We start from the raw sequence: 56,809 nt of genomic DNA on the forward strand, positions 1-56,809 counted from the left end.
GCCTCGGCGTTGGCGGCGTCGGCCCCCGGGTCGGCGGCGCGCGGGGCGGAGCCGGCGAACGGCCGGCACAGGACGCGATCGCCCGAGCGCGCGACCAGCAGTTCGGGACTGGCGCCCACCAGGGCGGCGCCCCGGTAGTCGCCCCCGGCGGCGGTGAGGTCGACGAGGTAGCCGTACGCCGCGGGGTCCGCGTCCACCAGCCGGCGCAGGACGGCGCGGCCATCCAGCGGGGCTGCCGTGGGTCCAGATCAGCCAGTCGGGAACCGATTCCCGGATCTGCGGGGTGGTCTTGCCCTCGTAGGAACCGTAATCCCATTCGGCCAGCAGGGGCGACACCTCGTCCACGGCCAGCCCGGCCAGCTTTGCGGTGGTCAGCGCGCGGATTCGCGGGCTGCTCACCACCAGCGGGTCGGTGAGCCGCATCTCCCGCAGCACCCGGCCGGCGAGCTCCGCCTGGACGCGGCCGGTGTCGGTCAGTTCCAGATCGGTGCGGCCGGTGTGCTGGCCGGATTTGGACCACGCTGTTTCGCCGTGGCGCAGCAGGACCAGCCGGTGATTGTGTAAGCCCATATCGACCGATTCTGCCCGACGACATGCGGGCCCGTCGGCAGCAGCGCCCGGCGGGCGAACATGCCAGGATGGGAAGTGTGAGCAAGGCGCGAGTGCTGGCGGTGGCCAACCAGAAGGGCGGTGTCGCCAAGACCACGACGGTCGCGTCGCTGGGGGCGGCGATGGTGGACGAGGGCCGGCGGGTGCTGCTCGTCGATCTGGATCCGCAGGGATGTTTGACGTTCTCGCTGGGCCAGGACCCCGACAAGCTGCCCGTGTCGGTCCACGAGGTGCTGCTCGGCGAGGTCGAGCCGAACGCCGCGCTGGTCACCACGATGGAGGGAATGACGCTGCTGCCGGCCAACATCGACCTGGCGGGGGCCGAGGCGATGTTGCTGATGCGGGCGGGCCGCGAGTATGCGCTCAAGCGGGCGCTGGCCAAGCTGGCCGACCAGTTCGACGTCATCATCATCGACTGTCCGCCGTCGCTGGGTGTCCTGACGCTCAACGGCCTGACGGCCGCCGACGAGGTGATCGTCCCGCTGCAGTGCGAGACCCTCGCCCACCGCGGCGTCGGTCAGTTCCTGCGCACCGTCGCCGACGTCCAGCAGATCACCAACCCGGAGCTGCGGATGCTGGGCGCGTTGCCGACCCTGTATGACTCCCGCACCACCCACACCCGCGACGTGTTGCTCGACGTCGCCGACCGCTACGACCTGCCGGTGCTCGCCCCGCCGATCCCGCGCACGGTGCGGTTCGCCGAGGCCAGCGCGTCGGGCTCGTCGGTGATGGCCGGGCGCAAGAACAAGGGCGCGTCGGCCTACGGCGACCTCGCGCGGGCGCTGCTCAAGCACTGGAAGACGGGCAAGCCGCTGCCCACGTTCGCCGTCGAGGCCTGAAGCGGCCCCAAAGCGGCCCCAAAGCGGCTCAGGACACCTAGCCGAGGGCCACCACGGAGTCGCCGCGCTGTTCGAAGACCTTCGAGCCCGCCACGGCGGGAACCACCGCGCTCGTGCCGGGCGCCCGGTCCACCGGAATGTCGCGTTCGTTCGCGCCGGTGATCGGGTCGTAGACGCCGATCGCGCCGGTCACCGGCACGAGCAGCCGGCCGGCCATCATCGTCCCCGGTCCCAGCGGCGCCTTCTCGCCGGCCGCGATCGTGTAGCGCAGCGTCAACTTGCTGGCGTCGAAGACCATCAGCGAATCGCCGGTCCACCAGGTGAGCAGGCTGCCGGCCTGTGACACGGCGTTCGACGCCGACGCCGGCCTGGGCAGCAGCGTGCTCGACACCGTGGTGCCGGTCTGGTCCACCACGTCCACCCTGGGCTGCGGTGACGGCAGGTACACCGCCGTGTTGTTCTCCCAGACGGCGAGCACGCGGGCGCCGGAACCGGCCGCGATCCCGGGCTCCGGCACGAGCTGCTGCTGCGGCTCGTCGTCGTCCTTGCCGGGGCGCAGCAGCGCCAGCCGCAGGCCGGCCTGGCCCGCGCAGCTCTCCAGCACCGAAACCCCCGCCGAGCTGGCCGCCGCCGACACCAGCGCGCAGCCGGAGTGCAGCCCGCGCGCCGACGGTTTGACCCGCGCGTCCGTCTCGCCGTAGGCCAGCATCCGGACCATGTCCGAGCGCCACAGCTCCAGGTGCGTGTCACCGAACGACAGCACCGTCGACCCGTCGGAGGACAGGCGCACCCGCGGGTCGGCGTAGCTGCTGCGGGCCGGCCCGCGGCGTCCGGTGGAGCCGTCGAGCGTGCTGACCTGCCCGCAGCCGCGGTCGTCGCGGTAGACCGCGACGGCGAAGTGATACACCCAGGAGACGCCGCACAGGTCGCTGTCCCGCGCATAGCTCCAGCGGGATTCGCCCGTCCCGGGGTCGCGGCCGTCGACCTGGCGGCCGGCGCCGGTGGTGATGGTCCCGCCGACCACGACGGGGGCGGTGGTGGCGGGGCTGGCCGCGGTCCACAGCTGGCGCAGGGTGGCCGGCACCTCCCGGGCGGGGGGCGGGGTGGGCGCGGGCTGTCGCGTCACGCGCGCACGAGTTCCGACTCCGAATACGTCGCCGAGTCGCCGGCCTTCGAGTGGACTGCGTCCAGGCGGGCCGGCACGTACACGCACATTTCGCCGGTAGCGGCCACAGAGGAAGCGGCCAATACCTAGGGACATCATAGCTGGCCGTCAGCTGGCGCCCATGCACCGCGGAGTCCGCCGACTAGAGTGTTGACATGACCCGGTCCCCCGGCACGACCCCTGAAGCCGACTTGGACGCCGAGAAGCTCAACGACTCCCCGGCCCCCCGGTTGTCGGGCGACCACCCGGGCGTCAACGAGTTGTTCGCGGTCCTGGCCTACGGCGAGATCGCGGCGTTCTACCGGCTCACCGACGAGGCCCGGATGGCCCCCAACCTGCGCGGACGCATCTCGATGGCCAGCATGGCCGCCGCCGAGATGGGCCACTACGAGCTGCTGCGCGACGCCCTGGAGCGCCGGGGCGTCGACGTGGTGGAGGCGATGTCGAAGTACGTGTCCGCGCTGGAGAACTACCACCGGCTGACGATGCCGAGCACCTGGCTGGAAGCCCTGGTGAAGACGTACGTCGCCGACGCCCTGGCCGCCGACGTGTACCTGGAGATCGCCGACGGACTGCCCGACGAGGTTGCCCGCGTGGTGCGCGCGGCGCTGTCGGAAACCGGGCACTCCCAGTTCGTCGTCGCCGAGGTGCGGGCCGCGGTGACCGCCAGCGGCAAGCAGCGCAGCCGCCTGGCGCTGTGGGCGCGGCGGCTGCTTGGCGAGGCCATCACCCAGGCGCAATACGTCCTCGCCGACCACGACGAGCTGGTCGACCTCGTCCTGTCGGGCACCGGCGGCCTGGGCCAGCTCAGCGCGTTCTTCGACCGGCTGCAGCAGACGCACGACCGGCGGATGCACGAACTCGGTCTGGCCTGATTCCTTGCGCGCTCAGCGCGTGCAGGTCGCCAGGTTCGAGTTGGCGGCCGACGCCACCACGGTCTGACCGGCGGCGTTGACGACCGAGCAGTTGAGCCGGGCGTAGAAGCTGGTCGCCACCACCGACACGTTTTGCACACCAGGATTCAGCACGATCATCCGCGACCACGGCAGCGACACGTTGAACTCGGTCTGCGGGTACCCCCGGGCGTCGGTGTAGGTGACGTTCACCAGGTCCAGCAGCTGCTTGGAGCCGGTCACCGAGTACACGACGGTGCGCGGATCGAGCGTGGCCGCCGGCGGTACCGCGGTCGGGGCCAGTGGCGGCACGGCGGTGGGTGGGGCGGTGGCAAGCGTGCTGGGCCCGGCGCTGGGCGTCACCGTGGTGACCGTCTCGGGCGGCAGCTGCGGCACCGTCGAGGCGCTCGGCGGCGCGCTCGCCTTCGCCGTCGTGGTCGCCGACGGCACCGTCCGCGGAACCGGCGCGCCGACGGTCGCCTTCGTCGACGCGCTGTCGCCGCTGTTGATGATGACGGCGGTCGCGATGGCCCCGACGGCCAAGACGGCGCCCACGATGGCCGCGGCCGGCCGCCAGCGGATCTCGGCCGGCCAGCCGGTCCAGGTGTAGTCGCTGCCGGCCTCGGAGCCGGCGGTGTCGCCCTCTTGGGCGTCGTAGTCGTCGTAGTCGTCGTAGGCGTCGTAGTCGTCGTCGGGGTAGTCCCGGGCGCCGCGATCGAGATGGGGCAGTGTGGTACCCATGGGGCCGACGGTAGCCATGTGAAAACTGGTGCATCGGTGCGCGCGCGGGTGGAAACCCAGCTGGAAGCGAATCGTTATCCGGTCGCGACCGGGTTTCGCTTACCGCGAACCGCTTGGCCGGGGGCCGTTTGGCATGCGCGGCCGCCGCGTCCACTAGCCTGCTGCTGACAGGTCGGCGACTTCAACGCCAACGGGAAGGGGTGACCGTGGAGGTCAAGATCGGTATCACGGACAGTCCGCGGGAGCTGGTCATCGCCAGCGCGCAGACTCCGGCCGAAGTCGAGGAACTCGTGACCGCGGCACTGGGCAAGGGCCCCGGACTGCTCAGCCTGAGCGACGAGCGGGGCCGGCGCTTCCTGGTCGACAGCGCGAAGATCGCCTACGTCGAGATCGGCGCCCCCGACGCGCGGCGCGTCGGCTTCGGAATCGGGGCCGAGGCGGCGCGGCTGGCCGCGAAGGTCTCTAAGGGCGAGTGAGCGGCACGTGTGACAGGCCGCCCCAGGCGAACTGAACGGTGCCCTCGACGGCGTCGGCCTTCGAGATCGGCCGATCGGAGTCCAGCCAGTACCGGGCGCAGTCGACGCTGATCCCGACCAGGCCCACCGCGATCATCCGGGCGCGGTGCGGGTCCAGGCCGGAGTCGGCGCTGATCAGGTCGAACACCGCGTCGGTGCACGATTCGGTGGCGACCCGCACCTGCGCGGCCACCTCGGGTTCGGTGACGTAGTCGTTCTCGAAGATCAGCCGGTAGCCCTGGCTGTCGTGCTCGATGAAGTCGAAGAAGGCCTGCACCGCCGAGTGCAGCCGCTCCCGGTTGTCGGTGGTGGTGCGCAACGCCTGCTGCACGCCCGAGACCAGGTTCTCCACGTGCCGTGCGAGCACCGCGAGATAGAGCTCTAGCTTGCTCGAAAAGTGTTGGTACAGAACGGGTTTGCTGACACCCGCGCGCTCCGCGATCTCGTCCATGCCGGCCGCGTGGTAGCCGTGGTCGACGAACACGTCGCTGGCGACGGTCAGCAGTTGGCCGCGCCGCTCGTCGCGGGGCAGCCGGTTGCCGCGCCGGTTCTGGGGTGAAATGCCGCCGTCGGGCCGAACGCGCTCAGCCGCTCGGACGGCACGCCGCGCCGCCGTCTTGGCCAGATCGCTCATCGATTCCTCATCTGATTCGTTGGCGACCGACCTTCGGACATCGACGGGTCAGCCGCGCTCGTCGCCAAGACATTACTACTCGCGGCGTCGCATTGACCGTCACTGACGCCCAGCCGCTGGCAGAGCGGGGTGCCGCGGGGTTCGCCGGGGCGCGCCAAAGGCGGCCTTACAGTTTGGTGGGCGCAAGCTATGCCATCCTGGGCAAATGACGTCCCAACGGCCCGTGCGCGGCAGCACCGGTCGGGTGCCGATGGTGCGCGACGAGTGGCGCGAGCCGCTGCGCGCCCTGCGCGACCCGATCGGCCGCGACCCGGGGCGCCCGCGGGCCGACCGCGACCGGCCCAGTCAATGGCGCAAGCAAACATCGCTGGGGCGGTTCGTCTCCACCTACGGCTGGCGCGCGTACGCGCTGCCCGCCCTGGTGGCGCTCACCGCGGTGGTGATCTACCAGACGGTGACGGGGACCGCCGCGCCCAAGCCGGCGGCCACCCAGGCCATGCAGGCCCCGCCGGCCATCGGGGCCGTGGGCACCGCGATCATCGACGCGCCGCCGCGCGGGCTCGCCGCGTTCGACGCGAACCTGCCGGCCGGAACGCTGCCCGACGGCGGTCCCTTCACCGAGGCGGGCGACAAGACGTGGCGGGTGCTGCCCGGTACCACCCCGCAGGTCGGCCAGGGCACCGCGAAGGTGTTCCGCTACACCGTCGAGGTCGAGAACGGCATCGATCCCACGATGTTCGGCGGTGACAACGCGTTCGCGCAGATGGTCGACCAGACGCTCGCCAACCCCAAGGGCTGGACCCACAACCCGCAGTTCGCCTTCATCCGTGTCGACGCGGACAACGGCGGAAAGCCCGACTTCCGGATCTCGCTGGTGTCCCCGGTGACGGTGCGCGAGGGGTGCGGCTACGAGTTCCGGCTCGAGACGTCCTGCTACAACCCGGCTTTCGGACGCGACCGGCAGGCGCGGGTGTTCATCAACGAGGCGCGCTGGGTGCGCGGTGCGCTGCCCTTCGAAGGGGACGTCGGCTCGTATCGGCAGTACGTGATCAACCACGAGGTGGGACACGCCATCGGGTACGTCCGCCACGAGGCCTGCGACAAGCAGGGCGGTCTGGCGCCGGTGATGATGCAGCAGACGTTCTCGACGTCCAACGACGACGCCGCCAAGTTCGACCCCGACGTCGTCAAGGCCGACGGCAAGACCTGCCGGTTCAACCCCTGGCCGTATCCAATCGCCTAGTCGCGTCTCGTCTCTTTACGTCTCGTCGCTGCGCCGAGCCTGCGGCCACGGCGGGTCTTCGCGCGTCAATCGCGCCCCGTGCGCAGTCTCGGCGCCGCCACCGCAGGTTCGGCGATGCGGCCTAGGATCGTGGGCGTCAGTCAACCGAGGAGAAGTCCGGTGTCGACACCCCAGACATCGCTGCCGCCGCTGGTCGAGCCCGCGGCCGGGCTCACCCGCGAGGAGGTGGCCCGCTACAGCCGCCACCTGATCATCCCCGACCTCGGCCCGGACGGTCAGAAGCGGCTGAAGAACGCGCGGGTGCTGGTGATCGGGGCCGGCGGGCTGGGGTCGCCGACGCTGCTGTACCTGGCGGCGGCCGGCGTCGGCACGATCGGCATCGTCGACTTCGACGTCGTCGACGAGTCGAACCTGCAACGGCAGATCATCCACGGCGTCGCCGACGTCGGGCGCTCCAAGGCCCAGTCGGCGCGCGACTCGATCGCCGCGATCAACCCGCTGGTCAACGTGCGACTGCACGAGTTCAGGCTGGAGGCGGGCAATGCCGTTGAGCTGTTCGGGGGCTACGACCTGATCGTCGACGGCGCCGACAACTTCGCCACCCGGTATCTGGTCAACGACGCCGCGGTGCTGGCGGGCAAGCCGTACGTGTGGGGGTCGATCTACCGGTTCGAGGGCCAGGTGTCGGTGTTCTGGGAGGACGCGCCCGGTGGCCGCGGCCTCAACTATCGCGACCTGTACCCCGAGCCGCCCCCGCCCGGCCTGGTGCCGTCGTGCGCCGAGGGCGGGGTGCTGGGCGTCGTGTGCGCCTCGATCGCCGCGGTGATGGCCACCGAGGCGGTCAAGCTGATCGCGGGGATCGGCGAGCCACTCCTGGGCCGGTTGATGCTCTACGACGCCCTGCAGATGAGCTACCGAACGATCGCGGTCCGCAAGGACCCGTCGGCGCCGAGGATCACCGGACTCGTCGACTACGAGCAACTGTGTGGCGCCGCGCCCGCCGATGCGGTGACCGGCTCGACCATCACCCCCCGGGAGCTGCGGGAATTGCTGGACTCCGGGGAGAAGCTCGCGCTGATCGACGTTCGCGAGCCGGTGGAATGGGACATCGTGCACATCGACGGCGCCCAGCTCATCCCGAAATCCCTGATCACGTCCGGTGAGGGCCTGGCGCAGCTGCCGCACGACCGCAAGGCGGTGCTGTATTGCAAGACCGGCGTCCGCTCGGCCGAGGCGCTGGCGGCGGTGCGCAACGCCGGATTCTCCGACGCCGTGCATTTGCAGGGCGGCATCGTCGCCTGGGCGCAGCAGATGCAGCCCGACATGGTGATGTACTGAGCCGATCCGCTGGTTCTGTCGTTCGGCGACCCGCCGCGCCCGGCTTCGCCGCGCTCGCGATCGCCGCCGGCGCGCTCCATTACGCTACGCACTGTGACAGTCGAGCTACCGCCGGAGCATGTGCTGACGGCGTTCGGCTTGACCGGTGTGCAGCCCGTCGCGCTGGGCCCCGGCTGGGAGGGCGGCTGGCGCTGCGGCGAGGTCGTCTTGTCGGTGGTGCCCGACCACGCGCGCGCGGCCTGGTCCGCGCGCGTGCGCGAGACGCTGTTCGTCGACGGCGTCCGGCTGGCCCGCCCGGTGCGTTCGACCGACGGCCGCTACGTGGTTTCCGGGTGGCGCGCGGACACCTTCGTCGCCGGCGTGCCGGAGCCCCGCCACGATGAGGTCGTGTCGGCCGCGGTCCGGCTGCACGAGGCGACCGGCAAACTCGAACGCCCCCGATTTCTGACCCAGGGCCCCACCGCGCCGTGGGGAGATGTCGACGTCTTCATCGCGGCCGACCGCGCCGCGTGGGAGGAACGGCCGTTGTCCTCCGTGCCACCGGGCGCGCGGACGGCCCCGCCGTCGGCGGACAGCGAGAAATCGGTCGAGCTGATCAACCAGCTCGCGAGCTTGCGCAAGCCGACCCGCAGTCCCAACCAGCTCGTGCACGGGGACCTTTACGGCACAGTGCTTTTCGTGGGAACCGCGGCGCCGGGCATCACCGACATCACGCCCTACTGGCGGCCCGCCTCCTGGGCCGCTGGGGTGGCGGTCGTCGACGCCCTGTCGTGGGGCGAGGCCGACGACGGGCTCATCGAACGCTGGAGCGCCCTGCCGGAGTGGCCGCAGATGTTGTTGCGCGCCTTGATGTTTCGCCTCGCGGTCCACGCGCTGCATCCCAGGTCGACCGCCGAGGCCTTCCCGGGCCTGGCCCGCACCGCGGCCCTGGTACGGCTGGTGCTCTAACCGCCGAACGCGTGGCGCACCTCGCTCAGCGCCACCCGGCCGTCGACCGCGAGCACTCCTTCGGCCCGCAGCAACTCCAGCTGCCGGCTCCTCAGGTGTCGCGCCGGGCGACCCGAGGCGGTGATGACGCGGTGCCACGGCAGGTCCGACGAGTCCGTGCGCATGATCCAGCCCACGATGCGCGGGCTGGAAAGCCCTGCGACAGAGGCGATGTCGCCGTAGGTGGCAACCCTGCCCGACGGGATGGCGGCGACCAGCGCCCGCACCCGCTCGACCTGTTCCTCGGTCACCGGCGCCACGGTCAGAGCGCTTTCAGCAATTCGCGCGTCAGCGCCGCCACCTCGTCGGGCCTGGCGTAGGGCACCATGTGGTCGCAGTCGAAATCCAGCAGCGCGAAGTCCGATCCCAGGCGCCGCTCGAGTCCCGCGACGAGATCGTCACCGACGTAGGGCGGCGACGTCCGCTTCGCCCGCACGAGCCTCGTCACCGTCCCGGCCGGCGGCAATACGATGTCGCGGGCCAACTCGCTCCAGTACGACATCATCGCCGGCAGGCTGACCCGCCAGCCGTACCGGCCGCTTGGCAGCCTCACCAGATGCTCGGCGATTTCGGCGTCCAGCAACGCCGGATCGACGTCGGCCCACGAGCCCGTCGCCTTCTCCGCCCGCGCCTCGTCGGCGTCCGGGTAGTCCGGCGAGGACAACATCGCCTCGGCGATGTCACGCATCCAGCCGCCGTCGAGGCCCACCGCCGGATCGAGCATCAGCAGCGCGCCAACGCGTTCCGGGCGCGCCGCGGCGAGATGCATGCCGAGCCCGCCGCCGAACGAGTGACCGATCACCAGCACCCGCGCATCGGCGGAATCGTCGAGCAGCGCGGCCAACGCCGAGACGTTGGCCTCGATGGTCCACGGGGCCGCCCACGTGGACCTGCCGTGGCCGATCATGTCCGGCGCGGCGATCGATACGCCGGGCAAATACCCGGCCAGATGCTCCCAGCGCTGCCCGTGGCCGGTCAGGCCGTGCAGCGCCAGGACCCGCACCGGCCCCGGCGGCCCGTAGCGGTGGACATACAGGCCGGCGGCGGTCCGTTCAGCGATCGTCGTTCCAGTCGTCTTCCACCGGCACGACGTACGCCTGCTCGATCACGTCGGCCTCGTTGGCCTCGCGGTCCGCGGCGGTCAGGTAGTCGGTGTCCAAGCCGGCCTCGTCGTCGTATTCGACGGACTGCTGTTGCGCCACGGCGTCGCCCTCCGGCGCGTCGTCGACGGGTGAGCCACGATCGACATCTTCCATGATCCGAAACCCTCCTCTCCGATTCTGCGGACTTTCGCGGTGTCCAGGGTAGAAGCCTCACCGGGGCCGCGCGCACGCCGGCTTGTCACACCCCGGTGGTTGCATGCAGCCATGTCATACACCTGGGACGACGAGGCCGGCGCCCTGCTGGCCCCTTCGGCGCGCGGTACCGTGCGGGTCCTGGGCGGCCCCGGCACGGGCAAGACCAGCCTGCTGGTCGACGCCGCGGTCGCCCGGATCAGGTCGGGAGCCGAGCCGGAATCGGTTCTGCTGCTTACCGGTTCGGGCCGCCTCGGGATGCGGGCGCGCAACGCCCTGACGACGGCGCTGCTCGGCGCGCACCGCGGCGGCGGCGCCTCGGCCGTCCGGGACCCGTTGGTGCGCACGGTGCACGGCTACGCCTACGCGGTCTGCGATCGCATCTCGGCCATTCGCTGCCGGACCTGGTCGCCGAGGTCCGCCGCGTGACCGGCATCGACTGCGAAGCCCGGGCGGCGGCGGGGGTGGGGGCCGAGTGGAACGGTGCGGAACAGCTCGACGCGTTCGCCGACGTCGTCGCCGGCTATGCCGAGCGGGCGGGCGCCGCGACGGCCGGGTCGGTGGCAGGCCTGCTGGCCTACCTCGACGCCGCCGAGGCGGTCGAGAACGGCTTGCCGCCGGCGCCGACGGTGGTGGCGCGCGACCGTGTGCAGGTGCTCACCGTGCACTCCGCCAAGGGTTTGGAGTGGCAGGTGGTGGCGGTGGCGCACCTGTCCGGCGGAATCTTCCCGTCGACGGCGTCGCGCAGCAGCTGGCTCACCGACGCCGCCGAGTTGCCGCCCCTGTTGCGGGGGGACCGCGCCGCGGCGGGCGCACTGGGCATCCCGGTGCTGGACACCTCGGACGTTACCAACCGAAAACAGCTGTCGGACAAGATCGCCGAGCATCGCCGCCAGCTCGACCAGCGACGCGTCGACGAGGAGCGCCGCCTGCTCTACGTCGCCATCACCCGTGCCGAGGACGTACTGCTGGTGTCCGGCCATCACTGGGGCTGCACGGGGATCAAACCGCGGGGACCGTCGGAATTCCTGTGTGAACTCAAGGACGTCATCGACCGTTCGGCGGCGGCCGGCCAGCCTTGCGGCGCCGTGGAGCACTGGGCGCCCGCGCCGGCCGACGGTGAGCGAAACCCTCTGAAAGACAACATCATCGAAGCCTCCTGGCCGGTCGATCCGCTGGCCGCGCGCCGCGGCGACGTCGAACGCGGGGCCGCCCTCGTTGCCCGGGCCATGTCGCGCGGCGCCGCGGAATCGGTCGCGGACGTCGACAGTTGGGCGGCCGACGTGGACGCGTTGCTGGCCGAACGGGAGCGGTCGGCAGCGGCTGGCCGCCCTGGCCCTGCCCGGCCAGGTGTCGGTCAGCGGCCTGGTCGAGATGGCCCGCGACCCCGCGGCGGCGATGCAACGGTTGCTGCACCGCCTGCCGACCCGGCCCGACCCGCACGCGATGCTGGGCAACGCTTTCCACGCCTGGGTGCAGCAGTTCTACGGCGCCGAATGCCTGTTTGACCTCGGGGACCTGCCGGGCGCGGCGGACTCGGACGTCGGCGACACCACGGAGCTGGCGGCCCTGCAGGCGGCATTCGCCGAATCTCAATGGGCGGCAAGGACTCCCGTGGCGGTCGAGGTGCCGTTCGAGATGCCGATCGGCGATACGGTGGTGCGCGGGCGCATCGACGCCGTGTTCGCCGACCCCGACGGCGGCGCCACCGTCGTGGACTGGAAGACCGGCGAGCCGCCCCACGGATCAGAAGCCATGCGCCAGGCCGCGGTCCAGCTGGCGGTTTATCGCATGGCGTGGGCGGCGTTGTCGGGGATCCCCGAATCGCAGGTGCGCACCGCCTTCTATTACGTGCGGGCGCGGGCGACCGTGTCCCCCGACGAGCTGCCCGGTCCCGCCGAGCTGGCCCGGCTTTCGCGGTCCACCGCTCCGTGACGGGTATCGCCCCGCCGCGGGGGCGCCGGTGGTTAGATTTGTGTCGTGCCTGTCCGCCGCGCTGGTTCGAGCCGATGACGGGCCGCCGTGCGCAACGGTAGGTCGCCCAAACCGGACGGCCTGGACGAAAACCTGACCGCCCAGCCCGGCCACCTGCTGGTCGGAGTCGTGCGCATCCCCGAGGATCCCGCCAGCCCCTTCCGGGTGATCACGCGCCGGGTGGTCATCGCGTTGGGGGTGCTCTTCGCCGCCGCCGTCATCGTCTACCTGGACCGCAACGGCTACCGCGACATCCGCGGCGCGCCGCTGTCGTTCTTGGACTGCGTCTATTTCGCCGCGGTGTCGCTGTCGACCACCGGATACGGCGACATCACCCCCTACACCGAGACCGCGCGCCTGACCCACACCGCGATCTTCACGCCGCTGCGGATCGCGTTCCTGGCCGTGCTGGTCGGCACGACGCTCGAGGTGCTCTCCGAGCGCTCCCGGCAGGGGTGGAAGATTCAGCGTTGGAGGAGCAGAGTGCGCAACCACACCATCGTCATCGGCTATGGCACCAAGGGCAAAACGGCGGTCGCCGCCATCCTCGGTGACGAGGCCGCCCAGGGCGAGGTCGTCGTCGTCGACACCGACCGGACCGTCCTGGAGAGCGCGGCGACGGCGGGCCTGGTGACCGTGCACGGAGACGCCACCAAGTCCGATGTGCTGCGGCTTGCCGGGGCACAGCACGCGGCCTCGATCATCGTCGCCACCAGCCGGGACGACACGGCGGTGCTGGTGACGCTGACCGCGCGGGAGATCGCGCCGAAAGCCAAGATCGTGGCGTCGATCCGCGAGGCCGAGAACCAGCACCTGCTGCAGCAATCGGGGGCGAATTCGGTCGTGGTCTCCTCGGAGACGGCCGGCCGGCTGCTCGGGCTGGCCACCACCACGCCCAGCGTCGTGGAGATGATCGAGGACCTCCTGACGCCGGACTTCGGGCTGGCCATCGCCGAGCGGGAGGTGGAGCAAACCGAAATCGGTGGTTCCCCCCGGCATTTGCGCGACATCGTGCTCGGCGTGGTGCGTGACGGCCACCTGTTGCGGATCGGCGCGCCCGAGGTGGACGCGATCGAGGCCAGCGACCGGCTGCTCTACATCAAGACCACGGGGCACTAGTGGCGATCGCAAGCGCGGCGGGCGACTAGTGGCTCTGCTGGACTTTCGCCTGCACGAGGTGCCTCTGCTGTCGCGCGTCGGCGCCGACCGCGCCGATCAGCTGCGCACCGATGTCGAGGCGGCGGCGAGGGGATGGGCGGACGCGGCACTGCTGCGGGTGGATTCGCGCAACCAGGTGCTGGTGTCCAACGGGCGCGTGGTGCTCGGCGCCGCGGCCGACCTGGGCGAGAAGCCGCCGCCGGACGCGGTGTTCCTCGGTCGCATCGAGGGCGGCCGGCACGTCTGGGCGATCCGCGGGGCGCTTCAACCGCCCGACGATCCCGGCGCCCAGGCCGAAGTGGTCAACCTGCGCAGCCTGGGCCCCATCTTCGACGACGCCAGCAGCCAACTGGTGTCCTCGGCCATCGCGCTGCTGAATTGGCATGACAGCGCGCGATTTAGCTCGATCGACGGCTCACCGACCAGACCGGCGAGGGCCGGCTGGTCGCGCGTCAACCCGGTCACCGGCCACGAGGAGTTCCCGCGAATCGACCCGGCGGTGATCTGCCTGGTGCACGACGGCGGCGACCGCGCGGTGCTGGCCCGCCAGGGCGTCTGGCCGGAGCGGATGTTCTCGCTGCTGGCGGGGTTCGTGGAGGCCGGGGAATCGTTCGAGGCCTGCGTCGCCCGGGAAATCCGCGAGGAAATCGGCCTGACCGTCAGCGACGTGCGATACCTCGGCAGTCAGCCGTGGCCGTTCCCGCGATCGCTGATGGTCGGCTTTCACGCCGTCGGCGACCCGGCGCAGGACTTCTCGTTCAATGACGGCGAGATCGCCGAGGCCCAATGGTTCACCCGCGCGCAGGTGCGCGGGGCGCTCGAGGCCGGCGACTGGAGCAGCACGTCACAGTCGAAACTACTGCTGCCCGGGTCGATTTCGATCGCGCGGGTGATCATCGAATCCTGGGCCGCCATCGATTGAGGCGGCGCGAGGCGGCGCGACCGTCAGCCCACTTCGGCGAGCTTGGCCTTGACCTGCGCCGCGCTGGGGTTCGTCAGCGTCGACCCGTCGGCGAACTTGACCGTCGGAACGGTGCGGTTGCCGCCGTTGACGGAGCTGACGAACTGCGCGGCGGCCGGGTCGTCTTCGATGTCGACGGTCTCGTAGGCGATCCCGTTGGACTTGAGCACGGTCATGAGCCGGTGGCAGTACCCACACCAGGACGTCGTGTACACCGTGAGCGCAGCGTTGGTCATGACTGCTTAACGTAGCCCCGCCCCACAGCATTCCGCGACGCGCAGGAGCCGCGGGCGCGGTTTGTCGGCCATCACTGCCAAGATGGACGCCATGCCGATGGTCGCCGACCACTTGACCGCCGGGCTGGACGACGAGCAGCGCGAAGCCGTGCTGGCCCCGCGCGGCCCGGTCTGTGTGCTCGCGGGCGCCGGCACGGGCAAGACCCGCACCATCACGCACCGCATCGCGCAGCTCGTCGCCAACGGTCACGTCGCCGCCGGGCAGGTGCTCGCCGTCACCTTCACCCAGCGGGCCGCGGGGGAGATGCGGTCGCGGCTGCGGGCCCTGGACTCCGGCGCCGGCGTGGGGGCGGTGCAGGCGCTGACGTTTCACGCCGCCGCGCATCGGCAGCTGCGGTACTTCTGGCGGCGGGTCGTCGGGGACACCGGCTGGCAGCTGCTCGACAGCAAGTTCGCCGTGGTGGCGCGCGCGGCCAACCGCGCCCGGCTGAACGCCGGCACCGACGACGTGCGCGACCTCGCCGGCGAGATCGAGTGGGCCAAGGCGTCGCTGATCGGCCCCGAGGAGTATCCGGCCGCGGTGGCCGCCGCCGGGCGGGACATCCCGCTGGACGCCGCCAAGATCGCGGCCGTCTACGCCGCCTACGAGGCGCTCAAGACCCGCGACGAGTCGGTCACCCTGCTCGATTTCGACGACCTGCTGCTGCACACCGCCGCCGCGATCGAGAACGACGCCGCGGTGGCCGAGGAGTTCCGCGGCCGCTACCGCTGCTTCGTCGTCGACGAGTACCAGGACGTCACCCCGCTGCAGCAGCGGGTCCTGCAGGCGTGGCTGGGCGACCGGGACGACCTGACCGTCGTCGGCGACGCCAACCAGACCATCTACTCGTTCACCGGCGCCTCGCCGCGCTTCCTGCTGGATTTCTCGCGGCAGTTCCCCGACGCCACCGTGGTGCGCCTCGAACGCGACTACCGCTCCACGCCCCAGGTGGTGTCCCTGGCCAACCAGGTGATCGCCGCCGCCCGGGGCCGGGTCGCGGGCAGCAAGCTGCACCTGGTCGGCCAGCGGGAACCGGGCCCGGCCCCGACGTTTCACGAGCACCCCGACGAGACGGCCGAGGCCGCCGCCGTCGCCGCGTCGATCGCCCGGCTGATCGAATCCGGCACCCCGCCGGCCGAGATCGCGGTGCTCTACCGCGTCAACGCGCAGTCCGAGGTCTACGAGGAGGCGCTGACCGAGGCGGGCATCGCCTATCAGGTGCGCGGCGGGGAGGGGTTTTTCAACCGCCAGGAGATCAAGCAGGCGCTGGTGGTCCTGTCGCGCGCGGCCGAGCGCGGCGCCGACGGGCCGGGCGGCTGCCGCCCGGCGGGGACGGCGCCAGCAGGGCGGGGGGGCCCGCGCGGGCGACGGCGACGGCCGCGGGGCGCGGGAGAAGCGCGACAGCGAGGCGGGCAGCGCGGCCACCGCGCGCGCCGGCGGGGCGGGCGCGGAGACAACCGCTGGGATGCGCTGACCGCGTTGGCCGAGCTGGTCGACGCCGAGGTGGCCCAGCGCCCCCAGCTCGACCTCCCGGGGTTGCTGGCCGAGCTGAGGCTGCGCGCCGACGCCCGGCACCCGCCGGTGGTGCAGGGCGTCACGCTGGCGTCGCTGCATGCCGCCAAAGGCCTGGAGTGGGATGCGGTGTTCCTCGTCGGGCTGGCCGACGGCACGCTGCCGATCTCGCACGCGCTGGCACACGGCCCGGAGAGCGAGGCCGTCGAGGAGGAGCGGCGGCTCCTCTACGTGGGGGTCACGCGGGCGCGGGTGCACCTGGCGCTCAGCTGGGCGCTCGCACGCAACCCGGGCGGCCGGCAGAGCCGCAAGCCGTCGCGGTTCCTCAACGGCATCGCACCGCAAACGCGACCCGAGCAGGCCGCGAATCGCTCGCGGCGCAATCGCGGCGCCGCGACCCGCTGCCGCATCTGCAACAAGGACCTGACCACGCCGGCGGCCGTGATGCTGCGCCGCTGCGAGACCTGCGCGGCCGACGTCGACGAGGACCTGCTGGTGCGGCTCAAGGCCTGGCGCCTCGAGGTGGCCAAGGAACAGAAGGTGCCCGCGTACGTCGTGTTCACCGACAACACCTTGATCGCGATCGCCGAGATGCTGCCCTCCGACGAAAAGGCGCTGGTGGCCATCCCCGGGATCGGCGCGCGCAAGCTCGAACAGTACGGTCCCGACGTGCTGGAGCTGGTCCGCGGTCGCTGACCGGCGAAAGCGCAGGTCAAAAATCGGTTGTCGGTTGTGGTCGTGACCGTCTACCCTCGGTCAAGCGCCAAGAGAGGAGGGTGGCCGCGATGATCAACGACGTGTTCGGTGTAGGCGTTGCCGCCCCGGCGTCGACCGCTCGCGCCTCCCGTGCCGCCCACACCGCCGCGCCGGCGGCTGCCCCCAAGCATGCCGCCGCGACGGACGCGTCCGTGGATCGGAACCATCTCTAGGCTCCACCCAAGCCGGTTTCACCCGAGGCCACGGACCCCGAAGTCACCAGGATCCGTGGCCATCTTCATGGGATCGACAACCCCCTGGTCCGGATCACCGCAAGGACACACCCGACCAGGAAAGCAGGTGGACGCATGTCGGCACCGATGATCCGCACCCGGCCCCAGGCCCTGCCCTGTCACGTCGGCGACCCCGACCTGTGGTTCGCCGAGGCCCCGGCCGACCTCGAGCTCGCCAAGAGCCTATGCGCGGACTGCCCAATCCGGCGCCAGTGCCTGGCGGCGGCCGTGGACAGGGCCGAACCGTGGGGCGTGTGGGGCGGGGAGATCTTCGACCGCGGGTCGATCGTCAGCTACAAGCGGCCGCGGGGGCGACCGCGCAAGGAGCCGCTGGCCGCCTAGAGGGTCTTCGGGCCGGCGGATCGCGGGTGAATCCAGGGCGGCGACACGCCGAGCGGCGTCGCCACAGGTACACCCCGGACGCCGTCAGCGCACCCTCGACGCCAAGGAAGCAGACGCTAGACGACGGCCGTGTCGGGCTCGGCGAAGCCGGGGATCAGCTCCTCGGAGAGCGCCTTGATCGGCACGTGCGCGTCCAGCTGGCACAGGATCGCGGCCACCGAGGCGATGACCCGCATCGGAATCGCGAGCTTGGGCGGCAGGTCCATCTGTCGGGCCGTCTTGATCTGCGACACCGACCGGTCGATCTGGCCGACCGTCATTCTCTGCAACCACTTGCGGGTGTAATGGAACACGTCGACCTCGATGGGTTCGACGTACTGGCGCAGCATCTCGTCGATGTCGCGCACCGACACCTGCTGGCCCTTCTGGATGAAGCCGATCTTCTCCATCGTCGGCAGCAGCAGGTCGTAGTTCTTGTCGCGGGCCAGCCGGATCGTCATCCCGAGCTCGACCGGGTAGCCGCCGGGCAGGGGCGCCACGGCCCCGAAGTCGATGACGCCCATCCGGTCGTCGGGCAGCAGCATGAAGTTTCCCGGGTGGGCGTCGCCATGCAGCATGCCCAGCCGCCGCGGCGCGTCGAAGGTGAGTTCGAGCAGCCGGGTGCCGATCAGGTCCCGCTGGTCGGGGGTGCCGTGGCGGATGATCTCGGCCATCGGGATGCCGTCGATCCACTCCTGGACCACCACCTTGGGCGAGCTGGCCACGACGTGCGGGATGACGAACCGCGGGTGGCCCTGGTACGCCTTGGCGAAGGCGCGCTGGTTGTCGGCCTCCAGCCGGTAGTCGAGTTCCATCTCGGTGCGCTCGATCAGCTCGTCGACCACGCCCTGGACATCGGCGCCGGGGGCGAGCTGCTTGACCACCCCGACCATCCGCTGCATGGTCTTCAGGTCCGCCCGCAGCGCCTCGTCGGCGCCCGGGTACTGGATCTTGACCGCCACGGTCCGGCCGTCGGACCACACCGCCTTGTGCACCTGGCCGATGCTGGCCGAAGCCACCGGCTTGTCGTCGAACGACGTGAAGCGCTCGCGCCACTTGGTGCCCAGCTGGCCGTCGAGCACCCGGTGCACCTTGGCGGCGGGCAGCGGCGGCGCGTCCTTTTGCAGCTTGGTCAGCGCTTCGCGGTACGGCTCGCCGAATTCCTCGGGAATCGCGGCTTCCATCACCGACAGGGCCTGGCCGACCTTCATCGCCCCGCCCTTGAGCTCGCCCAGGACGGTGAACAGCTGGTTGGCGGCTTTCTCCATCAATTCGGCCTGGACTTCGTCCTTGGACTTGCCGGTCAGCCGCTTGCCGAACCCGAGCGCCGCCCGACCGGCGAAGCCGACCGGGATGCTGGCCAGCTTCGCGTTGCGCGCGGCACGACCGCGTTTGATGTCTGCCACGCATCCCATCATCCACGACGGTCAGCCGATAGCGGTACGTATCTTCCCAACGCCGCCCCGACGCCTGCCTCTAGGTTGTTCCCTGGCAGGTCGCGGTCCCGCGACTGCCGGCAATGCTCATGCGAAGGGTGGTACCGACGAAGTCATGGCAGCCAAGCAATCGCAGCACGACGCCGCGGACTCGTTGTTCCGGGCGATCATCGAGACGCTCGACAAGAACCGCAAGGACGGCACCTTGACGGCGGCCGTCCTGGAGGAACTGGCCCGCGCGTACGCGTCGGTGTCGACCAGCGTGCCCGAACAGGGGCGCATGGGCTAGCCGCACGAACACAGCGTGCACAGTGGGTGTCGGGTCCAGTGACGCGCGGCGATGGTTCCGGCGGCGAGGTCGATTTCCAGTGTGGCGTCCAGCGTCTGAGGCGGCGGGGCGTCGGGGACGACCTCCCGGCCGCGGACGGCCGCGATCACCCGGTTCACCTGGCTGAGCGCCAGCGCGGCGGTGGCGAGCAGGGTGGCCCGATCGGCCACCCCGACGGTCTCCCGCAGCTGCGCGGAGACCGCCGGCCACGCGGCGTCGCGGTCCCTGCGGTGCAGGTCCGCGCAGCCCAGGCAGCTGGTCACGCCGGGTATTACCAGCGGGCCGACCAGCCCGGTGCCGTCGCGCACCAGGACCGGCAGGTGGGCGACGCGCCGGGCGTGCAGTTCGCGCACCATGCGCGGGTCGGCCACCAGGGAGTCCGACAGCACCACCAGGTCGACGGCGCCCGGTGTCACCGCGGCGTGCGGCTGACTGCTGTGCGCCACCCGGGCTCCCGAGCAGCGCAGCGCCTCGACGAGCAGGTCCGACAGCGGCCCGCGGCCGTGCACCCGGACCGAGGCCGTCCGGCCGCCCGAACGCGCGCATTCGGTCATCACCCCCGCCCCGACGAGCTGCTCGACGAGTCCGGCCAGGCCCCCGGCGTCCGTCAGCCCGCGATCGGTGGCCTGCCGCTGCAACTCCGGTATCGGTGTCGGCGATCGCATGGACCGCAGCAAGGTGGCCAACTCCGCGGCGGCGAGGCCGCTGGGCGGACGGACCAGGACCGCGCGGCGGGGGTCCCATCCCACCTGGACGGCGCCGTCGGGCCGCAGCAGCACCGGCATCGCGGGGTCCAACGCATACCGGGAAAGCACGGCCGGTGACATGACCGAGACTGTGCCACCCGCGGCGGCTCGCCCGGATCAGTTATCCACAGGGCCGGGGTCGTCGCCGTCCTGTTCGAGCTGCGCCTCAAGTTGCTCGATGGCCTCGTCGACCCCGCTGCCGCCCCCGCCGATGAAGCGATCGATGAAACCGGCCGGTTCGTCCAGGTCGTCGCCGGACGGGAGCAGATCGGGGTGTTGCCAGACGGCGTCGCGGGCGTCGTCGCCGCCGGCCTGGGTCAGGCGCTCCCACAGCGCGGCGGCCTCGCGCATCTTGCGCGGCCGCAACTCGAGGCCGACCAACGTGGCGAAGGTCTGCTCGGCCGGGCCGCCGGTGGCCCGGCGCCGGCGCAGGGTTTCGCTGAGCGCGGCGGCGCCCGGAAGCCGGTCGCCCAGGGCGGCGGTGACGACCACCTGCACCCAGCCCTCGATCAGCGCGAGCAGCGTCTCGAGCCGTTCCAGTGCCTGCGTCTGCGCCGGCGTCGCCTTGGGCTCGAATACGCCCTGCCCCAACAGGTTTTCGATGGCCGCCGGGTCGGACAGCGTCGCCGGATTGAAGTCGCGCGCCAGCTCCTCGATCCCGCTCATGTCGATCTGCATGCCCATCGCATAGGACTCGACCGCGCCCAGCAGTTGGCTCGACAGCCAGGGCACGTGACTGAACAGGCGGTGGTGTGCGGCCTCGCGGGCGGCCAGGAAGGTCAGGATCTCGCTGCGGGGTTGCTCGAGGCCGGCGGCGAAGGACTCGATGGCGTCCGGCATGAGCGCGGCCACGCCCTTGGGGCCCAGGGGGAGGCCGATCTCGGTCGAGGTGAGCACGTCGCGGGACAGCCGGCCCAGCGCCTGGCCCAGTTGGGAACCGAACGCCATGCCGCCCATCTGCGACATCATCGCCAGCAGCGGTCCGGCCATGCTCTTGGCTTCCTCGGGCAGCGATGACGCCCACACCGTCGAGATCTGCTGGGCCATCGGATCGCACAGGCGCTTCCAGGTTTCCAGGGTGTTGTCGACCCATTCGCTCGGGCTCCAGCCGACCGCCTTGGTGGTCCCGGCCGGCAGCGCCGTCGCGCCGTCGAGCCAGGTCTCGGCGAGGCGCACGGCGTCGGCGATCGCCGAGTTCGTCGAGGCGGGGACGGGCGCGACGAACCCGATCGAACTGGACGCGACGCGCCGGGCCAATTCGTAGTTCACCGGTCCCGACGCCTGGCCGCCGGCCGTGACCGTGCCGGCGCTGGAGAACATCTGACCGAGCTGGGTGAAGATCTGCCCCAGGTCACCCATGCCGAAGTCGCCGCTCATGCCGAACGCGCCGAACGGCTCGGACGGCCCCGATCCGGACTCGGGATCTTTCTTCCCGTGTTTGTCGGGGTCGTCTCCGCCGGAGAACCCGAAAGGCAGGTCAGGCATAGGGTCAACGGTACTCACCCGCCGAAGCGAAAGCGCGGTCTTGGGTCAAGCTTGCAGTGAACGCCGCTCGGGGGTGCCCGTTAGTGTATGCGGCGTGAACAGGCGGATTCTGACGCTGATGGTCGCGCTGGTGCCGATCGTCGTCTTCGGTGTGTTGCTCGCGGTGGTGACGGTGCCGTTCGTGTCGCTGGGCCCGGGCCCCACCTTCGACACGCTGGGCGAGGTGGACGGCAACCCGGTGGTCGCCATCGAGGGGACGCAAACCCACCCGACGACGGGCCACCTGAACATGACGACGGTCTCCCAGCGCGACGAGATCAGCCTGGGTGAGGCGCTGACGCTGTGGCTTTCGGACACCGAGCAGCTGGTCCCGCGCGACCTGGTGTATCCGCCGGGCAAGTCCCGTGACGAGGTGGACAAGGCCAACAACGCCGATTTCAAGCAGTCCGAGGACAGCGCGGAGTACGCCGCCCTGGGCTACCTCAAGTACCCGGCCGCGGTCACCGTCGCCAGCGTCGCCGACCCGGGTCCGTCGGTCGGCAAGCTGAAGTCCGGTGATGCGATCGACGCGGTGGACGGCAAGCCGGTGGCCAATGTCGACCAGTTCACCGGATTCCTCAAGGCCACCAAGCCGGGGCAGGTGGTGACGATCGACTTCCGGCGCAAGAACGCGCCGGCCGGCGTGGCCCAGATCACGCTGGGCAGCAACAAGGATCGCGACTACGGGTTCATGGGGGTGGCGGTGCTGGACGCGCCGTGGGCGCCGTTCGTCGTGGACTTCAACCTCGCCAACGTGGGCGGGCCGTCGGCCGGGCTGATGTTCAGCCTGGCGGTCGTCGACAAGCTGACCACCGGCGACCTGGCCGGATCGAACTTCATCGCCGGGACCGGCACCATCTCGGTCGACGGCAAGGTGGGCCAGATCGGCGGCATCACGCACAAGATGGTCGCGGCCCACGCGGCTGGCGCGACGGTGTTCCTGGTGCCGGCGAAGAACTGCTACGAGGCCAACTCGGACAACCCGTCGGGCATGCGGCTGGTCAAGGTGGAGACGCTCAGCCAGGCGGTCGACGCGTTGCATGCGATCACCTCGGGGGGCCAGCCGCCCGCCTGCTGAGTGCGCCCGGCGGCCCCGATGACGCCGGTCACCGGCGCCGCGGCATGCGTACAGTTGTGACCGTCTCGAGAAAACGACCCAGGAGCGTAGCCAGTGGGGATGCGGCCCACCGCACGGATGCCCAAGCTGACTCGGCGTAGCCGGGTTCTGATCCTCGTCGCGCTCGGTGTGATCGCTTTGCTGCTCGCGGGCCCGCGGCTGATCGACGCCTACGTCGACTGGCTGTGGTTCGGCGAGCTCGGGTACCGCTCGGTGTTCACCACCGTGCTGGTCACCCGCATGGTGGTGTTCCTGGTCGCCGGCCTGCTGGTGGGCGGCATCGTGTTCGGCGGGCTGGCGCTGGCCTACCGCACCCGGCCGGTGTTCGTCCCGAGTAACGACAACGACCCGGTGGCGCGCTATCGCACCGTCGTCATGTCCCGGCTGCGGGTCGTGGGCGTCGGGGTGCCGGTCGCGATCGGTCTGCTGGCCGGGATCATCGCCCAGAGCTACTGGGTGCGGGTCCAATTGTTCCTGCACGGCTCGGATTTCGGCATCCGGGACCCGCAGTTCGGCAAGGATCTCGGCTTCTACGCGTTCGAGCTGCCCTTCTACCGCCTGCTGCTGAGCTACCTGTTTGTGGCCGTGTTTTTGGCATTCGTGGGGAACGTGTTGGCGCACTACCTGTTTGGCGGCATCCGGTTGTCCGGGCGCACGGGCGTGCTGAGCCGTTCGGCGCGGGTCCAGCTGGTCGGTCTCGTCGGGTTGCTGGTGTTGCTCAAGGCGGTTGCCTACTGGCTGGACCGCTACGAGCTGCTGTCGCACACCCGGGGCGGCAAGCCGTTCACGGGCGCGGGCTACACCGACATCAACGCCGTGCTTCCCGCCAAGCTGATTCTGATGGCGATCGCGCTGATCTGCGTGGCCGCCGTCTTCTCGGCAATCGTCTTCCGGGACTTGCGCATTCCGGCTATCGGGCTGGTGCTGCTCCTGCTGTCGTCGATGATCGTGGGCGCGGGGTGGCCGTTGATCGTCGAGCAGCTCATCGTCAAACCGGACGCGCAGCGCAAGGAGAGCGAGTACATCAGCCGCAGCATCGCCGCGACGCGGCAGGCCTACGGCCTGACCGACGACGTGGTGACCTACCGCAACTACACCGGTGACGCGCCGGCCAACGCGCAGCAGGTCGCGACCGACCGGGCGACGACGTCGAACATCCGGCTGCTGGACCCCACGATCGTCAGCCCGGCGTTCACGCAGTTCGAGCAGGGCAAGAACTTCTACTACTTCCCCGACCAGCTCTCCATCGACCGCTACCGCGACCGCAACGGCGCGCTGCGCGACTACGTCGTGGCCGCCCGTGAGCTCAATCCCGACCGGTTGATCGAGAACCAGCGGGACTGGATCAACCGGCACACCGTCTACACCCACGGCAACGGGTTCATCGCGTCGCCGGCCAACACGGTGCGCGGTATCGCCAACGACCCCAACCAAAACGGCGGCTATCCGGAGTTCTTGACCAACGTCGTCGGGGCCAACGGCACCGTGGTCTCCGAGGGGCCGGCGCCGCTGGACCAGCCCCGCGTGTACTTCGGCCCGGTGATCGCCAATACGCCCGCCGACTACGCGATCGTCGGAAAGAGCGGCGACGACCGCGAATACGACTACGAGACCAACACCGAGACCAAGCGGTACACCTACACCGGTAGTGGGGGCGTCCCGATCGGCAGCTGGCTGTCGCGCAGCGTGTTCGCCGCGAAGTTCGCCGAGCGAAACTTCTTGTTTTCCAGCGTGATCGGCAACAACAGCCGGATCCTGTTCAACCGCGACCCCGCCCGGCGGGTCGAGGCGGTGGCGCCGTGGCTGACCACCGACAGCGCGGTGTATCCGGCGATCGTGAACAAGCGCCTGGTGTGGATTATCGACGGCTACACCACGTTGGACAACTACCCCTATTCCGAGCTCACCTCGTTGTCGTCGGCCACGGCCGACTCCAACGAGGTGGCGTTCAACAAGCTGCAGCCCGACAAGCAGGTGTCCTACATCCGCAACTCGGTGAAGGCCACCGTCGACGCCTACGACGGCACCGTCACGCTGTATCAGCAGGACGAACAGGACCCGGTGCTCAAGGCCTGGATGCAGGTCTTTCCCGGAACGGTCAAGCCCAAGAGCGACATCAGCCCCGAGCTGGCCGAGCACCTGCGCTACCCCGAGGACCTGTTCAAGGTGCAGCGGATGCTGCTGGCCAAGTACCACGTCAACGACCCGGGGACGTTCTTCACGTCGTCGGACTTCTGGGACGTGCCCCTGGATCCCAACCCGACGGCCAGCAGCTACCAGCCGCCCTATTACATCGTGGCGAAAAACATTCTCAAGAACGACAATTCGGCGTCGTATCAGCTGACCAGCGCGATGAACCGGTTCAAGCGCGACTTCCTGGCCGCCTACATCAGCGCCAGCTCCGACCCGGCGACGTACGGCAAGATCACCGTGTTGACCATCCCGGGCAACGTCAACGGCCCGAAGCTGGCCAATAACGCCATCACCACCGACCCCGCGGTGTCCCAGGACCTCGGCGTGATCGGGCGAGACAACCAGAACCGCATCCGGTGGGGCAACCTGCTGACGCTGCCGGTCGGCCAGGGCGGCCTGCTCTACGTCGAACCCGTCTACGCGTCCCCGGGTGCCAGCGACGCCGCGTCGTCGTATCCCCGCCTGATCCGGGTGGCGATGATGTACAACGACAAGATCGGTTACGGCCCAACGGTTTCCGATGCACTGACCGGCCTGTTCGGGCCGGGTGCGGGTGCGGCCGCCACGGGGATTGTGCCCACCGACGCCGGCGGTGTAAAAGAGACAGGTCCCGCCGGTGCCCGACGGGTCGGTGACGCTGTCCCCGGCCAAGGCCGCCGCCCTGCAGGACATCCAGGCGGCCATCGGCGCGGCGAAGGACGCCCAGAAGAAGGGCGATTTCGCCGCCTACGGCGCCGCGCTGCAGCGCCTGGACGACGCGATCAACAAGTACAACGCCGCCAAGTAGGGTCTCGGCCTTTTCGGCGGCCGAAGCCGGGATGGCAAACGCGGCGGGCTCGGATATTTGCCCGCCTGCGCCTACTATTGCGCTGTCGTGGGTATTACCCAGAGGCCTCCCACGAAAGGGCCTGACATGTTGCACTCGGTGATCTTGGCGAGTTCGGATCCGCTCGCGGCGGGGTTGATACTCCGCGGAATCAAGGGAATTTTCGTCGCCATCGGGAGCGTGATCGCCGCGATTGTGTGCGGCATCATCGCGATGATGAAGGGCCGCAATCCGCTGGGCTGGGGAATTCTCGGGCTGTTCTTCTCCATCCTGACGTTGATCGTCATCATCGTCATCCCCAGCAAAAAGTGACGCCCGGGGCGTAACCGCGTCATACCGCGCGGATCAGGTTCCGCCTCGAGTCGCCTCAGGATGCTTTGGCGGTGTCCGACGACGGGCGGCCGCCGATGAGGTCGCTGACCACGCGCCGGGAGACGCCGTATTCGCGCAGGACTTGGCCGATTCGACGGGCATCCGCGCTGGCACCGCAGCGCATGAAGGTGTCGAAGGCGGTGCTGAGCTGGTCGATGCCCGCGCGGGTCCGACCCGCCCGCGTCAGTGCGCTGCCGGCATCTTCAGCCGCGGCGGCGTGCAGGAGCGGACGGGACACCGGGCCCTCCGGCGGTATACGCGTCACGGGCATGGACGGTGACCTCACGCACCAGCGAGCGGTCGTCGGTGTGTAGCGCCACCCGGGCCAACGTCATCAGGCCTATCCGGCCCCCGATGCGGCTCCAGGTCATCCGCTCCCGCTTGGGCAGCGATTCGACGGCGCGGCGCGCCGCTTCCAACCGCCCGGCGGCCAGGTCGACTTGCGCCCGCATTTGGGTGAGCAGCTGGAGCGCCATCTGATTGCGTTGTGCGGCAGCACGTTCTGAGCCTTCGGACACAATCGTCGTCGCCTCGTCGAGGCTACCCCGGGTGATGAGGATGATGGCGCGGTTCACCGCGGCGAAGTGTTGTATGGCGGGGGGTCCGCGGCCCGGGTGAGGGCCGCGAGGCGACGAGTAGGTGCGAACGACACAGTCCGGCTGTGGAGCCGGCGTGTAGACAACGGTGACCGACCGACGTGCCGCCGGGCTATCGCACGGCTGGTGATCTTCAAGCCGCAGTCATGCGAGGGTTAGGGGGGCGTCGAATCGCCACCGGTGCCCGCGGCGGCACGAGTTTGACCGCCGCGGTCAACGACGCGCTCGCCGCCACGGCATGCCTGATGACACCTGGTCGGACGAAGCCCGATTTGGTCGCCGTGACAGGCGTTCGGTAACCTGGCATTCACCAACGCGGGGTGGAGCAGCTCGGTAGCTCGCTGGGCTCATAACCCAGAGGTCGCAGGTTCGAATCCTGTCCCCGCTACCATGTCGTGTCTCGGGACATCGTTGACAGGTGTCCCGAGACATGGTTTACACCTATTGCTTGTTTTCGGGGCTGTTTCCGCATTTGACGCCGCGTGGTTGGTAGTCGCGGGTGGGGTCGAGGACGAGTTTGCGGATGAGTGTTCCGGTGGTGCGGTCCAGGACGCGGATGTCGAGGTCGTCGATGAGCACGGTGACTTTGGTGCCGGTGCGGCGCTTGCCCAGGCCGATGTGGTGCAGGCGGCTGTTGTAGCGGATGGTGATGACGCCGGCGGCGTCGATGACATCGGTGCGCACGCGGCAGTGGGCGGGGATGACATAGCCGTTGGGGGTGGCTTTGGGTCGGTGGGTATAGGCCTGGGCCGGGGTGTGTCGGTCAAGGGCGCGGTGCGGTCGGCGCTGGTTGTAGTAGACGCGGAATTGGTCGCAGCGGTGTTGGAGTTCAGCGAGGGTGGCCGCGGGATGTGCAGTGAGCCATTTCTTTTGAGTTTGATGGAAGCGTTCCACTTTTCCGCAGGTCTGGGGATGGTAGGGCCGGCTGGTGAGGTAGTTGATGCCCAGTGTGCCCAGGGTGATCTCGAGGGCGGTGCGCCCACCGCGTCGGGGTGCTCCGGTGAAGATGGCGCCGTTGTCGGTCAGCACTGAGGCCGGTGGGCCATAGGTGGCAAAGGCGGTGGTGAAGGTTGTGGTGACGTCGGGGCCGCTGATCGTGCGCCGGGCCAGGCTGGCGATGGCTAGCCGGGAGTGGTCGTCGAGGATGTTGAGGATTTCGACGCCGCCGCCGTGAGCGAGGTGCCAGTGGGTGACGTCGGCTTGCCAGCATTGGTTGGGCAGTTCGGCCTCAAAGCGTTTCCAGGAGGAGCGGGGCCGTTTGTGGGGTTGGGGTGTGACGAAGCCGCGGCGTTTGAGGATGCGCCAAATCGTGGACACCGCAGGCGTATGGGCGATGCTGGGGTCGGTGGCCAGATGGGTGGCGATGGTGTCAGCGCCGACATCGAGACCGCGTTTGGTCAGGGTCTTGCGTAACCGCACGATGCGGTCTTCGACGTCGGCGGGGGCGGCCCGGGGGGTGTGGTGTGGGCGTCGCGAGTGCGGCACAAAGGCCGCATCGCCGTCGGCTTCGTAGCGTTTGCACAGCTGTTGGACCCATTGGCGGGACAGGTCGTAGTCACGGGCGACTTCGCTTTTGCTGCGGCCCTCGACCGTCACGGCGGTGATGACCAGATGTGCCTTCGACATGGCTAACCTCCCTGACTTGCAGAGGTGTCAACTATGTCGCGAGACAGCTGCCAACTATGTCCTGGAATCAGACACTGTCCCCGCTACCAGGTGAAATGGCTCCCGGAGGAGACTCCGGGGGCCATTTTCATGCCACTTGGGGCCACATTGTCGGAACAGCAGCCTTACGAACCGGTTGATTTGCGCCGCGATCTGACATAGGTGAAAGCGGTGGGCAGGGGCATCGCACCCAAGCGCGTCGATCAGCGCTGTCGGGCGTCGTTGTCGTCTCCGACGAGCTCGACTAATGTCGCTCATCTCGGGTCCATGTTTCCAGTCGAGTCAAGTTCTTCCGAGGATGCGTTCGTGGCGACCGCCAGATGTCACAGCTGCTGTTTGATCCGGAATGGACAGATGCCGAAAGCCGTATATGGGCGCCTTCGGCTGTCGAGTTGAGGCGGCATCGTGGGGATTTACGTCCGCAAGAGCGTCAAAGCCGGACCTTTTCGGTTCAACCTGAGCAAGTCCGGGATCGGGGTAAGTGCCGGCGTTCCTGGCTTTCGCGTCGGCACAGGTCCGCGCGGCAATTACGTCCACATGGGTCGCAATGGCGTCTATTACCGGGCCTCGCTGAACGGACACCACACGTCGTCATCGCCGCGACAACAACACCCATCGCCGGCCGCGCCCCCAGCGTTTCGCCCCAGCGACGTCATCCTGCAGGACGTCACCGGTGCCGCTGCCACTACCTTGGAGCCCACCGGTCGAGGCGATCTGGTCGACCAGCTGAACGCGGCGGCCGCGCGTTTCGCCTGGTGGTGGCCCACGGCGATTTCGGTTCTGCTGCTGGGCCTGCTGACAATGCCATGGGGATTGCTCATCTGGTTTCTCGGCGGCGCTGGCTGCGTCTGGCTCTACCTCAATGACCAGGCACGACGCACGGTCGTTCTTTTCTACGACGTGAACGACGACGCTCAATCGTGGTTCGACTCCCTGGTAACCCAATGGCGCTGGCTCACCGAGTCGCAGCGAGTTTGGCGAATCGTACAAGCCGGCGACGTGGTGGGAACCAACGCCTTCAAAACGAACTCCGGGGCCAGCACACTGGTCAAGACGATCCCCGCGACAGCGGCCACATCGGTCCGGCACAAACAATTGGCGACGAACATCGCCGTACCCTCAATCACCGCCGGTAACTCTGCGATCTACCTGCTGCCAGACCGGGTCTTGATTCGAGAGGGCAAGCGCTACAGCGACATCGACTACCAGGCACTGCGCACTTTTCACCAGAAGCAACGCTTCATCGAAAGGTCATCCCCTCCACGAGACGCCGCCCAAGTCGACACCACATGGCAGATCGTCAACGTCAAGGGCGGCCCGGACCGCCGCTACAAAAACAACAGGATGCTCCCGATCATGCTGTACGGACGACTCCTCATCACTTCGGCAAGCGGCCTCTATTGGATCATCCAGATATCACGTGCCGACGCCGCCGAACCGCTTGCCCAGGTCATCTCAGCGGCGCCCGCACAACCCGATGAGCACACAGGACATGCGGCTGCACCGGCACAGCGCCAGCGGCCGACGCAATCCCAACCTCCTGCGGAGCGGCCGTCAGCCCCGCAGCGCGTATCCACTGCTCGGCGCCCGACCACAACGACCAGTTTCATCGAGCGTTCGCTACTGACGCGTGCCACTACCAAATACCTCGCAGCCGAGCAGGTCTTCACCGCAGTCGATCTGGAAACCACGGGTTTGTATCCCTCGGCGGATCGCATCGTGGAGATCGGACTAGTGAAGTTCCGCGGTGACGGAGAGGTTCTCGACGAATTCGCCACTTTGGTGAACAACCCCGGATCCTCGCCAGAGGCGAGAATGCACCACCAGATCGATGACACCGATCTCATCGGCGCTCCAACGATCGATCACGTGCTCCCTGAGGCCTTCGCGTTTATGGCCGACACAGTTGTCGTCGCGCATAACCTCGACTTCGAAGCAGGGTTCCTTGCCTCGGCAGCACAACGGAACAGTGTCACGCTTCCGCGGCTGACCGGTGTGTGCATGCTTCAGGCGGCACGACGTCAACTCGATGGCCGCGCCTACAGCCTCATGTCGTTGTACAAGAGCGCCACCGGTCATTGGGCTGAGAACAATCACACTGCGCTGGGCGATGCCCGCGCCGTCCGTGAGGTTCTCCTGTGGATGCTACGAACTGCGCCGCAGCCGCTGCACCTCACTTCGGCGGCGATCGCCGCTCCAGTATCAGGTCCGGCGCCGCAGCCGTGCGCGATTAGTTGTCGGCCTGTGCCCATGACCGGAGCCTCGGTCGCTGCACTGCTGGAGTCCTTCCCGCAGTCGCCAACCCCACGGAGCGGCGACCCGGCCGAGATCGAGCGCTACCGGACTTTGCTCGGTGAGTGCATCAAAGATGGACGACTCACCCCCGAAGAGGCCACCGCACTGTCAAGCCAAGCTCGGCGCACACGCCTCAACGGCACCCAGCTCCGTTCATTGCATTACGAAGTGTGGCGGTCGAAATACGGCGCCGATTCCCACAGGGACTGGACCAGCCTTGATCCAAATCATCGACGTGAGATGTGGTTGCTCGCCGACGAATTAGGGTTACAAGACCTGGCAAGTGAGATTGGCGCCGCAATCGAACAATGCACCGAATCACCGCCGCCGCCGCAAGCGCGCTACCTACGCGGGGTCCGAGTCGGCATCCTGGGTCACGGACCCGAATTCGACGAGTTGCGCGTATGTGCGGAGGACCACGGAGCAAGCATCGCGAAGAACATCACCAAGACGGTGGCCTGGGTTACGACCACAACGCCCAGCGCAGACGACGCACCCCACCGTGCCGCACGCACCCACCAAATACCGATGCTGACCCCCGCGCTCGCACGCCAGCGACTCGACGAAGCCATTCGCGACGCCGAGGCAAAAGCCTCAGAACGACAACGCGCCCTTGATGAATGGGCCGCCCAACGCCAAGCCCGCGAGGAATATTGGCGACCAGCCTGGCGGCCTCATGAACTCGACTATGACCCAGATCCGAGACATGCTACCTATTAGCAGGCAGCATCTTACTTACTCCGGTGCGCGCCGTTCTGTGTCAAACGTCAAGCCCTGCATTCTTCGCCGCATTCGCTGAAACCTTGTGCCGGTGCCGCGGTTTTCTTAGCTCTGGGTCCGCGAGCATGCGTTGCAGCTTGTCCGCGAGATCGACGTCGTTTATTCCAGGCCAAAGCTTTTCGGCCAGATCGAGCACAAGAACGCAGTCTTTGCATCCTGGAGCGCCGTTGGGTGCGTCGGATAGGTCGAAGATCTCCCTTGTCTTTGCCAACGCATCGTTCAATAGGTCATCATCGACCGGGATCTCGACGACGCGGGCTTGGAAACCCATGACAAAGCCGTCTTCGCGACAGTTTCCGCAGTAATTGACGGTGTCTCCCTTGGTCGCGGGCTCCATATAGATGAGCGCCAGCCGAGATATCGGCGCGGGGCCGCACTCAGCTGCGATACGGGCATAAGCGTTGAGCTGCAGCGTGTAGCGCGGCATCAGCTTCTTGTTCTCAGCGTCGGTGAATCGCGCCGTTTTATAGTCGGCGATCAGCAAGGAACCGTCGGCGTACTCAAAGATCGCGTCGGCTACGCCGGTGAGGCGAATGCCGTACTTGGCATCGACGGTTTGAAACTGCGACCAGTGCCGCGGCGTCTGGTAGGCCACGATTGTCCCTAGCGGTGAGAGCCAGCCGGGCGGCACACCGTGGGCCTCGAACCACGAGTGAACAATGTCCTTGGTGTAGGAGTCGATCGAGCTGAAAATGCTTGGAAACATCTGAAACGGCAAGTGATGGTTCAGATGCAGCTTGACCCAGTAGCACCGCTCGCAAAGATCATCCATGACGACTTCTCCGAGGCGGCTCGCGGAGATCCGGATCGTCTTCACAGGCCAACCGTGACGAGGACGTCGCTCCATGTCAAGAGAAAGATTGCGCCGGGTTAAAGCAAGGGTTGGCCCCGGTCATCGTCTGATTCCGAGTCCCAGCCGGCATCTATCAGGAACACCGCCTGCTCAGCGGCGCCCGGTCGTCGTCCTTGAGGACGTGGGCATATGTCTCCACACAGAACCCCACGTTGGCGTGCCCGATCCGCTCGAGACCACCTTGGGGCTCAGCCCGGCTTTTTGAGCGCGCTGGTCGCATAGCAGTGCCGCGGATCATGGAATGTGCGGGCCGGTCCTGGCAGTCGGGCCGGGTTGGACGTGATCTGCGACCAGCCCTTCGACTCGCGCGGTAGCTTAGTTCTCGCCCAAAGTCATTGCGAGGAAGTGACTTTGGTCACGACGAGCGCCGCTTCGTTGTACGGAAAAAGGCGGTAGAACACGCCGGATGGTCCCGTAACGAGCGCCGCGCCCTCAGCCTTACTCAGCAGGCGGGGATTGGCTAGCGCGATACTCTTGCCGCGCTTGTGCAACACCGCCGGCCCGCCAGCCAATACATTCTTCAACCAGTCTGATTCCAGCCCGTACCCGATGAGAACGACGAAGCCGTCGCGGGTGGGAAAAACCAGCAGCGGCGTTTGATACCGCTTGCCTGATTTGCGTCCGACATGTTCGAGGGTCCCTTGGCCTGGGAGCCATGGCGTGATCGACCGAGCCGCTGGATTGGTGACTCGACTATTGAAGTTTGCGACGGCCCGTGGCACCCGCATGGCTCCCTCATTCCCAACGACGCTCGAATTGAACGATCTCTGAAGTCATGCGGTCGACGGCACCAGGGCGCTGATGTCCTCGCCTTGGAGAAGCTTTATCGTCAGGTTCAGGTCGAAATAGTCGGTCCAGCGAGTGATCTTTCCCTCGTCATCGACGACAAAGGTCCCCATTACCGGGACGGCCGGCTTGCTTCCGTCCGGTGCCTGGATGTAGTCCAGGCGTTCGGTGAGCACCACGGAACCCTCGCTGGCGAGGTTGAGGATTTCGAAGGCATAGGCGTCGGGGAACATCGCAAACTGGGCGGCCATGTTCTCCACGATGGCGTCTGGTCCGGTGAAGGCGGGCATTCCCACATTCTGATAAACGGCCCCGTCGGCGAGCAGGGGGCGCAGCGCTTCGGCATCCCGCTGCTCCATTAACGCGCAGAACCGGCGGACGACATCGGCTGGCGAAGACATGAATGAAATCCCTTTCACGAGGGTGGGTGAATCAACGTGCGGGGGCAGGAGAATGATGCGGATCCGTCTCCCAAAGGCTCAGTGGTCGTGGATGATCACCCCGCGAATATTGCGGCCGGCGAGCATGTCGTCGTAGGCCTCATTGATGTCGTCGAGCTTGTACTCGGTGGTGACGGTTTCGTCGAGCAACAGCTTGCCGCTTCGGTAGAGGCTGATGAGTCGCGGGATGTCGGACCGCGGGTTGGCTTCGCCGTACAGGCTGCCCAGGAGGCGTTTTTGGAACAGTGTGAACAACGTAAGCGGCAGCGTCGGCGTCACGTCGGACATCGATGCCAGGGCGGTGGCCACCACGGCCCCGCCCTTTCGCACCGCATTCAGCGCGTCGTTGATCATCGCGCCTTCGAGCAGGCCTGGCGTGAGGATGGCCGAGTCGGCCATGACTCCACGCGTCATCTCGCCAACCAGTTGGGTTGCCTCCTCCATGGAGGTGGCAAAGTGCGTGGCTCCGAATTGGAACGCTTTGTCGCGCTTGCTCGGCTCAATATCGACGACGACGATGTGCTCTGCACCCGCCAGCCGCGCGCCCTGAATGGCACCGCTGCCGATCCCTCCGCAGCCAACCACGAGCACCACGTCGCCGGGACTGACGCTGGCGGTATTGACGGCCGAACCCCAGCCGGTGGTGACGCCGCAGCCGAGCAGACAGGCGCGCGATAGTGGCACATCGTTGTCGATCTTCACCACCGAGGCTTCCGACAACACGCCCCACTGCGCGAAACTGCCGACGCCTGAGAGGGCTCCGATGCCCCGTCCTCTGGCTCGGCGCCGGAAGGTGCCGTCGGCCTGGACTCCCGCCAGGATGATCGCCCCGTAATCGCAGAGGTTTTGACGACCCGTGGCGCACCAGCGGCAGCGACCGCACGCCGGCAGGAAGGAGGTGACCACATGGTCTCCCACCGCTATGTCGCGCACTCCCGGACCGACCTCGTGGACGATGCCCGCCCCTTCGTGTCCACCGATCAAGGGAAAACTCACCCCGAACATGTCGCCGGTGCGGATGTGGTGGTCGGAATGGCACAGACCGGTGGCTTCGAACTCGACGAGTAACTCGCCTTCCTGCGGCGGGTCGAGTTCGATCTCCTCCACCGACCACTTCTCGTTCAGCCCCCACAGAACTGCTCCCTTGGTCTTCACGGCGACTCCTTGACGATGTGTATGGCACGCTCGGGGCAGTTGGCGATTGCGTTGTGTGCCCGTTCTTCCCATTCGGGGGGAATATCTTCTACGGTGACGAAAGCGATCCCTTCGTCGTCGATGTCGAACAGTTCGGGATACGTTGCGTAACAACGGCTGTGGCCTTGGCACGCCTCCCTCTCGACATGAAGTTTCACGCTGTCTAGTCCAATCCGCCCGGTCTGGTCCCGATGACTCCTTTTTCTGCCAACGCTGCAATCGATGCGGCGTCGAGGCCGAGTAGGTCGCCGAGGATGGTTGCGTTGTGCTGCCCCAACGTCGGAGCCGTTGACCGATACCACGTGTCAACGCTGCGGTACTTGAAGGGAATCGCCGGCACGTGATGTGTTCCCACGATGGGATGATCGAGGCATTCGAAAAAGCCTCGTGCCGTCAGCTGAGGGTGCATCGAACCTGTCCTGGCGTCAGCCAAATCCGCAGCCGGAATGCCATGCTGAACGAGTAACTCTGCGGCGGCCGAGGAATCGTGCTGGCCGGCCCATTGCTCGAGATGCTTATCGATCACATCGTGTGCCCGCACGCGCCCTTCGTGGGTGTCCAACGCGGGGTCATTCGCCCAATCCGGTTCACACAGAGCCGACTTCAGCAGACGCCACTGCTCGTCCGTGGCGACCGAGATCGCCAGCCACCGCTCGGTCCCCGCGCACGGATAGAGCCCTTGCGGGGCGGCGTCGCGGCTGCGATTTCCCGACCGCGATATCAGGTTCCCGTAGGCGGTGAACTCGACAACCTGCTCGGCGGCTGCGTTGAGCGCGGACTCGACCATCGATACTTCGATGAGTGACCCCTGGCCGGTCTCGTCGCGGCGCCGGAGACCGGCGAGCATGGCGAACGCGGAATGCATTCCTGCCAGTGGGTCACAGGGACCGCGGGGGATCCGGGGCTGGTCGTACTCGTGGCCGGTCACCCACGCCATCCCGGTCATCTGTTCCATCGTTTGCGCGAAACCCACATTATTGCGCCATGGCCCGTCGAGCCCGAACGCAGGCATACGGACCAGCACGATTCGAGAGTTCTGCTCACTGACGGCCTCCCACGTGATGGCGAAATTGTCGAACACGCGGGGGGAGAAGTTCTCGACCAGAATGTCCGAGCATTTCACGAGGCCGAACAGCAGCTCTCGCCCTTCGGGCGAGGACAGATCGAGGGTGAGCCCCCGCTTGTTGGCGTTGGTCGCCAGGTACATCCCCGACCGCTCCCACCACTGAGGCTGAGCGGCGAACGCCGCGGCCGCCATCCGTGCGCCGTCAGGGTGGTCCGTCGACTCCAGGTGAATGACCTCAGCGCCGAGTGCGGCGAGGATGTGGGTGGAGGAGGGGCCGGCCCACCAGGCTGTCGCGTCGAGAATTCGTATGCCCTCCAGCGGAAGTCGCGGTGCGCGGTCGGCGGCGGTCGCAATCCTGTTGTGGGCGGGTACTTCTGTCATTTCGCCGAGCGGGGGAGCACCGGCGGTGGGGGAGGGGCGTCGGCCATCGATTCGGTAGGGCGCCAACGGGTGGGTGAAGCTTCCGTCGAGATACGTGCCCCACACGCCGCGCGCCGAGAACTGGGGGTGGTCCAACACGGTCTGGCCATTGTTGACCGGTGAGACGGGGATCCGCAGATCGGAGGCCAACGCGACGATCTCGTCCGTGCGGCGCTGCGTCGTCCATTCCCGCACAGTCCGATTCCAATCCTCCCGGCGTTCCCAGCGCGTCGTCGCGAGTGCCCACGCCGGGTCCTCGTCGAGCAGGTCAAGCCGGCCGATCATCGCCAGGAACGACTCGAATTGCTGGCGGGTATTGGTGTTGAAGCCCACCCATCCGTCCGCGGTCGGTTCGATGGAAGGGATTTCGACCTGTCGGGCCGGCAGGGTCAAAGGGGGACGACCGGCCAGCTCGTGGTAGAGGTCGGCGAATCCGCTGGCGCTGAGGTGACACGCCTCCAACAACGAGCAGTCGACGATTTCGCCTTGTCCGCCGAGTTGGGCCCGACGCAGTGCGCCAAGCGCCCCGACGGCGGCATAACTGGCCATGACCCATTCGAAGACTCGACCACCCGCTTGAATGGGCGGTTGGTCCGGACGGCCACGCAACGCCAGGGTTCCGCTCTCGGCCTGGATCGTGAACTCCGTTGAGGGTCGGTCCCGGTACGGCCCGGTCAACCCGTACGGAGACAACGCCACGATCACCAGGTGTGGCGCACGCGCTAGGAGGGCCTCGCGGTCGAGTGCCCCGGGGCCGAGGGAATCGACGAACACATCGGCGGAAACGATCAATGGCTCGAGGTCGGTCAGCGAAGTGCCAACGACTGAACGCTTGCCGGCGTTCAAGAATTTGAACAGCGCGCCGCCATCGCTTCGATCGCCGAACGTTCTGCGGCGGAACGGGTCTCCGTCGGGGGCCTCTACTTTTATGACCTCCGCTCCGAGGTCGGCGAACAGCTTGGTGCAGTACGGACCGGCGATTTCCGTCGCCCACTCGACAACACGAACCCCACGAAGAGTGTTCATCGCCTTGTGACTTTCCGCGTCAAGGTTGTCGGAAGTGAGTTACCCGCGACGATGAGTGCACACACGCCACTTCTGTCCTCACGCTCGCGCCTATCGAGCAGGGTTTCTTGCATCCGCATGGTTGCGGCTTGGCTGGCAACGACGCTAGCGACGGGAAAGCCAGAGTGTCAAGTGCGACTCGATAAGTATGTCCGAGGTCGAGTTCGTCCGAGCTTCTAGTCGGCCGCACGCACCTTCGAGGCCCGCTGAACCCGACCGCCTCGCTTGGCCGGCGGGTTCGCGGTCGATGTGCTTACGCCCTTGGCGAGGATCTGCGAACCAAGTTCGATCTGCGCGCGGATGTCCGACTCGCCCGTACCGAACCAGCGTGGTCCGAGGCTCGTTGTGAAGATGATGAAGTTAGCCAGCAGCTCGGCGAACAGGTCGGCGTCGACGTCGGCCCTGATCTGGCCCGCGGCTTGGTAGTGGCGAACGCCTTCGGCAATGACGGCCGTACGGCGTGCGTGATTGGGTTGGAGCACCCGCAGCGAGAAGTCCGGATCCGACAAGGCCCGACCGGAAATGTCCCAGCCGGGAACACCGCTGTCCCGGTCGTCGAGCCTTAACCTCGCGAAGAACAGCTGCTCGATATAGTCCTCGAAGCGCGCGGGCAGGGCCGCCACGACTTGCTCCTCGGCTTCACTGACGAGATCCGCGATCTGTCGAGAAACGACCTGCTCGAAGATGCCTCGCTTGTCCCCGAAGTAGTGGAACAGCATTGCTTCCGAGCAGTCGGCGCGACGGGCGATCTCCTTCGTCGCCGCGGCCGCGTATCCCGCTTCCGCAAACACCTCAGCAGCCGCTTCGAGGAGGGCCCGTTGTTTGCCATCCTTGTCGCGAACTCGCCGCCGCGCGCCTGTAGTCATCACACATACTTTAGCGAGCACTCGTCGGCTGACGGGAAGCTCGCACGCGTGCTTCCTTCGCCACCCCGGGCTTTTCGGCCTCATCCTCTTTGTTTGCGCGCAATGCGGCGCGCTGATCGTGAGCTGACTCGGGCGGTTATCGAGTCCGACTTGACTCCGCGTAGCCGACGATTTACTGTGCTGCCAAAGCAAATTTCGGCGTGTGTGAGAAATCCGAGGGCCGACGCAGATGGCACATGGACCGTGGCACGTTTGCGGTGTTGCCGGAATGTGGACGGGCCCTCGGTGGGGGCTGTCTGTCCAGGCCGATCGCTGGCGTAGTCCCGAGGTCGGCATGCCCGCGCCCGAGGGCGGAAAGGACTACCCATGGTGAGCAAATCACCGGAGGAACACGCCCGGAACCTCGACCTTCGTCACGAGGATTTCAACGATCAAGAATTCCTCTACGAGGTTTACGCGGTGATGCGGGAGAACGGACCGTTCAGTCACCAGGAAGTCCCGTTCTTGGGTCCTACGCCGGGGGGCGCCTGGGTCGCCACTCGCTACGACGACTGTTACGAGATCCTGCGTGACTGGCGCAGCTTCTCCAGCAAGCCCGTGGGGCTGGAGGGCAACCCGATGTCATTTGGAGACATCGTGATCACCTTGGATCCGCCACGGCAGCAACAGCTTCGCAAGGTTCTCAACCCGTATTTCTCGCCGGGCCGGATGAAGGAGCTGGAGCCCCAGGTGCGCGCGGTCACCGATGGGTTGATCGACAACTTCATCGAGTTGGGCCGCGGCGATCTCGCGGACGTTGCATGGCAGCAACCTGGGATCGTGTTCTTCCGGTACCTACTCGGCATGCCCGTGGAGGACGTGCCGCTCTACATCGAGACAGCCGACCTCGCGATCAATGGTGAGAGCGAAGAGGTCCGAAACGGGTCGATGACGAACCTCTATGTCCGCGTGCGCGAGGAGATCGACAAGCGTCGTGGTGAACCGCCACGCGATGACCTGATCGATGTCTTGCTCGCCGCCGAGATCGACGGTGAGAAATTGAGCTTCGACGACGTTGTCGCGAATGTGATGCTGTTGGTGCAAGCCGGGCTCGAAACAACCTCTAGTGCAATGTCGTTCGCCTTCTTCCATCTAGGCACGCATGCTTCGGAGCGCGACAGACTCGTACGCGATGCCGAGTTGATGCCCACGGCGATAGAGGAATTCATCCGGTTCGCCGGTTCGGTCCACGGGCTGCATCGCTCGGTGGCGAAAGACGTTGAGCTAAGCGGCCAGAAGTTCTGTCCCGGCGAGACGGTCGTCGTGAACTATGCGGCCGCCAACCGCGACGCGCGCGAGTTCGACGAGCCCAACACGTGCATGCTCGATCGACAGACAAATCGCCACCTCGGATTCGGAGCCGGCGTCCATCGCTGTCTGGGCTCCAATCTCGCCCGACTCGAGTTTCGGGTGGGTGTCCAACAGACCCTGAATCGGATACCCGACTACGCCATCCCCCCTGGGGCAAAAGTTGATTTTCACGGGAACTCGGTCACTCGGGGCTACCGCGCCCTGCCGGTCGTCTTTACCCCTGGTGCCCGCGTCGGCCGGTGAGGGGGCGGCGGATAACCGCCCATATCGGCTTGCGGCCAGCGCAATAGCAGATCTCCAGGTGCGGCTCGACCAAGTTATCAAGTGCTACTTGACAACGCGCCAGAGCCGCTCCTAGCATCAGGTCAGCCGGTAATCGGTATCCGTCTTGCGCGACGACGCCCTCATTGCTGCACCCGTTGCCCACTCGCCAGGCCCGACGAAAACCGGTTCGGTGAAACCAGGGAGGAACCGTGGACAAGCAAGATCTTCAATGGATGATCTCCGTCGACGACCACATCATCGAGCCGCCGAACCTATGGGTCGACCGCGCGTCGGCCGCCGACCGCGATCGAGTGCCACACGTCGAGCGCATCGACGGCGTCGATACCTGGATCTACGACCAAGCGCGCGCCTCGGTGCTCGGCATCTTGGTCGCGGCTCACCAGAGGCCCGCCGAGTACTCCCCGCTCCCAGTCAATTACGACGAGATGCCCCGCGCGTACTTCGACCCGGTGGCCCGCATCCCCGACATGGACGAGGATCATGTGATCGCGGGATTGAACTTTCCGTTCTTCCCCCGGTTCTGTGGTCAGATGTTCGCGCACCTCGGTGACCGCGATCTGGGTCTCAAGTGCGTGCGGGCGTACAACGACTTCGTCATCGATGAGTGGTGCGCGGCGGCGCCCGGTCGCTACATCCCGATGGTCATCGTCCCGTTGTGGGATACCCGTTTGGCCGTCGAGGAGACGCTACGGTGCGCCGGCAAGGGCGCCAAAGCCATTGCCTTCTCGGAGAATCTGCACCCGTTGGGATTTCCGTCCATCCACTCGGGGGCATGGGACGATTTCTTCGCGGTGGTGAACGAGACGAAGATGCCGCTGTGCACGCACATCGGATCGTCGTCGGTCAGTCCGACCACGTCGCCCGACGCGCCTTTCGGGGTTCAGGCGGTCAACATCAACCTCAATCTGGCGAACTCGACCACCGATTGGCTGTTCTCGGGCAAGCTGCAGAAGTACCCCGACCTGAAGATCGTGCTGGCCGAGGGCGGCATCGGCTGGATCCCCTACCTCATCGAGCGTGCAGAGCATGTCGCCGCCGACTACCAATACCTGCGCGCCAACAACTGGTCGGTTGATCCGGCCACGATGCGCTTGACCCCCGTACCCACCGACCCCGACATTTTTCCGGAGTCACCGCGCCGGCTTTTCCGCGAACACATGTACGGCTGCTTCATCGAGGACGACTTCGGGGCGGCGAATCTGGACTCGATCGGTGTCGACAACGTGATGATCGAGACGGATTATCCGCATACCGACAGCCTCTGGCCCAACTCCCTTCAGGCCGCTCACAAGGCACTCGACGGCCGGTCCGACCTTGACAAGTACAAAGTGCTGCAGGGTAATGCGCGCCGGGTCTTCGACTTTGAGCCCGCCCCATATCCGACGCCGACGTAGTCAACGGCGATTCGTATGATGCGGGAGTACCAGAGCTTCGTCGACGGTAAGTGGTTGAGCGACAACGCCGTCGGCACCATCGACGTCATCGATCCGGCGACCGAGGAGTTGATCGGCCGAGTCGTCGACGGTGGACCAAAGCAGGCGGCCATGGCGATCGAGGCTGCCAGGCGGGCTTTCGACGAAGGTCCGTGGCCGTGGATGTCGGTCCGGCAGCGGGGCAAGATCATCAAGCGGTTCGCTGACATTCTCGATGAGCGCAAGGCGGAACTTCGCGAGCTTGTCGTCGCCGAGATCGGTTCGACCGCCTTCATCACCGACCTGATTCAGGTTGGGGGTGCCATCGAGGCGGCCCACTACTACGGCGAGTTCGTCGAACATGATGTGACGTGGGTGGAGACACCGAGCGGGCCCGTGGTGTCGCCGACCGGCCTGGGTGGCGTGACGGTGGTCCGCGAGCCGGTCGGGGTGGTGGGAGTCATCACGCCGTTCAACTTTCCGTTCTCGATCAACATTCAGAAGTGCCTGGCCGCCTTGGCCGTCGGCTGCACTGTGGTGCTCAAGCCCCACCCGTGGACCCCGATGAACGCCTTGGAGCTGGCCAAGGTCGGCGAGGAAGCGGGCCTCCCGCCCGGTGTGTTCAACGTCGTTGTGGGCGGTGCCGACGTGGGAGAGGAGCTATGTACGCACCGCGGCGTCGACATGATCGGATTCACCGGTTCGACCGCGACCGGTCGACGCATTCGTGAACTGTCTGCCGCCACGATGAAACGTGCTCAGCTGGAACTCGGCGGCAAAAGCGCGCACATCGTGCTCGACGATGTCACCGAAAGTGACGTCGCCGGAATAGGGTTCGGGCAGGTGCTGATGCATGCCGGACAGGCCTGCACGGTCACATCGCGACTTCTCCTGCCCGAGCACCTGCTCGAGGCGTATGTCGATGGCGTGAAAGCCATGGCTCCGATAATCACCGTGGGGGATCCGCGTGATCCCGCCACTGTCGTCGGGCCGCTCATCAGGGATCAGCAGCGGCAACGAGTTGAGTCGGTCGTTTCGTCGGGCCTAGAGGAAGGCGCGCACCTGGTGGTGGGCGGCAAACGTCCCGAACATCTCGAACGCGGCTTCTACTACGAGCCGACGGCATTTGTCGACTGCCGCAGCGACATGCGCTTATGCCAGGACGAGGTGTTCGGGCCTGTGCTGGCAGTGATGACCTATCGCTCCGAAGAGGAAGCGATCCGCGTCGCGAACGACTCCATCTATGGTCTGGCAGGTCTGGTGATGACCCGCAACGCCGCAAAGGGTTTCAACGTCGCCAGGCAGATTCGAACGGGCACCATCATGGTGCAGACTCTCGGGCCCGCTGCCGACCTCGGCGCCAATCCGGGTGGCGGGCAGGGTCCCGGCTGGTCCCTGCCGGCGCGCGGCATGTTCAACGGCGGGGGACCGTTCGGCGGATTCAAACAAAGTGGACTCGGACGTGAGCAGGGGCGTTGGGGCTTTGAGGAATACACCGAGCTGAAATCAATCACCATGATGTAGCGGGGCACTGCACGCGGCGTGGGGCGGGGCGGTTAAGGGACTTGGGGGCTGGAAGGGTCGCGTCATGGAACTGCTCAGGGACGTCCGGGTCCTCGAGGTGTCACTGTTCTCCACGGATGCACTGGGCGGACATCTGGCCGACCTCGGCGCAGAGGTGATCAAGGTGGAGCCGCCGGGCGGCGGTGGTTTCCGCGGTTCGGCGGTTTCCGGCGGCGAGCTGCAGGACTCGCACTGGAACCGCGGCAAGAAGAGTGTGGCAATCAACCTGAAAACGACTGAGGGTCAGGATGCTTTTCGCCGCCTGGCCGCCACGTCGCCGGTGGTGATCGACGGGCTACGGTACGGAACCGCGCACCGGCTCGGCTTCAGCTACGACGACATCGTCGCGGTCAACCCGACGGTTGTCTACTGCGTGCTTAACGGCATGGGCAGCTATGGGCCTTACACGCGATTGCCCACGCACGGGCTGTCCTTCGACTGTTTCGCCGGCCTGAGTCCGCCGATAATCGATGCCGACGGAACGCCACGCCTTTCGGGGGCGGCCACAGGGACGACGGGCGTTCTGGCGGGACCGCTGTACGCAGCCATGGGCGTACTCGCCGCGCTGCACGCCGCCGGGCGCGACGGCCGGCCGCAGTACGTCGAAGTGGCGCAGGTCGATGCGGCTATCAACTGGAACTTTCAGCACCTCGCGGCGTTGGCGAACGGTCAACAGGGCTATGGCGAGGGAATCCGCGCTTCGCTTCGCTACCAGTACTACCGAACCGGTGACGACAACTACGTGGTGTTCAACGCCTTGGAGGACAAGTTCTGGCTGAGATTCTGTGAATCACTCGACAGGATGGATCTGTACGAACCGGGACGCCAGAAGCCGGGGACGGATCTCGAGGCAGAGGCCGGGCTGCGCGAGCAGTTAACAGCAATTTTTGCCAGCCGCACACGCAAGGAATGGACCGACTTCTTCATAGCGACCGACATCGCAGGAGCCCCGGCATTTTTGGGAGCAGACCTGTTCGACGACGACCACGCGAAGGCTCGCCGACTCGTCTACGAGCAGGCCCAGCCGGACGGTACTTCGCAGCGATTGATCGGAACGTGCATCAAGACCAAATCCGACGAAGGTTTTGCACCGCCGGCAGCGCCGCACGTTGGGCAGCATACGGAAGAGTTACTCACCGCCGTGGCAGGTTACGACGCTGCCGGCATCGAGCGCCTTCGTTCGACTGGCGCAATCTGAATGCCGGCGCATGCCCCCCTCCGGCACGGTCGATCCGATGCCCATGAATGCCGGAAAAACCGTGTCGGTTGGCCGAACGCCGAAAGTGGGTAGACAACGCCTTGATGTGGGACCCGCCACATTCATTTGCGGATCACTAGTCGGAAGGCGGGATCAGATGGCTGATCACGAGGGGGGCCGCTGGGATGTCGCGGTCAAGGACCGGGCGGTCTACATCCAGCGCGTGACTGACGACGACAAGCAGTTGTTTGAAGATTCGTTGGCATCCGACGAGGCCCGCGAGCTTGCGGGCCTGTTGACGAAGTTCGCCGATAAGGCCGACAAAGCCGAGGACTCCGATGAGGCCGAGGACTCCGATGAGGCCGAGGACTCCGACGACGACGAGGACTCCGACGACGACGAGGACTCCGACGACGACGAGGACTCCGACGACGACGAGGGCTCCGACGACGACGAGGACTCCGACGACGACGAGGACTCCGACGACGACGAGGACTCCGACGACGACGAGGATGATTCCCAAGACTCGGACGAGTAGCGAACCTGAGCGAACCGCCCAGGGAATAGGACAACCCCGTTCGCCGACATCCCCGGTCGGGTCCGACCACTTTGTACCGAAGCGTTGCAGAATGACCCCGTGGCGACAGCAAAGCGGCGGCAACCGTAGTGGCCGGGCCGACGCACACGGGCCGCTGACGTGCACGGGTTCGGCTTCCACACGCTGGCGTTGCTGACCGCCGTCGGGTTCGCCGGGCCGCTGCTGGCCTCCATTCCCCGCCTGCGGATCCCGGCGATCATCGGGGAGCTGGCCGCGGGGCTCGTCATCGGCAAGACCGGTTTCGACGTCGTCGACGCCAGCGACCCGACCTTCCGGCTGTTCGCGAACATCGGCTTCGGCCTGGTCATGTTCGTGGTGGGCACGCACGTGCCGGTCCGCGGCGGCCAGCTGCGCTCGGCGATATCGCGGCCGCCCAGCTGGGCGTGCCGGTGGCCGCGGCCACCATCGGCACCGAGGAACACCTGCTGGCCGCGGGGGAACCGTCGGCGCTGCTGCTCGGCGCGCTGCTGACCATCGGTGCCACCTCGATCGCCGGCGTGTGGGCGGCGCATCGTCCGGCCGCCGGCGGGGACGCGGCCGCCGAGGCCAAGGACGCCGGGACTCCCGTGTGACCAAAGGCCTCCCGGACCGGGACCTCGGGACCTCGCGGCGGCGACCGAAGCACTTCCGTCGGGTTGCGTTCGGCCCTAGGGGCCGGGTCGGGGGAGTGGTCGGATGAAGGCTTGGGGTTGACCGAGGGGGCGTGATGAAGTTTTCAGGACACATGCGACGGGAACCCCGGCAGGCCGTGGCGACGCCGACGATGTACAGCGTCACCGACCGGCTGCACCGCGACCGCACGGTTCGGGTGACCGGCGCTCAGATCGCTCCGACCGTGGCCGCGTGGCTGGCCGAGTTGGGTGTCCGCAGCCCCCTGGTCGACGATCTGGCCCGAGCGGCTTGTGTTGGTGACTGGGCCTCGGCCTACGCCGTGTGCGACCAACTGTCCGTCGACGTGGCCCTCGTGGCCGCCGCCGGCGCGTGACCCCGGTGTGACCGTGGCCGCAACGCCGCGTTTTATTGGAACAAAGTCCTTTGTGCAAGTGCCGTCGTGCCCTCGTGTGGCCCGGCGCGAACGCGCGATCGTAGGGGGCACTGAGCTTTACCGGAGGGAAATATGGCCATGAACGCGCGCTTCCCGGATGAAGGGACGATTCGGACGGCCCTGACGCTGGCGGGTCGGGCGCCGTCGGTGCACAACACGCAGCCGTGGGGGTGGCGGGTTGGCCCGGCGAGCCTGCATTTGTACTCCGACGCGGGCCGGCAGCTGCCCCACACCGACCCCGACGGCCGTGACCTGATCTTGAGTTGCGGCGCCGCCCTGCACCACTGCCTGGTCGCCTTCGCGGCCGTCGGGTGGCAGTCGAAGGTGACCCGGCTGCCCAATCCGGACGACCCCGACCACCTGGCCGCCATCGAGCTGTCCCCTTATCCCGCCGACGCCGTCGACATCGCGCTCGCGGCGGCGATTCCGCGGCGCCGGACCGACCGGCGCCACTACAGCCACTGGCCGGTGCCCGTCGGCGACATCGCCTTGATGGCGGCGCGCGCCGCCCGGCACGGCGTGACACTGTGCCGGGTGGAGGACATGGACAACCTGCACGACATCGTTGTCCGCTCCGTCCAGGACCACCTCAACCACGACTACATGGCCGAGCTCACGGCATGGAGTGGGCGCTACGCATCGGTCGCGGGCGTCCCCGCCCACAACACACCCGCGCCGGACCCGAACGCGAAAATCCCCGGCCGGCTCTTTGCGGGTCCCGTGCTGCCCATGCCGCCGGACACGTCGTCGGCCGACGACAACGCCGTCGTGCTGGCGCTGGGGACCCGCAACGACGACCGGATGGCACGGCTGCGCGCCGGCGAGGCCACCAGCGCCGTGCTGCTCACCGCCACGTCGATGGGCCTGGCGAGCTGCCCGGTGACCGAGCCGCTGGAGACTCCTCAAACCCGCGAGGCCGTCCGCTCGGATATCTTCGGGGACAGCAACTATCCGCAGATGCTGCTGCGGGTGGGCTGGGCGCCGATCAACGCCGACCCGCTGCCGGCCACCCCGCGGCGCGAGCTCGCCGACTTCGTCGAGTGGCTCGTCGACCACGATCAGCACGTCGCCCACTAGGGCCACGGATCGCCCGAAAACCGTTGAATCTCATGGGAGTTGGGATGGAGACGCTAGCGCTGGACCCGCGCCGCTGGAAGGTCGCCCGCCTCGTCGGGCGCAACCCGCTGCTTCGGCGGACCGACCGGATCGAAGCCTTGGTCGCCCTGCTGGCGATGCTGACGATGCTGATCGCGATTCCGGTCGCCGGTGTCGTGGGCACCGTCGTCTACGGCGCGCGTGCGGGTCTCTACTCCCAGGAGCAACACGAGCGGCACCGCGTCGCCGCCACCGTCACCGACACCGTGCTCGAGGGCTCCGGCACGACCGTGGTGCGGGCCAGGTGGCCCGGACCGGTCGGCGAGCGCACCGGCACCCTCGAACTCACCACGGCCGCCAAGCCCGGCAACAAGGTCGACATCTGGGTGGGCAGGGACGGTAACGCGGCGTTCCCGCCCACCCCGAGGTGGCATGCCGCCTTCGATGCCGTCGTCATGGCGGGCGTGGGGCTGCTGATCGCGGCCTTCGCGCTGGGCACCCTGGTGGCCGCCGTCTATGCGCGGCTCAACCGCGCGCGCGACGCCGCGTGGGAGCGCGAGATCAGGTCTCTGGTGGAAGACGGTGGCCGGACGAATCGGCAATGACGGCCTCCCGGCGTGCAATAGTAAACGCTATACAGCACAGTCGAATAGGCGGTTGATGTGTCGATGAGCCCCGGCGTCGCGCTGCTCGACGCGACCGCGCTGCACCGCCTGGTCGAGGTCTTGATCGAGCGCGGCTACCGCGTGGTCGGCCCGACGGTGCGCGACAACGCGATCGTGCTCGACGAATTGGAGTCGGCCGACGACCTGCCGCGGGGCTGGGGCGTGTACGTGGCCCCGGGGCACTACCGGCTGCGCCGGCGCGACGACGACGCCGCATTCGGCCACTCGTCGGGACCGCAGTCGTTCAAGCAGTTCCTGCACCCGCCGCGGCGACGGCTGTGGTCCGGTGACCGTGACGGCACGGTCCAGCCCGACGAGGAGCCGCCGCGCTACGCGTTCCTCGGCGTGCGCGGCTGCGACCTCGCGGCGATCGCGACCCTGGACAAGGTGTTGGGCCGCGGCCAATTTCCCGACAACTCGTTCGTCCGGCGGCGCCGGCAGGCCTTCATCGTCGCGGTCAACTGCACCGAGCCCGGCGGGCTGTGCTTCTGTTCGTCGATGGGAACCGGGCCCGCGGCCGGGCCGGGTTATGACCTTGCGCTGACCGAGCGTCTGGACGCCCTCGAGGATGGGGCCGTGACCTACCTGGTGGACGTCGGCACACCCGAGGGCGCCGACGTGCTCGCCGCGGTCCCGCACCGGGCGGCCGAGGGCGACGAGATCGCCTCCGCGCGAGCCGAAGTGGAGGAGGCGTCGCACCGGATGGGCCGCGCGATGCCCGACGCCGACCTGCGCGGCCTGCTGATGGGCTCGCGCGAATCGCCGCAGTGGGAGGAGGTCGCGAGCCGCTGCCTCACGTGCGGCAACTGCACGATGGTCTGCCCCACCTGCTACTGCACCAGCACCGAGGACGTCAGCGACCTGACCGGCCAGCACGCCGAACGCTGGCAGAACTGGGCGTCGTGCTACGAGTTCGACTTCACCTACGTGCACGGCGGCGGCAGCGTGCGCCAGTCCGGGGCCTCGCGGTACCGGCACTGGATCACCCACAAGCTGGGCACCTGGCACGACCAGTTCGACATGTCCGGCTGCGTGGGGTGCGGTCGCTGCATCGCCTGGTGCCCCACCGGGATCGACATCACCGAGGAAATGAACAAGATGGCCCGCGATGAGTGAGGGCCCCGCCGAGCAGATGGCGCCCGTGCCCTACCGGGTGCGCAGCCGCGTCGTGGAAAGCGCCGACTCGGCGACGCTGTGCCTGGAACCGGTCCGCCACGCCCTGCGCACGCCCGAGCCCGGGGAGTTCATGATGCTCTACGCGTTCGGCGTGGGCGAGGCGGCGATCTCGACCAGCGGGGACCCGACCGTCACCGACGGCTCGCTCACCCACACCATCCGTTCGGTCGGGGCGGTGAGCCGCGCGCTGCACGACGCCGAGCCGGGCAGCGTCGTCGGGGTGCGCGGCCCGTGCGGCACCAGCTGGGGCATGGACGACGCCGTCGGCCGGGATCTGGTCATGGTCGCCGGCGGCGTGGGGTTGTGCCCCCTGCGCCCGGCGGTGCTCGCGGCGCTGGCCGGGCGGTCCCGCTACGGCAGGCTGACGCTGATCGCCGGCGCCCGCTCCCGGTCGGATTTCGTCTACACCGGCCAGCTCGCCCGGTGGGCCGCCGACCCGCGCATCGATCTGCATCTGACCGTCGACGTTCCGGTGCAGGGCTGGCACGGCGAGGTCGGCCTGGTCACCGAGCCGCTGAAGCGGCTCGCGCTCGACCCCCGGCGCACCACCGCGTTGCTGTGCGGGCCCGAGCCGATGATGCGGTTCGCCGCCGAGGCCCTGATAGGCAAAGGCGTTGCCGCCGAGGACATTCGGGTATCCCTGGAGCGCAACATGCAATGCGGGATCGGGCTGTGCGGCCACTGCCAGCTGGGACCGCTGCTGATCTGCCGCGACGGGCCGGTCATCGGCTACGACGTCGCCGGGCCGCTGATGCAAGTCAAGGAGCTGTAGATGACCCCCAGCCTTGCCGTGTGGAAGTTCGCGTCCTGCGACGGTTGCCAGCTCACCCTGCTCGACTGCGAGGACGAGCTGCTGACGCTGGCCGACCAGGTGCGCATCGCCAACTTCGCCGAGGCGTCCAGCGCCGTGGTCGCCGGCCCCTACGAAGTGTCGCTGGTGGAGGGTTCGGTCACCACCCGCCACGACGAGCAGCGGATCCGCGAAATCCGCGAGCAGTCCAAGGTTTTGGTCACCATCGGCGCGTGCGCGACGGCCGGGGGGGTGCAGGCCCTGCGCAACTTCGCCGACGTCGAGGAGTTCGCCTCGCTGGTCTACGCGCGGCCCGACTACATCGACACGCTGGCGACCTCCACGCCGGCCTCGGCGCACGTGCAGGTCGACTACCAGGTGCCGGGCTGCCCGATCGACCGCGGTCAGCTGCTCGACACGCTGGCCGCCCTGCTGATCGGGCGCAAGCCGCGGCTGCCGGCCAAGACGGTGTGCACGGAGTGCAAGCTGCGCGGCGTGACGTGCGTGCTGGTCGCCGACGGCACGCCGTGCCTGGGCCCGGTGACGCACGCCGGCTGTGGCGCGCTGTGCCCCAGCCACAGTCGCGGGTGCTACGGCTGCTTCGGCCCGGCGGCCAGACCCCAGATCGGGACGCTGATCCCGGTGCTGCGCCGCGACGGCATGTCCGACGGCGACGTCGACCGGGTGTTCTCGACGTTCAACGTCGCCGCCTTTGCCGAAGAAATGGGCACCGAAGGGCGGGGGATGCAGTGAATCCGGAGAACCGCACCCTGAGCGTCGGCACGCTGACGCGAGTGGAAGGCGAGGGCGCGCTGCACGTCCGGCTCAAGGACGGCGAGCTGGACAGCGTCGAGCTGAACATCTATGAGCCGCCGCGGTTTTTCGAGGCGTTCCTGCGCGGCCGTTCCTACACCGAGCCGCCGGACCTGACCGCCCGGGTCTGCGGCATCTGCCCGGTCGCCTACCAGGTCAGCTCCTGCAACGCGCTCGAAAGCGCCTGCGGCGTCGAGGTCGACCCCGAACTGGTCGCGCTGCGCCGGCTGCTGTACTGCGGCGAGTGGATCCACAGCCACATGCTGCACATCTACCTGCTGCACGCGCCGGACTTCCTCGGCTACCCCGACGCGATCGCGATGGCCCGCGACGAGCGAGAGGTCGTCGAGCGCGGGCTGCGGTTGAAGAAGGCCGGAAACCGGTTGATGGACTTCGTCGGTGGGCGGGCGATCCACCCCATCAATGTGCGCCTGGGCGGCTTCTACTCGGTCCCGACCCGATCCCAGTTCGCGCCCGTGGCCGAGCAGCTGCGCCGCGCGCTGGACGACGCGCTGGCGACCGTCGAGTGGGCGGCCGGGTTCGAGTTCCCCGACCTCGAAGTCGACCACGAGATGCTGGCGCTGAGCCAGGACGGGCGGTACCCGATCGAAAACGGGGTCATCGCGCGCAGCGCCGGCCCGTCGTTTCCGGTGCCCGAGTTCACCGCGCACGTGCGGGAGTTGCAGGTGCCGCACTCGACCGCGCTGCACGCGACCCTCGACGGCGGCCGCTATGTCACCGGCCCGCTGGCCCGCTACTGCCTGAACTCCTCGGCGCTGTCCCCGGTGGCGGCCCAGGCGGCCGCGGCGGCCGGGCTCGCGGACGAATGCCGAAACCCCTTCCGCAGCATCGTCGTCCGGGCCGTCGAGGTGGTGTACGCGATCGAGGAGGCGCTGCGGATCATCGACTCCTACGAGCGTCCCGCGCGGCCCTTCGTCGACGTCCCGGCCCGGCCCGGGATCGGGCACGGCGTCAGCGAGGCACCCCGGGGGCTGCTGTATCACAGCTATGAGATCGGCGCCGACGGGCTGGTGTCCGCGGCGACGATGATCCCGCCGACGTCGCAGAACCAGGCCGCCATCGAAGCCGACCTGGCCCGGGTGGTGTCGGACAATCTCTTTCTCGCCGACGACGAACTGACATCGTTGTGCGAGAAGGTGATTCGAAGCTACGACCCGTGCATCTCCTGCTCGGCGCACTTCCTGACGCTGACGGTGCACCGGGGGTGAGCGAGCGCCGCGCGGGCACCGTGCTGGTCGGCCTGGGCAACACCTACCGCCGCGACGACGGCGTGGGTCCCGCGGTCGCCGCGGCGCTCGAGCGTCTGGGCTTGCCGGATGTCGTCGTGGCGAGCGGCATTGCGGACCCCATGGGCCTGGTGGAGGCCTGGTCGGGAGCCGGGCTGGCCATCGTGATCGACGCCGCGGTCGCCGACGCCGCGGCCCCGCCGCGGCCGGGACGAATACGCCGATGCGGCCTCGACGATGTGCGGGCCGGGCGCGGCGGGTTGAGTTCACACGCCGTGGATGTCGGTCACAGCCACGAGCTGGCCGCGGCGCTGGGCCGCGCGCCGGGCGAGCTGGTGATCTTCGCGATCGAGGTCGCCGACACGGGTCACGGCACCGGCCTGACCCCGCAGGTGTCGCGCGCCGTGCCGGAGGCGGTCCGCCTGGTGGTGCGGGAGATCGGCGGGCGGGCAACGGATTAACGTGGCGACGACGAATGGCCCTCGCGGGCGGGCGGGCGCGGTCCTGGTCAGGTCCGGCACTCCGGCGATCCGCTTCGTCGGCGTGCTCATGCTGCTGGGCGTGCTGGCCTCGTTGGCGGTGCTGGTCGCGCGCCAGCACCTCGGCCACGGCGTTGCCGCGGGCAGGTTCGGCTGGTCCGTGGGACTGCTCGTGGCGGTGGCCCTGATCGCGCGCGGCATCTTCCTGGGCCGCCCGGTGACCGTCGGGCATGCGCTGTTGGCGGCCGCCGTCCTGGCCGGGGGCGTGTTCGTGCGCCTGCTGGGCTTCGACGCGCCCGGCAACCTGCTGCTGGCCGGCAGCGGGCTCGCGCTGATGTTGCCCACCGCGGCCCGGCCGCAGCCCGAACAGCTGCAACGGGTGTGGCGGCTCGTCGACGCCACGCGCGGGGATGCGTTGGCGCCCTTCGCGATGCACTCGAGCAAGAGCTACCACTTCAACGCCGCGGGCACCGCGGCGATCGCCTACCGCACCCGCCTGGGGTTCGCCGTCGTCAGCGGCGACCCGATCGGCGATCCCGACCAATTCGGCGACCTGGTCGCCGAATTCGTGCGCATGTGCCGCGCGCGCGGCTGGCAGATCATCGTGCTCGCCGGCGGCGAACGACACGTCGGGCTGTGGTGTAAAGAGACGGTGGGGCAGCCCATGCTGGCGGTGCCGATCGGCCGCGACGTGGTGGTCGACGTCCGCCGCTTCACCTTTCACGGACGCCGTTACCGCAACCTGCGCCAGGCGGTGCAACGCACCCACAACTTCGGGGTGACCACCGAGATCGTCGACGAGCAGGAGTTGGGCGGCGCGCTGACCGCCGAGCTGACCGAGGTCCTCTACGCCGCGCACCGGGCCGCGCGCACCGAGCGCGGGTTCTGCATGAACCTCGACGCGGCCCTGCAGGGCCGGTTTCCCGGCGTCAGGCTGGCCGTCGCGCGCGACCGGGGCGGGCGCGTGGTGGCGTTTCACCGGTACGCGACCGCCGGCGGGGGCTCAGAAGTCAGCCTCGACGTGCCCTTCCGCCGGCCCGACGCCCCCAACGGCGTCGACGAGCGGCTCACCGCCGACATGATCGCCCACGCCAAAGAGCACGGGGCAGAACGGCTTTCGCTGGCCTTCGCGGCCTTTCCCGAGATCTTCGACGCCGAATGCCCGGGCCTGCCGCAGCGCATCGCCCTGCGGTTGATCCACCTGCTGGACCCGCTGATCCGGCTGGAGTCGCTGTATCGGTATCTGCGCAAGTTCCATGCGCTGGCCGAGCGGCGCTACGTGATCCTGTGCGTTCACCACATCCCGGCCGCGCTGCTGGTGCTGCTGTCGCTGGAGTTCGTGCCCCGGCCGCGGCGCCTGCACCGGCCGGGAGCGGTCAGTGCTCCAGCGGAGCGCCGAACCGGAAACGGCGGCCCGTCACCGACTCCGGAGTGATCCGCACGTAGTGCGACTTCTCGGACGATGTCCACGGCAACACCTGGGCCTGCTCGGCGTCCTCGATCTCCTCGTAGGTCCGAAGCGAGCGCGCGTTGCCCTTGACGATGACGCTCCACCCCTCGGCGACGTTGTGGTCGTCGACCTCGAACAGGACGCGATGGTTGATCGCGGTGCTGACCAGCTTGGTGCCCTCCGCCGTCCGGAACAGCACGGTGCGCCGCTGCACGGCGTAGTTGACGGGAAAGATCTCGGGCTGCCCGTCGACGCTCGTGACCAGCCGCCCCAGGGACATGCCCGCCAGCAGGTCCCAGCATTCGTGCACCGGCAGGATGGAGGAACTCTCATCGGTTAGCGGCATCAGCGATCCCCTCGGTCTACGTGCGACGGCACTGGCATAGCGCCCAGGGTATTGGACCGGGCACCGGCGGGCGGCGGCCGAAGGTCCCGCGTCGCAGGGACCAAAGTTGCTTGCCGCCCGCGGGCCAGTTCACTCGCGGGTGGTTATCGGACTTCCAGAACGTCGTCGAGCGGGCGGCGCGGGGTCGGCGCCGGCGGCTGCTCGGTGGCCGGTGCCATCCCGGCGCGGATCAGCACCTGCGGGTGGCCGCCCTCGATGAGCATGCTGCGCACGAGGTCGCGGCTCTCCTCCACCTCGATCAGATGGGTCAGCGTGCAGGTCGCCATGAAGGCCTGGGTGCACTCCAGCAGCACGCCCGACAACGCCTCGCCGCACCGCAGCACGTCGGCCCTGGTGTCCTGCGGGGTGGAGAGCACGAGGATCTTGGACCAGTCCGCCCTGACCTCGGGGCGCCTGTCCTGGTGCCCGCGGACGGGGAACTCGCGCCCCACGTCCACCCGGTGACTTTCCCGGTCGGAGGCGAGCGCGCTGGGCGGTACGCCCTCGGTGAGCGCGAACGGCGAGGTCCACCACTCCAGCTCGGCGTGGTAGGACGCGTCGGCGCGGCGGAAGTCCTCGGTGAGCTGCGAGGCCTTGGCCAGCTGCGGCCGGGCGTCGTCGGGCAGCACGTCCAGCATCACCGCGCCGTCGGCCAGCGTGCCGCGCAGGACGGGCTCGAACAGGTCCCAATACGTCGGCACGCCGAGCGGGAGCCGGTCGGTCCTGCGCTGCAGGATCGCCCGGGCGTGGTCGAGCTGTGCGCCGGTGACGCGCGCAACGGGCGCGAACTCGATCGCAGCGAGGTGATCCGGATCGTGCGGATCGGGGAACCGCTCAATTTTCGGCTCCCAGCCCGCGGCAATCATGGCGACCCGGAGGTGATCGAGCACGACGCCGCAGCTGAGGATCGTCTCGCGGCCCGTGCTGTCCGTGCCGGGCACGGCCCGGTCCCGATCGACGAACAGATGCAAGACGTCGTCCTGCACCGCCCAGCGCCACGGCTGGCTGTTGTGCACCGAGGGCGCCCGGCAGGCCAGATGCACGGCTCGCCTGATCACCTGGGTGTCGAACGGTGTCCCCATGTTGTCAGCCCCTCGCCGAGCGTCGGTTTGCTGCCGAGAGTAGGAAGCCGCGACTTCGGCGCCAAGGGTAAATCGGCCCTGACGGCGGGGTCCTTGGTTACCGCCGTGCGTTTCACCCTCCGGCCCCGGTGGCGTTCTTTTCCACGTAGCCGACGACGTCCGCCAGTGTCCGCAGCGACGCGTAGTCCGCTTCCGGGATGTCCACGTGGAGGCGCTTGTGGATGCCGCGCAGGAAGCTGAGCCAGTCCATCGAGTCGAGGTCGACCTGGTCCCGCAGCAGGTCGTCGTCGCTGATGTCGTCGGGATCGACTTCGGGCGCGATGGTGGTCAGCACGGACAACACCACGGCCCGGGTGTCCTCATTCGTCGTCGTCATGGTGTGTCACTTCTCCAGTAGGTCGGGCTGGCCGAGCAGCTCGTTGATCTTGGCGAGGAACAGCGCGCCGCGGTGACCGTCGCTGCTGCGGTGGTCGCCGGCGAGGGTGGCCTGCACGGTCGGGACGATCCGGATGCCGTTGTCGATGACGCGCACCCGCTGGGCGGGCCGGCCGAACCCGACGATCGCCACCTGCGGGGGGTAGATCACGCCGAAGACGCTGTCGACGCCCTGGTCGCCGAGGTTGGTGACGGTGATGGTCGGATCGGACATCTCCGAACTGCGCAACGAGAAGGAGCGCGCCCTGGCCACCAGGTCGGTCAGGTCGTCCATCAGTTCGTCCAGCTTCTTGTCCGGCACGTCGTGAATCGCGGGCGCGACCAGGCCGCCACCGCGCAGCGAGATCCCGACGCCGACGTGGACGCCGGTCGCGGGCTCGAATCCGTCCTCGCGCCAGAACCCGTTGAACTCACCGAACTTCTGCGCGGCCAGGCCCACGGCCTTGAGCAGCAGGACGGCGGGCAGCACGCGTTCGTCGATGGAGCGCTGCGCATTTCGCGCGGTGAGCCAGGTCAGCGAGTTCTCCAGGTTGATCTCGTCGGCGAGGTAGTAGTGCGGGATCTCCCGCTTGGACCGGCTCATCGCCGCCGCGATCGACTTGCGCATCTGCGCCGCGCGGTCGGCCCCGGTCAGCTTGGTGGCGGCCTTGGCGACCGGCTTCGGCGTGGCGGTGTCGCCGCCGTCGCCTGGGTCGACTTCGCCGCGGGCTGGAGACGTTCGCGGGGCCTCGCCGGCGCCTGCTCGCCCGATTCCAGCAGGGTGGCCAACGGCGTTCCGACCTGGACGGTTTCACCGACCGGGACCAGAAGCTCGCCGACCGTGCCCTCGTGCCAGCATTCGACCTCGACCGCGGCCTTGGTGGTTTCGACCACCGCGACGACCTGTCCGCGGCTCACCTTGTCGCCGGGTTTGACCAGCCATTCGTCCAGCGTGCCCTCGTCCATGTCGGAACCCAGTGCGGGCATGACGAATTCGATCATGGCCGCTCCCCGAACAGGCTCTGCACGGCGGCCACGATCCCGGGGACCTGGGGCAGGGCCGCCTGCTCCAGATGCTTGGCGTAGGGCATGGGCACCTCGGCGCTGCACACCCGGGCGACCGGCGCGTCCAGGTCGTAGAACGCGCCCTCCATGATCCGCGCGCTGACCTCGGCGGCCAGACTGCCGCTGCGCCAGGCCTCGTCGACCACGACGGCGCGGTGCGTCTTGCGCACGGACTCGAGCACGGTGCCCTCGTCGAGCGGGCGCAGGACCCGCAAATCGATCACCTCGCAGTCGATCCCCGCCAGCGATAGCTCGTTGGCGGCGTCGAGCGCCTTGCCCAGCGAGCCGCCGTAGGCCACCAAGGTGACGTCGTTGCCGCCGCGGCGAATCGCCGCACCGGAAATGTCGGTGGGGGCCAGCGCCTCGATGTCGGCCGAGGTGTTGTAGAGCTGGACGTGCTCGAAGATCACCACCGGGTCGGGGTCGGCCAGCGCCGGGCCGAGCATGCCGTAGGCGTCTTCGACGGTGGCGGGCGCGACCACCTTGATGCCGGGAACGTGGGCGTACCAGGGCTCGAGGCTGTGCGAGTGCTGCGCCGCGAGCTGGCGCCCGGCCCCGGTGGCCATCCGCACGACGAGCGGGACGGAGAATTGACCGCCGGACATATGGCGAAGGGCCG

General features: G+C 68.2%; 51 protein-coding genes, 1 tRNA gene and 9 pseudogenes (2 of these 61 cut by a window edge). 34 read left to right on the top strand and 27 right to left on the bottom strand.

Features of this window, described 5'->3' with window-relative positions:
- Both BN971_RS16750 and BN971_RS16755 read right to left on the bottom strand, forming a co-directional pair.
- Window positions 1–233 (bottom strand): annotated as a pseudogene (locus BN971_RS16750) (isochorismate synthase) (its annotated part extends 493 nt beyond the left edge of the window); the annotation flags it as partial.
- Window positions 223–570 (bottom strand): annotated as a pseudogene (locus BN971_RS16755) (histidine phosphatase family protein); the annotation flags it as partial. The pseudogenes BN971_RS16750 and BN971_RS16755, both read right to left, overlap by 11 nt.
- A 77-nt stretch (window positions 571–647) precedes the next feature.
- On the opposite strand from BN971_RS16755, the gene BN971_RS16760 reads away from it, so the two are divergent.
- On the top strand, window positions 648–1,448 hold the full coding sequence (locus BN971_RS16760; protein WP_085182146.1) for a ParA family protein: 801 nt from the start codon (window positions 648–650) through the stop codon (window positions 1,446–1,448).
- A 37-nt stretch (window positions 1,449–1,485) separates the two neighbouring features.
- On the opposite strand, the pseudogene BN971_RS16765 reads toward BN971_RS16760, so the two are convergent.
- Window positions 1,486–2,559, bottom strand: a pseudogene (locus BN971_RS16765) (Rv3212 family protein); the annotation flags it as partial.
- A gap of 209 nt (window positions 2,560–2,768) precedes the next feature.
- On the opposite strand from BN971_RS16765, the gene BN971_RS16770 reads away from it, so the two are divergent.
- Window positions 2,769–3,488 carry a ferritin-like fold-containing protein gene (locus BN971_RS16770; protein ID WP_085182016.1) on the top strand — a complete coding sequence of 240 codons (720 nt, stop codon included), beginning with the start codon at window positions 2,769–2,771 and terminating at the stop codon, window positions 3,486–3,488.
- Window positions 3,489–3,500: 12 nt separating this feature from the next.
- Here the strand turns inward: BN971_RS16770 and BN971_RS16775 are convergent, their stop codons facing one another.
- Window positions 3,501–4,247 (bottom strand): MmpS family transport accessory protein, encoded by a 747-nt coding sequence (locus BN971_RS16775; protein ID WP_085182015.1) that lies wholly within the window; start codon window positions 4,245–4,247, stop codon window positions 3,501–3,503.
- Between the two features lie 200 nt (window positions 4,248–4,447).
- On the opposite strand from BN971_RS16775, the gene BN971_RS16780 reads away from it, so the two are divergent.
- Entirely contained in the window at window positions 4,448–4,723 is a 276-nt protein-coding gene (locus BN971_RS16780; protein ID WP_170322179.1) for a DUF3107 domain-containing protein, read from the top strand.
- Here BN971_RS16780 and fasR read toward each other — a convergent pair.
- A complete protein-coding gene (gene fasR / locus BN971_RS16785) occupies window positions 4,710–5,396 on the bottom strand; it encodes an HTH-type transcriptional activator FasR (RefSeq protein ID WP_085182014.1) in 687 nt (228 codons plus the stop codon). The two genes, BN971_RS16780 and fasR, sit on opposite strands and share 14 nt — an antisense overlap.
- 205 nt (window positions 5,397–5,601) lie before the next feature.
- Between fasR and BN971_RS16790 the strand changes: the two genes are divergently transcribed.
- The 3 genes from BN971_RS16790 (at window position 5,602) to BN971_RS16800 (ending at window position 8,925) form a co-directional block, all read left to right on the top strand.
- The gene (locus BN971_RS16790) at window positions 5,602–6,639 is read left to right on the top strand and encodes a DUF3152 domain-containing protein (protein WP_085182013.1); all 1,038 of its coding nucleotides are present in this window, start codon (window positions 5,602–5,604) and stop codon (window positions 6,637–6,639) included.
- 114 nt (window positions 6,640–6,753) lie between these two features.
- Window positions 6,754–7,977, top strand: coding sequence for an adenylyltransferase/sulfurtransferase MoeZ (gene moeZ, locus BN971_RS16795; protein WP_090350341.1), 1,224 nt, complete (start codon window positions 6,754–6,756; stop codon window positions 7,975–7,977).
- Window positions 7,978–8,070: 93 nt separating this feature from the next.
- Complete coding sequence (locus tag BN971_RS16800) at window positions 8,071–8,925, top strand: TIGR02569 family protein (protein WP_085182011.1); 855 nt, start codon at window positions 8,071–8,073, stop codon at window positions 8,923–8,925.
- On the opposite strand, the gene BN971_RS16805 is transcribed toward BN971_RS16800, so the two are convergent.
- Genes BN971_RS16805 through BN971_RS16815 form a run of 3 tightly spaced genes read right to left on the bottom strand, consistent with a single transcriptional unit; the run spans window position 8,922 to window position 10,220 of the window.
- Window positions 8,922–9,224 (bottom strand): MGMT family protein, encoded by a 303-nt coding sequence (locus tag BN971_RS16805; protein WP_085182010.1) that lies wholly within the window; start codon window positions 9,222–9,224, stop codon window positions 8,922–8,924. The genes BN971_RS16800 and BN971_RS16805 overlap by 4 nt on opposite strands.
- 2 nt (window positions 9,225–9,226) lie before the next feature.
- Window positions 9,227–10,024 (bottom strand): alpha/beta fold hydrolase, encoded by a 798-nt coding sequence (locus BN971_RS16810; RefSeq protein ID WP_085182009.1) that lies wholly within the window; start codon window positions 10,022–10,024, stop codon window positions 9,227–9,229.
- Complete coding sequence (locus tag BN971_RS16815) at window positions 10,017–10,220, bottom strand: hypothetical protein (protein ID WP_085182008.1); 204 nt, start codon at window positions 10,218–10,220, stop codon at window positions 10,017–10,019. Before BN971_RS16815 ends, BN971_RS16810 begins: the two co-directional genes overlap by 8 nt.
- Window positions 10,221–10,331: 111 nt before the next feature.
- On the opposite strand from BN971_RS16815, the pseudogene BN971_RS16820 reads away from it, so the two are divergent.
- The 4 genes and pseudogenes from BN971_RS16820 to nudC all read left to right on the top strand — a co-directional run.
- Window positions 10,332–10,631: pseudogene (locus tag BN971_RS16820) on the top strand (UvrD-helicase domain-containing protein); the annotation flags it as partial.
- Window positions 10,622–12,194 (top strand): annotated as a pseudogene (locus tag BN971_RS16825) (RecB family exonuclease); the annotation flags it as partial. The pseudogenes BN971_RS16820 and BN971_RS16825, both read left to right, overlap by 10 nt.
- Before the next feature lie 87 nt (window positions 12,195–12,281).
- Window positions 12,282–13,352, top strand: a complete 1,071-nt coding sequence (locus BN971_RS16830; protein ID WP_085182006.1) for a potassium channel family protein — start codon at window positions 12,282–12,284, stop codon at window positions 13,350–13,352.
- Between the two features lie 28 nt (window positions 13,353–13,380).
- On the top strand, window positions 13,381–14,313 hold the full coding sequence (gene nudC / locus BN971_RS16835; protein WP_085182005.1) for an NAD(+) diphosphatase: 933 nt from the start codon (window positions 13,381–13,383) through the stop codon (window positions 14,311–14,313).
- A 23-nt stretch (window positions 14,314–14,336) separates the two neighbouring features.
- On the opposite strand, the gene mrx1 is transcribed toward nudC, so the two are convergent.
- Window positions 14,337–14,588 (bottom strand): mycoredoxin Mrx1, encoded by a 252-nt coding sequence (gene mrx1, locus BN971_RS16840; RefSeq protein WP_085182004.1) that lies wholly within the window; start codon window positions 14,586–14,588, stop codon window positions 14,337–14,339.
- Window positions 14,589–14,679: 91 nt separating this feature from the next.
- Between mrx1 and BN971_RS16845 the strand changes: the two genes are divergently transcribed.
- Window positions 14,680–16,836, top strand: a complete 2,157-nt coding sequence (locus BN971_RS16845) for an ATP-dependent DNA helicase UvrD2 (RefSeq protein WP_170322188.1) — start codon at window positions 14,680–14,682, stop codon at window positions 16,834–16,836.
- Window positions 16,837–17,204: 368 nt separating this feature from the next.
- Entirely contained in the window at window positions 17,205–17,471 is a 267-nt protein-coding gene (locus tag BN971_RS16850) for a WhiB family transcriptional regulator (protein WP_085182002.1), read from the top strand.
- A gap of 116 nt (window positions 17,472–17,587) precedes the next feature.
- Here BN971_RS16850 and BN971_RS16855 read toward each other — a convergent pair whose 3' ends face one another.
- Window positions 17,588–18,928: a macrolide-binding ATPase MABP-1 gene (locus tag BN971_RS16855; RefSeq protein ID WP_085182001.1), complete on the bottom strand. Its 1,341-nt coding sequence runs from the start codon at window positions 18,926–18,928 to the stop codon at window positions 17,588–17,590.
- A 133-nt stretch (window positions 18,929–19,061) separates the two neighbouring features.
- Here BN971_RS16855 and BN971_RS25140 point away from each other — a divergent pair, with 133 nt between their 5' ends.
- Complete coding sequence (locus BN971_RS25140) at window positions 19,062–19,235, top strand: hypothetical protein (protein ID WP_090350346.1); 174 nt, start codon at window positions 19,062–19,064, stop codon at window positions 19,233–19,235.
- Here BN971_RS25140 and BN971_RS16865 read toward each other — a convergent pair.
- Together BN971_RS16865 and BN971_RS16870 are read right to left on the bottom strand one after the other, a co-directional pair.
- Window positions 19,232–20,101, bottom strand: coding sequence for a TOMM precursor leader peptide-binding protein (locus tag BN971_RS16865; protein ID WP_085182000.1), 870 nt, complete (start codon window positions 20,099–20,101; stop codon window positions 19,232–19,234). The genes BN971_RS25140 and BN971_RS16865 overlap by 4 nt on opposite strands.
- Window positions 20,102–20,137: 36 nt before the next feature.
- Complete coding sequence (locus tag BN971_RS16870; protein WP_170322180.1) at window positions 20,138–21,523, bottom strand: zinc-dependent metalloprotease; 1,386 nt, start codon at window positions 21,521–21,523, stop codon at window positions 20,138–20,140.
- Between the two features lie 76 nt (window positions 21,524–21,599).
- Between BN971_RS16870 and BN971_RS16875 the strand changes: the two genes are divergently transcribed.
- The 4 genes and pseudogenes from BN971_RS16875 (at window position 21,600) to BN971_RS16885 (ending at window position 25,992) form a co-directional block, all read left to right on the top strand.
- Window positions 21,600–22,622, top strand: coding sequence for a YlbL family protein (locus tag BN971_RS16875; protein ID WP_085181998.1), 1,023 nt, complete (start codon window positions 21,600–21,602; stop codon window positions 22,620–22,622).
- Between the two features lie 93 nt (window positions 22,623–22,715).
- A pseudogene (locus tag BN971_RS16880) lies at window positions 22,716–25,469 on the top strand (UPF0182 family protein); the annotation flags it as partial.
- Window positions 25,462–25,641 (top strand): annotated as a pseudogene (locus BN971_RS26720) (hypothetical protein); the annotation flags it as partial. The pseudogenes BN971_RS16880 and BN971_RS26720, both read left to right, overlap by 8 nt.
- A 126-nt stretch (window positions 25,642–25,767) precedes the next feature.
- Window positions 25,768–25,992, top strand: coding sequence for a deoxyribodipyrimidine photolyase (locus tag BN971_RS16885; protein ID WP_085181996.1), 225 nt, complete (start codon window positions 25,768–25,770; stop codon window positions 25,990–25,992).
- Window positions 25,993–26,047: 55 nt separating this feature from the next.
- Here the strand turns inward: BN971_RS16885 and BN971_RS16890 are convergent, their stop codons facing one another.
- Together BN971_RS16890 and BN971_RS16895 are read right to left on the bottom strand one after the other, a co-directional pair.
- The gene (locus tag BN971_RS16890; RefSeq protein ID WP_085181995.1) at window positions 26,048–26,290 is read right to left on the bottom strand and encodes a hypothetical protein; all 243 of its coding nucleotides are present in this window, start codon (window positions 26,288–26,290) and stop codon (window positions 26,048–26,050) included.
- Window positions 26,256–26,627, bottom strand: coding sequence for a hypothetical protein (locus BN971_RS16895; protein ID WP_085181994.1), 372 nt, complete (start codon window positions 26,625–26,627; stop codon window positions 26,256–26,258). The genes BN971_RS16890 and BN971_RS16895 overlap by 35 nt, the downstream gene beginning before the upstream one ends.
- A 335-nt stretch (window positions 26,628–26,962) precedes the next feature.
- Here BN971_RS16895 and BN971_RS16900 point away from each other — a divergent pair.
- Window positions 26,963–27,039 (top strand) — tRNA-Met (locus BN971_RS16900).
- A gap of 50 nt (window positions 27,040–27,089) precedes the next feature.
- Here BN971_RS16900 and BN971_RS16905 read toward each other — a convergent pair.
- Entirely contained in the window at window positions 27,090–28,274 is a 1,185-nt protein-coding gene (locus tag BN971_RS16905; protein WP_090350349.1) for an IS481 family transposase, read from the bottom strand.
- Window positions 28,275–28,718: 444 nt separating this feature from the next.
- Between BN971_RS16905 and BN971_RS16910 the strand changes: the two genes are divergently transcribed.
- The gene (locus BN971_RS16910) at window positions 28,719–31,328 is read left to right on the top strand and encodes a DUF4236 domain-containing protein (protein WP_085180876.1); all 2,610 of its coding nucleotides are present in this window, start codon (window positions 28,719–28,721) and stop codon (window positions 31,326–31,328) included.
- A gap of 40 nt (window positions 31,329–31,368) precedes the next feature.
- Here BN971_RS16910 and BN971_RS16915 read toward each other — a convergent pair whose 3' ends face one another.
- The 7 genes from BN971_RS16915 to BN971_RS16950 all read right to left on the bottom strand — a co-directional run bounded on the left by BN971_RS16915 (window position 31,369) and on the right by BN971_RS16950 (window position 38,078).
- Window positions 31,369–32,205, bottom strand: coding sequence for a PD-(D/E)XK nuclease family protein (locus BN971_RS16915; RefSeq protein ID WP_085180877.1), 837 nt, complete (start codon window positions 32,203–32,205; stop codon window positions 31,369–31,371).
- 368 nt (window positions 32,206–32,573) lie between these two features.
- The gene (locus BN971_RS16925) at window positions 32,574–32,969 is read right to left on the bottom strand and encodes a nitroreductase family deazaflavin-dependent oxidoreductase (RefSeq protein WP_085180878.1); all 396 of its coding nucleotides are present in this window, start codon (window positions 32,967–32,969) and stop codon (window positions 32,574–32,576) included.
- Window positions 32,970–33,014: 45 nt separating this feature from the next.
- A complete protein-coding gene (locus BN971_RS16930; protein WP_085180879.1) occupies window positions 33,015–33,428 on the bottom strand; it encodes a limonene-1,2-epoxide hydrolase family protein in 414 nt (137 codons plus the stop codon).
- A gap of 78 nt (window positions 33,429–33,506) precedes the next feature.
- Window positions 33,507–34,622 carry an NDMA-dependent alcohol dehydrogenase gene (locus BN971_RS16935; protein ID WP_085180880.1) on the bottom strand — a complete coding sequence of 372 codons (1,116 nt, stop codon included), beginning with the start codon at window positions 34,620–34,622 and terminating at the stop codon, window positions 33,507–33,509.
- Window positions 34,619–34,819 (bottom strand): ferredoxin, encoded by a 201-nt coding sequence (locus BN971_RS16940; RefSeq protein ID WP_085180881.1) that lies wholly within the window; start codon window positions 34,817–34,819, stop codon window positions 34,619–34,621. Before BN971_RS16940 ends, BN971_RS16935 begins: the two co-directional genes overlap by 4 nt.
- A gap of 5 nt (window positions 34,820–34,824) precedes the next feature.
- Complete coding sequence (locus BN971_RS16945; RefSeq protein WP_085180882.1) at window positions 34,825–37,173, bottom strand: CaiB/BaiF CoA transferase family protein; 2,349 nt, start codon at window positions 37,171–37,173, stop codon at window positions 34,825–34,827.
- A gap of 215 nt (window positions 37,174–37,388) precedes the next feature.
- The gene (locus BN971_RS16950; RefSeq protein ID WP_085180883.1) at window positions 37,389–38,078 is read right to left on the bottom strand and encodes a TetR/AcrR family transcriptional regulator; all 690 of its coding nucleotides are present in this window, start codon (window positions 38,076–38,078) and stop codon (window positions 37,389–37,391) included.
- Between the two features lie 366 nt (window positions 38,079–38,444).
- On the opposite strand from BN971_RS16950, the gene BN971_RS16955 reads away from it, so the two are divergent.
- From BN971_RS16955 to BN971_RS17030, 15 genes and pseudogenes are all read left to right on the top strand, one after another.
- Entirely contained in the window at window positions 38,445–39,671 is a 1,227-nt protein-coding gene (locus BN971_RS16955; protein ID WP_170322181.1) for a cytochrome P450, read from the top strand.
- Window positions 39,672–39,901: 230 nt separating this feature from the next.
- Window positions 39,902–41,107: an amidohydrolase family protein gene (locus BN971_RS16960; protein WP_085180884.1), complete on the top strand. Its 1,206-nt coding sequence runs from the start codon at window positions 39,902–39,904 to the stop codon at window positions 41,105–41,107.
- 15 nt (window positions 41,108–41,122) lie between these two features.
- On the top strand, window positions 41,123–42,649 hold the full coding sequence (locus BN971_RS16965; protein WP_245836713.1) for an aldehyde dehydrogenase family protein: 1,527 nt from the start codon (window positions 41,123–41,125) through the stop codon (window positions 42,647–42,649).
- A 64-nt stretch (window positions 42,650–42,713) separates the two neighbouring features.
- The gene (locus tag BN971_RS16970) at window positions 42,714–43,886 is read left to right on the top strand and encodes a CaiB/BaiF CoA transferase family protein (RefSeq protein WP_085180885.1); all 1,173 of its coding nucleotides are present in this window, start codon (window positions 42,714–42,716) and stop codon (window positions 43,884–43,886) included.
- A gap of 157 nt (window positions 43,887–44,043) precedes the next feature.
- Window positions 44,044–44,424, top strand: a complete 381-nt coding sequence (locus tag BN971_RS16975) for a hypothetical protein (RefSeq protein WP_090350351.1) — start codon at window positions 44,044–44,046, stop codon at window positions 44,422–44,424.
- Window positions 44,425–44,583: 159 nt separating this feature from the next.
- Window positions 44,584–44,847: pseudogene (locus BN971_RS16980) on the top strand (cation:proton antiporter domain-containing protein); the annotation flags it as partial.
- Between the two features lie 343 nt (window positions 44,848–45,190).
- Window positions 45,191–45,469 carry a hypothetical protein gene (locus tag BN971_RS16990; protein ID WP_090350354.1) on the top strand — a complete coding sequence of 93 codons (279 nt, stop codon included), beginning with the start codon at window positions 45,191–45,193 and terminating at the stop codon, window positions 45,467–45,469.
- 138 nt (window positions 45,470–45,607) lie between these two features.
- Entirely contained in the window at window positions 45,608–46,606 is a 999-nt protein-coding gene (locus BN971_RS16995; protein WP_085180937.1) for an Acg family FMN-binding oxidoreductase, read from the top strand.
- 44 nt (window positions 46,607–46,650) lie between these two features.
- Window positions 46,651–47,229, top strand: a complete 579-nt coding sequence (locus BN971_RS17000) for an Rv1733c family protein (protein ID WP_085180889.1) — start codon at window positions 46,651–46,653, stop codon at window positions 47,227–47,229.
- A 63-nt stretch (window positions 47,230–47,292) separates the two neighbouring features.
- Window positions 47,293–48,405: a 4Fe-4S dicluster domain-containing protein gene (locus tag BN971_RS17005; RefSeq protein WP_085180938.1), complete on the top strand. Its 1,113-nt coding sequence runs from the start codon at window positions 47,293–47,295 to the stop codon at window positions 48,403–48,405.
- Window positions 48,398–49,237 (top strand): FAD/NAD(P)-binding protein, encoded by an 840-nt coding sequence (locus tag BN971_RS17010; RefSeq protein ID WP_085180890.1) that lies wholly within the window; start codon window positions 48,398–48,400, stop codon window positions 49,235–49,237. Before BN971_RS17005 ends, BN971_RS17010 begins: the two co-directional genes overlap by 8 nt.
- The gene (locus BN971_RS17015; RefSeq protein WP_085180891.1) at window positions 49,238–50,008 is read left to right on the top strand and encodes an NADH-quinone oxidoreductase subunit B family protein; all 771 of its coding nucleotides are present in this window, start codon (window positions 49,238–49,240) and stop codon (window positions 50,006–50,008) included.
- A complete protein-coding gene (locus BN971_RS17020) occupies window positions 50,005–51,297 on the top strand; it encodes a Ni/Fe hydrogenase subunit alpha (protein ID WP_085180892.1) in 1,293 nt (430 codons plus the stop codon). The genes BN971_RS17015 and BN971_RS17020 overlap by 4 nt, the downstream gene beginning before the upstream one ends.
- A complete protein-coding gene (locus BN971_RS17025; protein ID WP_245836715.1) occupies window positions 51,294–51,776 on the top strand; it encodes a hydrogenase maturation protease in 483 nt (160 codons plus the stop codon). Before BN971_RS17020 ends, BN971_RS17025 begins: the two co-directional genes overlap by 4 nt.
- A 1-nt stretch (window position 51,777) precedes the next feature.
- Entirely contained in the window at window positions 51,778–53,229 is a 1,452-nt protein-coding gene (locus BN971_RS17030; protein ID WP_245836717.1) for a bifunctional lysylphosphatidylglycerol flippase/synthetase MprF, read from the top strand.
- Here BN971_RS17030 and BN971_RS17035 read toward each other — a convergent pair.
- From BN971_RS17035 to BN971_RS17055, 5 genes and pseudogenes are all read right to left on the bottom strand, one after another.
- Window positions 53,171–53,590, bottom strand: a complete 420-nt coding sequence (locus BN971_RS17035) for a pyridoxamine 5'-phosphate oxidase family protein (RefSeq protein ID WP_085180893.1) — start codon at window positions 53,588–53,590, stop codon at window positions 53,171–53,173. The two genes, BN971_RS17030 and BN971_RS17035, sit on opposite strands and share 59 nt — an antisense overlap.
- Window positions 53,591–53,733: 143 nt before the next feature.
- A complete protein-coding gene (locus tag BN971_RS17040; RefSeq protein WP_085180894.1) occupies window positions 53,734–54,711 on the bottom strand; it encodes an Acg family FMN-binding oxidoreductase in 978 nt (325 codons plus the stop codon).
- A 112-nt stretch (window positions 54,712–54,823) separates the two neighbouring features.
- On the bottom strand, window positions 54,824–55,087 hold the full coding sequence (locus BN971_RS17045) for a phosphopantetheine-binding protein (protein ID WP_085180895.1): 264 nt from the start codon (window positions 55,085–55,087) through the stop codon (window positions 54,824–54,826).
- Window positions 55,088–55,093: 6 nt separating this feature from the next.
- Window positions 55,094–56,127 (bottom strand): annotated as a pseudogene (locus BN971_RS17050) (dihydrolipoamide acetyltransferase family protein).
- Window positions 56,124–56,809, bottom strand: partial view of an alpha-ketoacid dehydrogenase subunit beta gene (locus BN971_RS17055; protein WP_085180897.1) — the 3' portion only. Its footprint extends 292 nt past the window's final position; the window shows 686 of its 978 coding nt (coding positions 293–978); its start codon lies off the right edge, out of view; the stop codon is at window positions 56,124–56,126. Before BN971_RS17055 ends, BN971_RS17050 begins: the two are co-directional and overlap by 4 nt.

The organism is Mycobacterium bohemicum DSM 44277, assembly GCF_001053185.1.
GTDB classification, from domain to species: domain Bacteria; phylum Actinomycetota; class Actinomycetes; order Mycobacteriales; family Mycobacteriaceae; genus Mycobacterium; species Mycobacterium bohemicum.

Bases quoted from the DNA above. Each gene is read 5' to 3' on its own strand.
- BN971_RS16770 (WP_085182016.1), top strand. From the start codon at position 2,769: ATGACCCGGTCCCCCGGCACGACCCCTGAAGCCGACTTGGACGCCGAG.
- BN971_RS16775 (WP_085182015.1), bottom strand. From the start codon at position 4,247: ATGGGTACCACACTGCCCCATCTCGATCGCGGCGCCCGGGACTACCCC.
- fasR (WP_085182014.1), bottom strand. From the start codon at position 5,396: ATGAGCGATCTGGCCAAGACGGCGGCGCGGCGTGCCGTCCGAGCGGCT.
- BN971_RS16790 (WP_085182013.1), top strand. From the start codon at position 5,602: ATGACGTCCCAACGGCCCGTGCGCGGCAGCACCGGTCGGGTGCCGATG.
- moeZ (WP_090350341.1), top strand. From the start codon at position 6,754: ATGCGGCCTAGGATCGTGGGCGTCAGTCAACCGAGGAGAAGTCCGGTG.
- BN971_RS16815 (WP_085182008.1), bottom strand. From the start codon at position 10,220: ATGGAAGATGTCGATCGTGGCTCACCCGTCGACGACGCGCCGGAGGGC.
- mrx1 (WP_085182004.1), bottom strand. From the start codon at position 14,588: ATGACCAACGCTGCGCTCACGGTGTACACGACGTCCTGGTGTGGGTAC.
- BN971_RS16845 (WP_170322188.1), top strand. From the start codon at position 14,680: ATGCCGATGGTCGCCGACCACTTGACCGCCGGGCTGGACGACGAGCAG.
- BN971_RS16850 (WP_085182002.1), top strand. From the start codon at position 17,205: ATGTCGGCACCGATGATCCGCACCCGGCCCCAGGCCCTGCCCTGTCAC.
- BN971_RS16855 (WP_085182001.1), bottom strand. From the start codon at position 18,928: ATGATGGGATGCGTGGCAGACATCAAACGCGGTCGTGCCGCGCGCAAC.
- BN971_RS25140 (WP_090350346.1), top strand. From the start codon at position 19,062: ATGGCAGCCAAGCAATCGCAGCACGACGCCGCGGACTCGTTGTTCCGG.
- BN971_RS16865 (WP_085182000.1), bottom strand. From the start codon at position 20,101: ATGTCACCGGCCGTGCTTTCCCGGTATGCGTTGGACCCCGCGATGCCG.
- BN971_RS16885 (WP_085181996.1), top strand. From the start codon at position 25,768: ATGTTGCACTCGGTGATCTTGGCGAGTTCGGATCCGCTCGCGGCGGGG.
- BN971_RS16905 (WP_090350349.1), bottom strand. From the start codon at position 28,274: ATGTCGAAGGCACATCTGGTCATCACCGCCGTGACGGTCGAGGGCCGC.
- BN971_RS16925 (WP_085180878.1), bottom strand. From the start codon at position 32,969: ATGCGGGTGCCACGGGCCGTCGCAAACTTCAATAGTCGAGTCACCAAT.
- BN971_RS16930 (WP_085180879.1), bottom strand. From the start codon at position 33,428: ATGTCTTCGCCAGCCGATGTCGTCCGCCGGTTCTGCGCGTTAATGGAG.
- BN971_RS16945 (WP_085180882.1), bottom strand. From the start codon at position 37,173: ATGAACACTCTTCGTGGGGTTCGTGTTGTCGAGTGGGCGACGGAAATC.
- BN971_RS16950 (WP_085180883.1), bottom strand. From the start codon at position 38,078: ATGACTACAGGCGCGCGGCGGCGAGTTCGCGACAAGGATGGCAAACAA.
- BN971_RS16955 (WP_170322181.1), top strand. From the start codon at position 38,445: ATGGTGAGCAAATCACCGGAGGAACACGCCCGGAACCTCGACCTTCGT.
- BN971_RS16965 (WP_245836713.1), top strand. From the start codon at position 41,123: ATGATGCGGGAGTACCAGAGCTTCGTCGACGGTAAGTGGTTGAGCGAC.
- BN971_RS16970 (WP_085180885.1), top strand. From the start codon at position 42,714: ATGGAACTGCTCAGGGACGTCCGGGTCCTCGAGGTGTCACTGTTCTCC.
- BN971_RS16975 (WP_090350351.1), top strand. From the start codon at position 44,044: ATGGCTGATCACGAGGGGGGCCGCTGGGATGTCGCGGTCAAGGACCGG.
- BN971_RS16990 (WP_090350354.1), top strand. From the start codon at position 45,191: ATGAAGTTTTCAGGACACATGCGACGGGAACCCCGGCAGGCCGTGGCG.
- BN971_RS16995 (WP_085180937.1), top strand. From the start codon at position 45,608: ATGAACGCGCGCTTCCCGGATGAAGGGACGATTCGGACGGCCCTGACG.
- BN971_RS17000 (WP_085180889.1), top strand. From the start codon at position 46,651: ATGGAGACGCTAGCGCTGGACCCGCGCCGCTGGAAGGTCGCCCGCCTC.
- BN971_RS17005 (WP_085180938.1), top strand. From the start codon at position 47,293: ATGAGCCCCGGCGTCGCGCTGCTCGACGCGACCGCGCTGCACCGCCTG.
- BN971_RS17010 (WP_085180890.1), top strand. From the start codon at position 48,398: ATGAGTGAGGGCCCCGCCGAGCAGATGGCGCCCGTGCCCTACCGGGTG.
- BN971_RS17015 (WP_085180891.1), top strand. From the start codon at position 49,238: ATGACCCCCAGCCTTGCCGTGTGGAAGTTCGCGTCCTGCGACGGTTGC.
- BN971_RS17035 (WP_085180893.1), bottom strand. From the start codon at position 53,590: ATGCCGCTAACCGATGAGAGTTCCTCCATCCTGCCGGTGCACGAATGC.
- BN971_RS17040 (WP_085180894.1), bottom strand. From the start codon at position 54,711: ATGGGGACACCGTTCGACACCCAGGTGATCAGGCGAGCCGTGCATCTG.
- BN971_RS17045 (WP_085180895.1), bottom strand. From the start codon at position 55,087: ATGACGACGACGAATGAGGACACCCGGGCCGTGGTGTTGTCCGTGCTG.